Source organism: Frondihabitans sp. PAMC 28766, assembly GCF_001577365.1.
Taxonomy (GTDB): Bacteria; Actinomycetota; Actinomycetes; order Actinomycetales; family Microbacteriaceae; genus Frondihabitans.
This window is the reverse complement of the sequence record NZ_CP014513.1, coordinates 57,672-113,890: the sequence shown is the minus strand read 5'-3', so window position 1 is coordinate 113,890 and position 56,219 is coordinate 57,672. Positions and strand designations below refer to the sequence as shown.

52 protein-coding genes and 3 pseudogenes (2 of these 55 cut by a window edge) are annotated in these 56,219 nt (G+C 71.0%); 23 read left to right on the top strand and 32 right to left on the bottom strand.

Going from position 1 to position 56,219, the window contains the following annotated elements:
• The 3 genes from AX769_RS00510 to AX769_RS00500 all read right to left on the bottom strand — a co-directional run.
• Positions 1-709: the 5' portion of a family 1 encapsulin nanocompartment shell protein gene (locus AX769_RS00510; RefSeq protein WP_239451887.1), read on the bottom strand. 104 nt of this gene lie to the left of the window's left edge; 709 of the gene's 813 nt are visible here — the first part of the coding sequence; its start codon is at positions 707-709; its stop codon lies off the left edge, out of view.
• The gene (locus tag AX769_RS00505; RefSeq protein WP_369824050.1) at positions 706-1,659 is read right to left on the bottom strand and encodes a Dyp-type peroxidase; all 954 of its coding nucleotides are present in this window, start codon (positions 1,657-1,659) and stop codon (positions 706-708) included. Before AX769_RS00505 ends, AX769_RS00510 begins: the two co-directional genes overlap by 4 nt.
• 309 nt (positions 1,660-1,968) lie before the next feature.
• Positions 1,969-2,634 carry an SDR family oxidoreductase gene (locus tag AX769_RS00500; protein ID WP_066274729.1) on the bottom strand — a complete coding sequence of 222 codons (666 nt, stop codon included), beginning with the start codon at positions 2,632-2,634 and terminating at the stop codon, positions 1,969-1,971.
• Between the two features lie 100 nt (positions 2,635-2,734).
• Here AX769_RS00500 and AX769_RS00495 point away from each other — a divergent pair, with 100 nt between their 5' ends.
• Positions 2,735-3,820, top strand: coding sequence for a LacI family DNA-binding transcriptional regulator (locus AX769_RS00495; protein ID WP_066274727.1), 1,086 nt, complete (start codon positions 2,735-2,737; stop codon positions 3,818-3,820).
• Positions 3,820-5,298: an MFS transporter gene (locus tag AX769_RS00490; RefSeq protein WP_066274725.1), complete on the top strand. Its 1,479-nt coding sequence runs from the start codon at positions 3,820-3,822 to the stop codon at positions 5,296-5,298. Before AX769_RS00495 ends, AX769_RS00490 begins: the two co-directional genes overlap by 1 nt.
• Before the next feature lie 166 nt (positions 5,299-5,464).
• On the opposite strand, the gene AX769_RS00485 is transcribed toward AX769_RS00490, so the two are convergent.
• Positions 5,465-5,959 (bottom strand): MarR family winged helix-turn-helix transcriptional regulator, encoded by a 495-nt coding sequence (locus tag AX769_RS00485; RefSeq protein WP_157887365.1) that lies wholly within the window; start codon positions 5,957-5,959, stop codon positions 5,465-5,467.
• A gap of 32 nt (positions 5,960-5,991) precedes the next feature.
• On the bottom strand, positions 5,992-7,056 hold the full coding sequence (locus AX769_RS00480; RefSeq protein ID WP_066274717.1) for an alkene reductase: 1,065 nt from the start codon (positions 7,054-7,056) through the stop codon (positions 5,992-5,994).
• 100 nt (positions 7,057-7,156) lie between these two features.
• On the opposite strand from AX769_RS00480, the gene AX769_RS00475 reads away from it, so the two are divergent.
• On the top strand, positions 7,157-8,065 hold the full coding sequence (locus AX769_RS00475) for an alpha/beta hydrolase (RefSeq protein ID WP_066274715.1): 909 nt from the start codon (positions 7,157-7,159) through the stop codon (positions 8,063-8,065).
• A complete protein-coding gene (locus AX769_RS00470) occupies positions 8,062-9,435 on the top strand; it encodes an FAD-binding protein (RefSeq protein WP_066274708.1) in 1,374 nt (457 codons plus the stop codon). Before AX769_RS00475 ends, AX769_RS00470 begins: the two co-directional genes overlap by 4 nt.
• Before the next feature lie 104 nt (positions 9,436-9,539).
• On the opposite strand, the gene AX769_RS00465 is transcribed toward AX769_RS00470, so the two are convergent.
• The 7 genes and pseudogenes from AX769_RS00465 to hutH form a co-directional block, all read right to left on the bottom strand.
• The gene (locus AX769_RS00465; protein ID WP_066274705.1) at positions 9,540-10,499 is read right to left on the bottom strand and encodes an NAD-dependent epimerase/dehydratase family protein; all 960 of its coding nucleotides are present in this window, start codon (positions 10,497-10,499) and stop codon (positions 9,540-9,542) included.
• Complete coding sequence (locus tag AX769_RS00460; protein ID WP_066274699.1) at positions 10,496-10,936, bottom strand: MerR family transcriptional regulator; 441 nt, start codon at positions 10,934-10,936, stop codon at positions 10,496-10,498. The genes AX769_RS00465 and AX769_RS00460 overlap by 4 nt, the downstream gene beginning before the upstream one ends.
• Before the next feature lie 34 nt (positions 10,937-10,970).
• A pseudogene (gene hutI, locus AX769_RS00455) lies at positions 10,971-12,166 on the bottom strand (imidazolonepropionase).
• The gene (locus tag AX769_RS00450; RefSeq protein ID WP_066274696.1) at positions 12,147-13,511 is read right to left on the bottom strand and encodes a formimidoylglutamate deiminase; all 1,365 of its coding nucleotides are present in this window, start codon (positions 13,509-13,511) and stop codon (positions 12,147-12,149) included. Before AX769_RS00450 ends, hutI begins: the two are co-directional and overlap by 20 nt.
• Positions 13,508-14,821: an allantoate amidohydrolase gene (locus AX769_RS00445; RefSeq protein ID WP_239451886.1), complete on the bottom strand. Its 1,314-nt coding sequence runs from the start codon at positions 14,819-14,821 to the stop codon at positions 13,508-13,510. Before AX769_RS00445 ends, AX769_RS00450 begins: the two co-directional genes overlap by 4 nt.
• Positions 14,818-16,479: a urocanate hydratase gene (gene hutU, locus AX769_RS00440; protein WP_066274693.1), complete on the bottom strand. Its 1,662-nt coding sequence runs from the start codon at positions 16,477-16,479 to the stop codon at positions 14,818-14,820. Before hutU ends, AX769_RS00445 begins: the two co-directional genes overlap by 4 nt.
• A gap of 31 nt (positions 16,480-16,510) precedes the next feature.
• Positions 16,511-18,094, bottom strand: coding sequence for a histidine ammonia-lyase (hutH, locus tag AX769_RS00435; RefSeq protein ID WP_066274692.1), 1,584 nt, complete (start codon positions 18,092-18,094; stop codon positions 16,511-16,513).
• Positions 18,095-18,192: 98 nt separating this feature from the next.
• On the opposite strand from hutH, the gene AX769_RS00430 reads away from it, so the two are divergent.
• Positions 18,193-18,969, top strand: coding sequence for an IclR family transcriptional regulator (locus AX769_RS00430; RefSeq protein ID WP_066282948.1), 777 nt, complete (start codon positions 18,193-18,195; stop codon positions 18,967-18,969).
• 7 nt (positions 18,970-18,976) lie between these two features.
• Here the strand turns inward: AX769_RS00430 and AX769_RS00425 are convergent, their stop codons facing one another.
• Together AX769_RS00425 and AX769_RS23510 are read right to left on the bottom strand one after the other, a co-directional pair.
• The gene (locus AX769_RS00425) at positions 18,977-19,426 is read right to left on the bottom strand and encodes a MarR family winged helix-turn-helix transcriptional regulator (protein WP_066274690.1); all 450 of its coding nucleotides are present in this window, start codon (positions 19,424-19,426) and stop codon (positions 18,977-18,979) included.
• 53 nt (positions 19,427-19,479) lie between these two features.
• Positions 19,480-19,641 carry a hypothetical protein gene (locus AX769_RS23510; RefSeq protein WP_157887364.1) on the bottom strand — a complete coding sequence of 54 codons (162 nt, stop codon included), beginning with the start codon at positions 19,639-19,641 and terminating at the stop codon, positions 19,480-19,482.
• A 26-nt stretch (positions 19,642-19,667) separates the two neighbouring features.
• Here AX769_RS23510 and AX769_RS00420 point away from each other — a divergent pair, with 26 nt between their 5' ends.
• Together AX769_RS00420 and AX769_RS22735 are read left to right on the top strand one after the other, a co-directional pair.
• The gene (locus AX769_RS00420; RefSeq protein WP_066274688.1) at positions 19,668-20,624 is read left to right on the top strand and encodes a hypothetical protein; all 957 of its coding nucleotides are present in this window, start codon (positions 19,668-19,670) and stop codon (positions 20,622-20,624) included.
• 230 nt (positions 20,625-20,854) lie between these two features.
• The gene (locus AX769_RS22735; RefSeq protein WP_239451884.1) at positions 20,855-22,222 is read left to right on the top strand and encodes a GAF domain-containing serine/threonine-protein kinase; all 1,368 of its coding nucleotides are present in this window, start codon (positions 20,855-20,857) and stop codon (positions 22,220-22,222) included.
• A gap of 54 nt (positions 22,223-22,276) precedes the next feature.
• On the opposite strand, the gene AX769_RS00410 is transcribed toward AX769_RS22735, so the two are convergent.
• A complete protein-coding gene (locus AX769_RS00410) occupies positions 22,277-23,149 on the bottom strand; it encodes a GDSL-type esterase/lipase family protein (protein WP_066274686.1) in 873 nt (290 codons plus the stop codon).
• A gap of 83 nt (positions 23,150-23,232) precedes the next feature.
• Positions 23,233-24,138 (bottom strand): aldo/keto reductase, encoded by a 906-nt coding sequence (locus AX769_RS00405; RefSeq protein ID WP_066274683.1) that lies wholly within the window; start codon positions 24,136-24,138, stop codon positions 23,233-23,235.
• Between the two features lie 105 nt (positions 24,139-24,243).
• Here AX769_RS00405 and AX769_RS00400 point away from each other — a divergent pair, with 105 nt between their 5' ends.
• A complete protein-coding gene (locus AX769_RS00400; RefSeq protein WP_239451883.1) occupies positions 24,244-24,798 on the top strand; it encodes a TetR/AcrR family transcriptional regulator in 555 nt (184 codons plus the stop codon).
• Between the two features lie 198 nt (positions 24,799-24,996).
• On the opposite strand, the gene AX769_RS00395 is transcribed toward AX769_RS00400, so the two are convergent.
• Both AX769_RS00395 and AX769_RS00390 read right to left on the bottom strand, forming a co-directional pair.
• Positions 24,997-25,479 carry a helix-turn-helix domain-containing protein gene (locus tag AX769_RS00395; protein ID WP_066282942.1) on the bottom strand — a complete coding sequence of 161 codons (483 nt, stop codon included), beginning with the start codon at positions 25,477-25,479 and terminating at the stop codon, positions 24,997-24,999.
• A 196-nt stretch (positions 25,480-25,675) separates the two neighbouring features.
• Positions 25,676-25,960 carry a hypothetical protein gene (locus tag AX769_RS00390; RefSeq protein WP_066274682.1) on the bottom strand — a complete coding sequence of 95 codons (285 nt, stop codon included), beginning with the start codon at positions 25,958-25,960 and terminating at the stop codon, positions 25,676-25,678.
• Positions 25,961-26,151: 191 nt separating this feature from the next.
• Between AX769_RS00390 and AX769_RS00385 the strand changes: the two genes are divergently transcribed.
• Positions 26,152-26,490, top strand: a complete 339-nt coding sequence (locus tag AX769_RS00385) for a hypothetical protein (RefSeq protein WP_066274681.1) — start codon at positions 26,152-26,154, stop codon at positions 26,488-26,490.
• A gap of 10 nt (positions 26,491-26,500) precedes the next feature.
• On the opposite strand, the gene AX769_RS00380 is transcribed toward AX769_RS00385, so the two are convergent.
• Complete coding sequence (locus AX769_RS00380; protein ID WP_066274679.1) at positions 26,501-26,956, bottom strand: hypothetical protein; 456 nt, start codon at positions 26,954-26,956, stop codon at positions 26,501-26,503.
• A 39-nt stretch (positions 26,957-26,995) separates the two neighbouring features.
• Positions 26,996-27,877, bottom strand: a complete 882-nt coding sequence (locus tag AX769_RS00375; protein ID WP_066274675.1) for an NUDIX domain-containing protein — start codon at positions 27,875-27,877, stop codon at positions 26,996-26,998.
• Between the two features lie 130 nt (positions 27,878-28,007).
• Here AX769_RS00375 and AX769_RS23505 point away from each other — a divergent pair, with 130 nt between their 5' ends.
• Both AX769_RS23505 and AX769_RS00365 read left to right on the top strand, forming a co-directional pair.
• Positions 28,008-28,202 (top strand): hypothetical protein, encoded by a 195-nt coding sequence (locus AX769_RS23505; protein ID WP_066274673.1) that lies wholly within the window; start codon positions 28,008-28,010, stop codon positions 28,200-28,202.
• A gap of 158 nt (positions 28,203-28,360) precedes the next feature.
• A complete protein-coding gene (locus AX769_RS00365; protein ID WP_066274670.1) occupies positions 28,361-28,762 on the top strand; it encodes a hypothetical protein in 402 nt (133 codons plus the stop codon).
• A 167-nt stretch (positions 28,763-28,929) separates the two neighbouring features.
• Here AX769_RS00365 and AX769_RS00360 read toward each other — a convergent pair whose 3' ends face one another.
• A complete protein-coding gene (locus AX769_RS00360; RefSeq protein ID WP_066274667.1) occupies positions 28,930-29,505 on the bottom strand; it encodes a TetR/AcrR family transcriptional regulator in 576 nt (191 codons plus the stop codon).
• Positions 29,506-29,601: 96 nt separating this feature from the next.
• Between AX769_RS00360 and AX769_RS00355 the strand changes: the two genes are divergently transcribed.
• From AX769_RS00355 to AX769_RS00335, 5 genes are all read left to right on the top strand, one after another.
• Entirely contained in the window at positions 29,602-30,702 is a 1,101-nt protein-coding gene (locus AX769_RS00355; RefSeq protein ID WP_066282940.1) for a saccharopine dehydrogenase NADP-binding domain-containing protein, read from the top strand.
• Positions 30,703-30,757: 55 nt separating this feature from the next.
• Positions 30,758-31,972 (top strand): winged helix DNA-binding domain-containing protein, encoded by a 1,215-nt coding sequence (locus AX769_RS00350; protein WP_066274664.1) that lies wholly within the window; start codon positions 30,758-30,760, stop codon positions 31,970-31,972.
• 172 nt (positions 31,973-32,144) lie between these two features.
• Entirely contained in the window at positions 32,145-33,107 is a 963-nt protein-coding gene (locus AX769_RS00345; RefSeq protein WP_066274660.1) for a beta-ketoacyl-ACP synthase 3, read from the top strand.
• Positions 33,108-33,299: 192 nt separating this feature from the next.
• Positions 33,300-35,111 (top strand): Ig-like domain-containing protein, encoded by a 1,812-nt coding sequence (locus AX769_RS00340; RefSeq protein WP_066274658.1) that lies wholly within the window; start codon positions 33,300-33,302, stop codon positions 35,109-35,111.
• Complete coding sequence (locus tag AX769_RS00335; protein ID WP_066274656.1) at positions 35,050-39,165, top strand: S-layer family protein; 4,116 nt, start codon at positions 35,050-35,052, stop codon at positions 39,163-39,165. The genes AX769_RS00340 and AX769_RS00335 overlap by 62 nt, the downstream gene beginning before the upstream one ends.
• A gap of 96 nt (positions 39,166-39,261) precedes the next feature.
• Here AX769_RS00335 and AX769_RS00330 read toward each other — a convergent pair whose 3' ends face one another.
• Entirely contained in the window at positions 39,262-41,175 is a 1,914-nt protein-coding gene (locus AX769_RS00330) for a sodium:proton antiporter (protein ID WP_066274652.1), read from the bottom strand.
• A 94-nt stretch (positions 41,176-41,269) separates the two neighbouring features.
• Between AX769_RS00330 and AX769_RS00325 the strand changes: the two genes are divergently transcribed.
• Together AX769_RS00325 and AX769_RS22725 are read left to right on the top strand one after the other, a co-directional pair.
• Positions 41,270-41,536, top strand: coding sequence for a helix-turn-helix transcriptional regulator (locus AX769_RS00325; RefSeq protein ID WP_082763377.1), 267 nt, complete (start codon positions 41,270-41,272; stop codon positions 41,534-41,536).
• Positions 41,533-42,270: pseudogene (locus AX769_RS22725) on the top strand (HipA N-terminal domain-containing protein); the annotation flags it as partial. The gene AX769_RS00325 and the pseudogene AX769_RS22725, both read left to right, overlap by 4 nt.
• 147 nt (positions 42,271-42,417) lie before the next feature.
• Here the strand turns inward: AX769_RS22725 and AX769_RS25880 are convergent.
• Positions 42,418-44,337 carry a family 43 glycosylhydrolase gene (locus tag AX769_RS25880; protein ID WP_066274647.1) on the bottom strand — a complete coding sequence of 640 codons (1,920 nt, stop codon included), beginning with the start codon at positions 44,335-44,337 and terminating at the stop codon, positions 42,418-42,420.
• A gap of 87 nt (positions 44,338-44,424) precedes the next feature.
• Between AX769_RS25880 and AX769_RS00315 the strand changes: the two genes are divergently transcribed.
• Positions 44,425-44,607, top strand: coding sequence for a hypothetical protein (locus tag AX769_RS00315; protein ID WP_066274641.1), 183 nt, complete (start codon positions 44,425-44,427; stop codon positions 44,605-44,607).
• A 28-nt stretch (positions 44,608-44,635) separates the two neighbouring features.
• Here AX769_RS00315 and AX769_RS00310 read toward each other — a convergent pair whose 3' ends face one another.
• A complete protein-coding gene (locus tag AX769_RS00310) occupies positions 44,636-45,199 on the bottom strand; it encodes a TetR/AcrR family transcriptional regulator (RefSeq protein WP_066274638.1) in 564 nt (187 codons plus the stop codon).
• Positions 45,192-46,052 carry an alpha/beta fold hydrolase gene (locus AX769_RS00305; RefSeq protein WP_066274635.1) on the bottom strand — a complete coding sequence of 287 codons (861 nt, stop codon included), beginning with the start codon at positions 46,050-46,052 and terminating at the stop codon, positions 45,192-45,194. The genes AX769_RS00310 and AX769_RS00305 overlap by 8 nt, the downstream gene beginning before the upstream one ends.
• Positions 46,053-46,249: 197 nt before the next feature.
• On the opposite strand from AX769_RS00305, the gene AX769_RS00300 reads away from it, so the two are divergent.
• Positions 46,250-47,599, top strand: coding sequence for an NAD(P)/FAD-dependent oxidoreductase (locus AX769_RS00300; protein ID WP_082763375.1), 1,350 nt, complete (start codon positions 46,250-46,252; stop codon positions 47,597-47,599).
• Positions 47,600-47,688: 89 nt separating this feature from the next.
• On the opposite strand, the gene AX769_RS00295 is transcribed toward AX769_RS00300, so the two are convergent.
• On the bottom strand, positions 47,689-48,783 hold the full coding sequence (locus AX769_RS00295) for a radical SAM protein (protein WP_239451882.1): 1,095 nt from the start codon (positions 48,781-48,783) through the stop codon (positions 47,689-47,691).
• Between the two features lie 89 nt (positions 48,784-48,872).
• On the opposite strand from AX769_RS00295, the gene AX769_RS00290 reads away from it, so the two are divergent.
• On the top strand, positions 48,873-49,139 hold the full coding sequence (locus AX769_RS00290) for a hypothetical protein (protein ID WP_066274632.1): 267 nt from the start codon (positions 48,873-48,875) through the stop codon (positions 49,137-49,139).
• Between the two features lie 3 nt (positions 49,140-49,142).
• On the opposite strand, the gene AX769_RS00285 is transcribed toward AX769_RS00290, so the two are convergent.
• Positions 49,143-49,466 carry a DUF86 domain-containing protein gene (locus tag AX769_RS00285; RefSeq protein ID WP_066274629.1) on the bottom strand — a complete coding sequence of 108 codons (324 nt, stop codon included), beginning with the start codon at positions 49,464-49,466 and terminating at the stop codon, positions 49,143-49,145.
• Positions 49,463-49,954, bottom strand: a complete 492-nt coding sequence (locus AX769_RS22720) for a helix-turn-helix domain-containing protein (protein ID WP_204249270.1) — start codon at positions 49,952-49,954, stop codon at positions 49,463-49,465. The genes AX769_RS00285 and AX769_RS22720 overlap by 4 nt, the downstream gene beginning before the upstream one ends.
• A gap of 134 nt (positions 49,955-50,088) precedes the next feature.
• Between AX769_RS22720 and AX769_RS00275 the strand changes: the two genes are divergently transcribed.
• Entirely contained in the window at positions 50,089-50,442 is a 354-nt protein-coding gene (locus AX769_RS00275) for a PRC-barrel domain-containing protein (protein WP_066274626.1), read from the top strand.
• A 90-nt stretch (positions 50,443-50,532) separates the two neighbouring features.
• Here the strand turns inward: AX769_RS00275 and AX769_RS00270 are convergent.
• Positions 50,533-53,234, bottom strand: a pseudogene (locus AX769_RS00270) (phosphoenolpyruvate carboxylase).
• Positions 53,235-53,328: 94 nt separating this feature from the next.
• Entirely contained in the window at positions 53,329-54,726 is a 1,398-nt protein-coding gene (locus AX769_RS00265; protein ID WP_066274624.1) for an aldehyde dehydrogenase family protein, read from the bottom strand.
• 68 nt (positions 54,727-54,794) lie between these two features.
• Here AX769_RS00265 and AX769_RS00260 point away from each other — a divergent pair, with 68 nt between their 5' ends.
• On the top strand, positions 54,795-55,745 hold the full coding sequence (locus tag AX769_RS00260) for a nucleoside hydrolase (protein ID WP_066274622.1): 951 nt from the start codon (positions 54,795-54,797) through the stop codon (positions 55,743-55,745).
• Positions 55,746-55,792: 47 nt separating this feature from the next.
• Here the strand turns inward: AX769_RS00260 and AX769_RS25875 are convergent, their stop codons facing one another.
• Together AX769_RS25875 and AX769_RS00255 are read right to left on the bottom strand one after the other, a co-directional pair.
• Positions 55,793-55,915: a hypothetical protein gene (locus tag AX769_RS25875; protein ID WP_369824049.1), complete on the bottom strand. Its 123-nt coding sequence runs from the start codon at positions 55,913-55,915 to the stop codon at positions 55,793-55,795.
• On the bottom strand, positions 55,909-56,219 hold the 3' portion of the coding sequence (locus AX769_RS00255; RefSeq protein WP_369824048.1) for an antibiotic biosynthesis monooxygenase. The gene runs 124 nt beyond the window's last position; the window shows 311 of its 435 coding nt (coding positions 125-435); its start codon lies beyond the right edge, outside the window; it ends in the stop codon at positions 55,909-55,911. The genes AX769_RS25875 and AX769_RS00255 overlap by 7 nt, the downstream gene beginning before the upstream one ends.

The window sequence follows — 56,219 nt, the reverse complement described above, 5'->3', positions numbered from 1 at the left end:
AGCCCAGCGAGACGTCCTGACCCGACTCGAACAGGAAGTCGCCGCCCCGGAGGCTCAGCACGATGCCGCTCGAGAAGCCGGGCGACCACTCGATCGGGCCGCCGAGCACGCTCGAGAGGTGCCGTTCGAGCGGATAGCCGCCGTGCTCGCTCGACTCGATCACGCGAACCCAGTCGAGCGGGCCGACGGCGAGGGCGTACGGGCCGCCGATGCCGTTGCGCTTGAGAGTCGCCACGGCCTCGGCGACGCCCGCCGCGTAGCTGGCCGGGGAGCCGTCGACGACGACAGGATCATGAGGGCTCGCCTCCGAGACCCCGACGATGCCTGCCTGCGCCCAGCCGGCGAGGACGGCGGCGTTCTCGGTCTCGGCCAAGTGCTCGGCGGCGTGGTCGAGGGCCGAGAAGTCGAGGTCGCTGGCGCCGCGCGACGCGGTCAGCAGCTCGTCGAGCGACATGCGGAAGTCGGCGCGAACCTCGATGAGCGGCTGGACGACGCGCGACCGGGCGATGACGCCCTCGGTCGGTGCCGCGACGACCGCACCGACGCGGCCGAGGTTGGTCGCGGAGTGCTCCCAGCCGAGCGGGCCGGTGAAGTCGACGAGCTTGCGTGCGCCGAGCGCGGGCGCGAGCCGGGCGGAGGCCTCCTCGTCGAGGGCCTTCCAGGCCAGGTCGGTGATCGGGGCGTGGGAGCGGAGCAGGTGGTCCATCATGATGTCCTTTCGGAGGACGACGCCGGTGTCGGTCGTCGGAGGGATCCGAGGCCGAGTGAGCCGTCGGATCCTGTGGTCGTCGTGGGGGTGCCGGTGCTGCTCGGGGTGATGTCGACAGAGGTCGCCTCGTCGTCGGCCTCGCCCGAGTCGTCGATCTCGCCCAGACTCTCGAGCATCTCGAGCGGCGGCACGAAGAAGGTCGTGCCGGTGACGGCCGTCGAGAAGTCGAGGATCTTGTCGTAGCGGCCCTGCTCGTCGCCGACGAACATGCGCTCGAGCATCCGCTCGACGACCCAGAGGCGCGCGGCGTAGCCGATGAAGTAGGTGCCGAACTCGCCCTGGCCCGGGCGGCCGAACGGCATGTTGTCGCGCAGGATGTCGAACTCTCGGCCGGTCTCGTCGGTGATCGTCGCGAGCGACTTGTGCGACGGGTACGGCTCGGCGTCGCTGTCGCGCTCGACGTTGTCGAGCTTCGAGCGGCCGATGATCGCCTCCTGCTGCTCGGTCGTGAGGGTGTTCCACGCGGCGACGTCATGGAGGTATTTCTGCACCACCACGAAGCTGCCGCCGGCGAACACGGGGTCGTCGTCTCCGTCGATCACCGCGCTCGTGAGGACGTCGTCGCCGACAGGGTTCGCTGTGCCGTCGACGAAGCCGAGCAGGTCGCGGGTGTCGAAGTAGCGGAAGCCGCGCACCTCGTCGACCACCGTGACGGCGTCGCCGAGGGAGTCGAGCAGGAGGCGCTCGAACTCGAAGCAGAGGTCTTCGCGCTCGGCGCGAATGTGGAAGAGGAGGTCGCCGGGCGTCGACACCGCCGTGTGCCGGGCCCCGCTCAGCACGGGGAAGGGATGCAGTTCGGCCGGGCGGGCGTCGGGGTTGAGGGCGTCCCACGCCTGAGGCCCGATGCCGACGACGCACGAGAGGTGCCCGCCGAGATCGCGGAACGACACGGTCTTGACCAGGTCGGATACCCCGAGAGCCCGTCGCGGACGGCCTCGAGTGCAACCTGCCCCGGTGCGATGCTCAGAACGAGGAAGATCGCCGACCGTGACAGCGGCGCGTCGATCGACTGCGTCGCGATCGGGGTCCGGTCGCCGGAGGCCAATGAGTGCACGACCCCATCGTGCCGTGCCTGCGGGCGGTGCGCCAGTGCGGCGGGGCCCCTCGCAGGCGACCCGCTTGCCGGTGGGACCCCGGAAATCGGCCGAGGTCCCAGCGCCGCGGCGCTGGGACCTCGGCCGAAAGGTCGGGTGTCGCAGTCAGAGGTCGAGCGGCGCCACGAAGGTGCGGAAGTCACCGCGGTCGGCGTGGATGCCCCAGATCCTGTCGGCGATGGTGGTGGGCTCGTGCGAGGGCTCGCCGCCGCCGATGCCGCGGGGGATGATCAGCTGGGCGACGTGCACGTTCTCGGGGGCGACCGCCTCGTGCAGCAGCTCGGCGTAGGCGCTCTCGCCGGCGAACGCGATCGACGTGCCGGTCACGCGGTCGCGCGGGCGCACGGCGCTGGCTCCGTTGACGAACACCATCGTGCCGCGGCCGAGAGAGCGCATGCCCGGCAGCACCTGGCGCGCGGCCGTCACCGGCCCGTAGACCGAGAACTCGATCGGCCCGACCAGGTCGGCGGCGACCGTCTCGAGCACGGGGCGCATGAACTCCTTGGCGGGCAGCGGGCTGTACTGCAGCACCTCGACGAGGCCGAGCTGCTCGGACGCGGTCTCGAGAGCGGTCCGCAGGGAGTCGGTGTCGCGCACGTTCGCGGTGAAGCCGGCAGCCGTGATGCCTTCGGCTTCGAGGGTGGCGGCGAGGTCGTCGAGACGAGCCTGGTTGCGCGAGATCAGGGCGACGGAGAAGCCCTCGCGCCCGAAGCGGCGGGCGACGGCGAGGCCGAGGCCAGAGCCTGCGCCCACGATGGCGATGGTGGTCATGGTGATTCCTTCCGAGCGGTGGAACAAGACGGCGCCCACGGTAGACGCCTCCGCCTGTGGGGATGTGTGGAACCGGTACCACTTTGGTACCATCGTCGACGTGACCACCTCCAGCCGCCCTCCCGGCGCCCGCCCCGCGACGATCAAAGACGTCGCGCGAGAGGCCGGCGTCTCGGTCTCCGTCGTCTCGCGGGTGCTCAACGACGGCTCCGGCCCGGTCGCCCCCGAGACCCGGCAGCGCGTCGTCGCCACCATGGAGGCCCTGTCGTATCGACCCCGTGCCGCCGCCCGCGACCTCAACCGCGCCACCGCGCTCTCGGTCGCCTTCGTCGTGCCCGACCTCACCAACCCGCTCTTCGCCCGCCTCGCCGACCGCATCGTCTGGGAGGCGCGTGCCCGCGGCGTGCAGGTCGTCATGATGACGACGCAAGAAGACCCCTATCTCGAGCGCGAGCTCGTCACCTCGCTGCTCGACCGATCGGTCGGCGGCGTCATCGCCGTGCCGACCGGTGAGAACGCCGACGCGTGGCAGGCCCTCCGCGACCGCGACGTGCAGGTCGTCTTCGCGAGCCGCTCGGTCGAGACGGTCGCCGACATCGACAGCGTCAGCATCCGCAACGCCGAGGCGGCCAGGATCGCGACGACTCACCTCATCGAGCGCGGACACCGCCGCATCGGCTTCGTCTCCGGCCCCGCCCAGACCTCGACCGGCCACCTGCGTCTGGCCGGCTACCGCGAGGCCCTCGAGTCGGCCGGCCTCGCCGACGACCCGGCGCTGCACCGGCACGTGCCCTTCCTCGGGCACGGGGGCGCGGAGGCCGCCGCGGCGATCCTGGCCCTCGCCGACCCGCCGACGGCCTTCGTCGTCGCGAACTCCGCGCAGGTGCAAGGTGTCCTGCTCAGGCTCCGCGCGATGGGCGTGCGCTTGCCCGACGACCTGTCGGTCATCGCCTTCGACGACACCCCGTGGATGGAGCTCATCGAGCCACCCCTCACTTCGGTGCGCCAGCCGACCGACCTCATCGCGCTGCACTCGATCGAGATCCTCCTGAGCAGGATGCAGGGCACCGCCCCGGCCCTGCCCCGTCACGTCGAGGTCGCGGCCGACCTCGTCGAGCGCAGCAGCGTGCGCACCCTCGTGCCCGCATCCGTCAGCACCCCATCAGCAGCACCCGAGAGGCTCTAGTGCCCGGCACCAGCGAGATCACCCTTCCGACACAGCCCGCCACGGGGGCCGGCGTGTTCGACATCACCCCCTTCCGCCGCAACGCGGCGCTCGCCGGGCTGCTGCTGTCGATGCTGATGACCAACATCGACTCGTCGATCGTCAATGTGGCGCTGCCGCAGCTCTCGCACGACCTGCACGTCGAAGCATCCGACACCGTGTGGGTCGCCACCGCCTTCCTCCTCGCCGTCTCGTGCTGCCTGCCGCTCGCGATCGGCCTGGCCACGAAGATCGGGCGGAAGCGCCAGTTCCTCATCGGCACGCCGATCTTCACCCTGGCGTCGCTGCTGTGCGCGCTCTCACCGACGCTCGGAACTCTGGTGGCCAGTCGCATCCTGCAGGGCGCCGCGGCGGCCCTCGTCTTCGCGGTCGTGATCCCGACCTACCGGCAGATCTTCCCCGCGTCGCGCCTCGGCTTCGTCCTCGGGCTGAACGCCATGATCGTCGCGCTCGGCACCTGCGCGGGGCCGACCCTCGGCGGCGTCATCCTGGCCAACCTGACATGGCCGTGGCTTTTTCTCATCAACGTGCCTCTCGGCATCCTGGCGTCGCTGCTCGTGCTCGGCGGCCTGCCCGGCCGCACGAAGGCGGCGGCGGCGACCGTCAACGTCCGCGGCTCGATGGACCTCGTCGGCTCGGTGCTGGCAGGCTTCACGGTCGCCGGCTTCCTCCTCGGGGTGCACCAGCTCGCCGACCGCAACAGCCTCTGGATGGCCGTCGGCCTGCTCGTGCTCTGCGGCGTGCTCGGCTGGCTCTTCGTGCGACGCGAGCACCGGTCGCCGGTGCCGGTGCTGCCGCCCGCGATGTTCACGGGGCGCTTCCTCCTCGCGCTGCTCGCCGCGTTCTGGTCGTTCTTCGGCCAGGGGGTCGCGTTCGTCGCGCTGCCCTTCCTCTTCCAGACGGCGTATCACGCGTCGCCGCTCGAGTCGGCACTGCTGTTCACGCCGTGGCCGCTGATCATCGTGATCGTCGCACCGATCTCGGGGCGGCTCGCCGACTCGCACTCGCCCGCCGTGCTCGCCGCCGTCGGGCTCTCTGTCTTCACCGTCGGCATGCTCACGCTGGCGCTGCTCGGCGGCTCGCCGCCGGTGTGGCAGGTGCTCGCCTGCACGGCGCTGACCGGCCTCGGCTTCGCGATCTTCCAGTCGCCGAACAACCGCGACATGATGTCGTCGGCCCCGGCACGCCTGTCGGGTTCGGCCGCGGGCATGCTCAACATCAACCGCACGCTGTCGCAGTCGGCCGGCGCCGGTGCGGTCAGCATGGCCCTCGTGCTGACCGGGGCGTCGACCGCTTCGCTCGCGTCGCAGGCGCATGCTGCGAGTGCCGTGCTGTACGTCGCTGTGGCCGGGGCGGCGATCGCGGCCGTGATCAGTTTCGTGCGGATCGCCGCGGTGCGTCGCGCTCGCCGTGCGGAGGCGGCCGCGGTCGCCGCGTAGCCGTCGCGCTCGGTGCCGTCGCGCTCGGTGCCCTCGCGAGCGGTGCAAGCCCTCGCGGATGGCTCAGACCCTCGCCGGCGGCAACGGCGCAATGCCTAGGCATTGCGCGTACGCCGCCGGCGAGGGTCTAGTCAGGCTCGCGGCTGGGGGCGCAGCGCTCAGCTCGTCAGGCGGGCTGAACGGCGGTGGGGTCGGCGGCCGCCTCGAGCGCGGGGCGGATGTGGGAGGCCGCGTCGAGGAACGCCTGCCGGTCGTCGGCGCTGAGGTGCCGGGTCGTCACCTCTTCGAGGTCCCGCCAGATGTCGAGGACCTGGTCGTGCAGGGCGCGACCCGCGTCGGTCAGCGAGACCAATGTGATCCTGCGGTCGTTCTCCGAGGTGCGGCGCGAGACCAGCCCGGCCTTCTCCATGCGCGCGACCATCTTGACCACGGTGACGTGGCTGACCCGCAGGGTCGACGCAAGCGTCTTCTGCGAGAGGCCGTCGCTGGCCGCCAGTTGCACGATCATGACGTCCTGGTTGGGGAACAGGCCGATCTCGGCCAGCGCCGACGCCGCCATCGCCTTGTGCACCCGCGCCATCGCGAAGATCGCGTAGCTCATCGGGAAGTCGCGCTGCAGCGTCCCCGTCTCGGCCGCGGGTGGGTGCCTCTCGTCGGTCATGCCACCAGTGTCGCCCACATCGCCGAGGTTGATCACGAATCCAGCGTCGGGTAGTCGGTGAAGCCGCGGGCGCCGCCGGTGTAGAAGGTCGAGACGTCGGGAGTGTTCAGTGACGCACCCTCGCGCAGCCGCTCGACGATGTCGGGGTTGGCGAGGGCCGCCATGCCGATCGGGGCGATGTCGGCGAGGCCCGACTCGACGTCGCGGCCGAGCTCGTCGAGCGTGCGCCCGGCGCGGATCAGCAGCAGCGCGGTCGGCCACTCGTCGCGCAGCGAGGCGAGGAAGGCCTCGTCGCGGGTGAAGTCGAAGACGTTGAGGTAGGCGAGGCCCAGCGGGGCGAGGCGGGAGACCAGGATCCGATACAGCTCGACGCTCTCCGAGCCCTCGTCGATCCCGCCCAGGTGGTTGGCCGGCGAGATGCGGATGCCGACCCGATCCGCGCCGATCTCGGCGACGACGGCCTCGGCGACTTCGAGGGTGAGGCGGATCCGGTTCTCGAGCGACCCGCCGTACTCGTCGGTGCGGGTGTTCGAGTTCGACGAGAGGAACTGCTGCAGCAGATAGCCGTTGGCGGCGTGGATCTCGACCCCGTCGGCTCCTGCAGCGATCGCCTGGGCGGCGGCGTGACGGAAGTCGGCGACCGTGGCGTGCACCTCGTCGGTGGTGAGCGCGCGAGGCACCGGAGCCGGTTGCTTGCCGGTCGGAGCCGTCATGTCCATGTCGGGGGCGATCGCCGAGGGGGCGACCGGCTGGCGGTGGTGCGGGGTGTTGTCGGGGTGCGACATGCGGCCCGCGTGCATGAGCTGGATGAACACGTGCCCACCCGCCGCGTGGACGGCGTCGGTCACGGTGCGCCAGCCGGCGACGTGCTCGTCGGTGTAGATGCCGGGCGTGGTCAGGTAGCCCTGGCCGTCGGCGGACGGCTGTGTGCCCTCGGTGATGAGCAGGCCGAGCGAGGCGCGCTGGGCGTAGTAGTCGGCGACGATCGGCAGCGGCGTGCCGTCGGCGCCGGCCCGGTTGCGGGTCATGGGTGAGAGGGCGAGGCGGTGCGTGAGGGCCATGCGGCCGACGATGATGGGGTCCCAAATCGAAGTCATGACTCGAAAGTAGCACAACGTGTTGCTGGCTACATGTTTTCGCGCTACATTCGTGTCGTCGGCTACACGATGAGCCGACGACCTCATGAAAGGACACCCCATGACCGCCGAACAACGCCACACCCTCGCCGAGATGCTCCGCACCGGCCCCCTCGACTTCGAGGCCGACCTCGACTCGCAGCGCGCGATCTTCACCGAGATGCTGACCGGGCACCCGAACCCCGACGACGTCCGCACGACCGACATCGTGCTCGGCGGCGTGCCCGCGATCGACGTCACCGTCGACGGCGCCTCCGCCTCGTCGGACGACGTGGTCTTCTACCTGCACGGCGGGGCCTACGTGATGGGCTCCGCCGCCGGCTCGGTGGGGCTGGCCTCCGACATCGCCCGCCGCAGCGGTGCGCGCGTGGTGACCGTCGACTATCGGCTGGCACCGGAACACCCCTACCCGGCCGCTCTCGACGATGCGGTCGCGGCGTACGAGGCGCTCGTGAGCCATCAGGATCCTGCGCACATCGCTCTCGTCGGGGAGTCGGCCGGCGGCGGGCTCGTCTTCGCCACCCTCGTCGCCCTTCGCGAGCGAGGCCTGCCGATGCCGCGTGCCGCCGTCGCCCTGTCGCCGTGGGCCGACCTCACCGTGTCGGGCTCGACCGCCGTGTCGAAAGCCGACGTCGACGTCTCGGTTTCGGTGCCCGGGCTGCGCCTCCGCGCGGGGCAGTACATCGGCGACGCCGACCCCCGCACGGCGACGCTGAGCCCCGTGTTCGCCGACCTGCACGACCTGCCGCCCGTGCTGATCCAGTCGGGCTCGAACGAGGTGCTGCTCGACGACTCGCTGCGTCTCGCGGCCGCTGCCGCCATCGCCGACGTGGCCGTGCGGCTCGAGGTCACGCCCGGCGCGCCGCACGTCTTCCAGGCGTTCGCCGCGATCCTGACGGAGGGCGATGCGGCGCTCGAGTCGGTCGCGGCCTTCCTTCGCGCGGCGCTCGAGAGCACGGTGGAGTCATGACTTCCGCTTCGATCTCGAGCCTGCAGGATGCCGGTCTCCCGGTCTTCCTCCCCGGCACCCCCGTCTACGACGACGCGACGAGCCCCGACAACACGAGCGTCGTCGAGCGGCCGCTCGCGGTCGTCCGGCCCTCCACCGCCCTCGAGGTCGCGGCGGCTGTGCGGGCTGCGGCCGTCGCGGGGCTGGTCGTCGCTGTGCAGGCCACCGGCCACGGCGATGGCCGGCCGATGGGCGACGAGACGCTGCTGATCGACTCGCGCGGGCTCACCTCGGTGTCTCTCGACGCCACCTCGCGCACCGCGACGGTCGGAGCCGGCACCGTCTGGGGTGACGTCCAGAAGCAGGCGTTCGAGCACGGGCTCCTCGGCCTGAGCGGCACGTCGGCGACGGTCGGCGTCTCGGGCTACACGTTCGGCGGCGGCATCGGCTGGTTGACGAGGCCGCACGGCATGGCCAGCGCGGCCCTCCGCGCAGTCACGTTCGTCGACGGCTCGGGCGCGGTGCGGGTCGCCGCCGACGACGCCAGCGAGGCCGACGATCGAGAGGCGATCTGGGCGTTCCGCGGGGGTCAGCCGGTCGGCATCGCGACCTCGCTCTCGTTCGATCTGTTCGAGGTGCGGTCGCTCTGGGCCGGGTACCTGCTCTGGCCCGGCGACACCGCCGAGGCGGTCGTGTCGGCCTGGGCCGGGGCTCTGATCGATCTGCCCGACGACGTCACCAGCACGATGTCTCTGCTGCAGCTGCCGCCCAAAGGGCCCTTCCCGCCGTCGCTGCTCGGGGGCGTCGTGGTGCACCTGTCGCTGGCCTCGCCGTCCGGAGGCGACGGTGCGGCGGGGCTGATCGCGGCGGTCCGGGCTGCGGCCGCGCCCACACTCGACACCACCGGGCCGTCGAACGTCGAGCGCCTCGTCGGGATCCACCTCGACCCGCCGGCGGGCAATGCGGCGCGGGGCACGGGTGCGTGGCTGACGGGCGCCGCCGGGAGTGCAGACGAGGCGCTTCGGATCCTGAGGTCCGCTCGAGTCGGAGACGACGACGGCCTGCTGATGATCGAGCTGAGGCATCTCGCGTCGTCGGCGGCGCCCACGGCCCGGGCCGGTGCGATGACCGAGCTGCCGGGGCTGTTTCTCGTGCACGCGGTGGGCGGTGTCCCCGATGCCGCGGCTCGGGCCACGACCGAGGCTGCGCTGGCCGAAGTCGATGTGGCGCTCAGCACCGTAGGCGTCGGCCGCGACGCGGTGTCGTTCCGCGACGGCGCTTCGTCGGCGGGCAGCGCCTTCGGTGCCGCCGATGCCGCGCGGCTGCGGGCCATCGCCACGCGCCTCGACCCGTCAGGCGTCTTCCGCTTCGGTCGCCCCGCCGGCTCGTAGGCCCGTCCGGCCGCGACACCCGGTGTTCCGGCCGACCTCCCCGCGCCGCGGCGCTGGGACCTCGGCCGAAACCCCGGGTGTGGCCTGACGAAGGTGGCGGGCGGTTAGAGCAGCCCGAGGTCGCGCAGGCTCTCGGCGGTCTCGACGATGGTGTCTCGCACCGGGCGGGGGCTGAAGCCCAGCTCGGCCTTCGCGCGGTCGTTGTGGATCGTCAGGGGCGGCAGCTCGTCGCCCGGCGCCTCCGTCGTCGGCACGCGCGATGCGAGCGAGCCGAGCGACGAGCGCAGCTCGTTCGCGACGTCGAGGAACGTCAACGACGGCCCATCGGCCAGCGCGAGGTAGCGCTTGCCCGCGGCGGCCGGAGTCGCCATCGCCGCGAGGTGCAGCGCCGAGACGTCGCGCACGTCGGCGATGCCGAAGCGCTGACGTGGCGTGACCGTCATGGCTCCGCTCAGCATCGCGGTGAAGACCTGAAGCGACGAGCGGGCATTGCTCGTGAGCGTCGGCCCGGCGATCCACGTCGGGTTGATCACCACGAGCTCCATACCGCGACCCTCGGCGGCGACGAAGTCCCAGGCGGCGCGCTCGGCCACCGCCTTCGACAGCGGGTACGCGGGCAGACCGGGGGTGTCGGGGTCGGTCCAGTCCTCCTCGGTGTAGTCGCGCACGGGCTTGGGGGAGTAGCCGACGGCCGCGAATGACGAGGTGAGCACGACGCGGCCGATGCCGGCATCGCGGGCGGCGCGCAGCACGCGCAGGCTTCCGTCGCGGGCGGGGATGACGACCTCGTCGGGATCCTGCGTCTGGATCATCGGCGAGGCGACGTGGTAGACGCCGTCCAGTCTTTCGACCGCCGAGGCCCAGCCGGCGTCGTCGGTGAGGCTCGCGACGGCGAACGAGAGCCCCGAGTCGTCGGCCCCGGCGCGACGGACCGCCGCCCGGACGTCGGCTTCGCTGCCCTGCGATCGCACCGTGGTGCGGACCTCGTCGCCCTGTAGCAGCAGATCGGCGACGACGCGGGTGCCGAGGTAGCCCGACCCGCCGGTCACCAGCACGCGGCTCATCGGAGCACCGCTTGAAGGCTCGGCAGGATCGCGTCGATCCGGTCGTGCGCGTCGGCCTCGGCCGTTGCATCACCGGTCTCTCGGGCATCCCACAGTGCAGCCTTGGCGCCCAGATAGTCGAGGTGAACGTGCAGCGTCTCGATCTCGGCGCGGACCCGCTCGGCGTGGCGCAGCAGCAGGTCGCGCTGCTCGCCGGCGGCGAGAGACCCGAGGGCTCGGTTGGCCTGGTAGGTGCGCATGTCGTCGATGCCGACGCCCATGGCGCGGAGGCAGGCGAGCACCTGGAGGTTGTCGAGATCCTGCTCGCGGTAGCGGCGGTGGCCGCTGGAGGGGACGCGGTCGATGGGGCCGACGAGCCCCACCTCCTCGTAGTAGCGAAGGGTGGGCTCGCTGAGCCCGGAGCGCCGAGAGGCGTCCTGGATGGTCATCGTGGTCATGAAGACAACGAGACCACACTTCAAGCGCTTGAAGTCAAGGAATCCCTTCAGAAGTTTTCCGGACCGTGTGGATCAGAGGCACGCCGGGGCGGTAGCCGAGGTGGACGTAGCTCGGCGCAGCCAGCTCGACGAGGTCGGCGCGCGCGCCCACACCGAGGTGCCCGACGTCGTCGCGCCGCAGCGCCAGCGCCCCACCTCGGGTAGCGGCCCACACGGCCTCGGCCGGCGTCATGCCCATGTCGCGGATGGCCAGCGCGATGCAGAACGGCATCGACGACGTGAAACAGGATCCGGGGTTGCAGTCCGTGGCGATCGCGACCGTGGCCCCGGCGTCGATGAGGCGTCGGGCCGACGGGTATGGCTGCCGCGTCGAGAACTCCACGCCCGGCAGCAGCGTCGCCACGGTCGACGGGGCGGCGGCCAGCAGTGCGACGTCGTCGTCACTCACGAACGTGCAGTGGTCGATGCTGGCCACGCCGAGCTCCACGCCGAGCTCCACCCCGCGCCCTCCTGCAGCTGGGCGGCGTGCAGCCGACCCTGCAGCCCGCGGGCCATCCCGGCCTGCAGGATGCGACGGGTCTGGTCGACGTCGAAGGCTCCGCGCTCGCAGAACACGTCGATCCATTTCGCGAACGGGGCGACGGCGTCGAGCATCGGCCCCGTCACCAGGTCGACGTATTCGTCGGGGTCGCTTCCGGCCGGCACGACGTGGGCGCCGAGGAAGGTCACTTCGGGTGTGAGCTGCGCTGCGAGCCGCACGAGCCGCGCCTCGTCGTCGACGGTGAGGCCGTAGCCGCTCTTGATCTCGACCGTGGTGGTGCCCTGGCTGCGCATCTCGGCGATCAGCCCGCGCGCGTTGGCGAGGAGCTCGTCGTCGGTCGCCTCGCGGGTGGCGGCCACCGTCGAGCGGATGCCGCCTGCGGCGTAGGTGCCACCGCTCATCCGCGCCTCCCACTCGCCCGAGCGGTCGCCGGCGAAGACGATGTGGCTGTGCGAGTCGACGAAGCCGGGGATCACGCAGCGGCCCTCCGCGTCGAGCGCGGTGTCGGCGGCGGGGGCTGCGACCAGGGGCCCGACCCAGGCGACGCGGCCGTCTTCCACCACGAGTGCGGCGTCGCGCAGCTCGCCCAGAGCCAAGCCGGGCGCTGCGCCCGACGGCCCGCCGAACGCGGGGTCGTTCGTCACGAGCAGGCCGATGTTGCGCAGGATGCTAGAGGGCACGGAAGCCATCCTGCCCTGCGGCGTCCAGCCCCGCGATGGCGGCGACGAGCTCGCGCCCGACGGCGGCACTCGTGCGGCGGCCCGACGCGAGCACCCGCTCTGCGACGACGCGCACTCCGTCGACGACGACGTCTGTCACGTCGGCGGCGGTGGCGGTGAGCCAGAGCTGACCCGTCTCGGATCCTGCTGTCCGGGGCGACGCGTCGTCGACGACCACGAAGTCGCAGGGAGCCCCGACCGCGAGCACCCCGCCGCCGGCCCAGCCGAGCGACTCGTAGCCCGATGACGACGCAGCCGTCAGGAGTGCCGCCGGTGAGAACACTCCGCGGCGACCGGTGACGAGGCGCTCGTCGAGCTCGAGGCCCCGCGCCTCCTCGAACGGATCGACCACGGCGTTCTGGTCGCTGCCGAGGCAGAGGTGCGCGCCCGCGGCCAGCAGGGCTCTGCCGGGGCCGACACCGTCGGCGAGGTCGCGCTCGGTGGTGGGGCAGAAGCAGGCGAAGGCGCCGGCGCGGCCGAGCCGCGCGACGTCGTCGTCGGTCAGATGCGTCGCGTGGACGGCGGTGAACGCACGGTCGAGCACCTCTGCCTCGTCGAGGGCGGCGATCGGTGTCGAGCCGGTCGCCGCAGCCACCTGCCGGTTCTCAGCAGGCTGCTCGGAGACGTGCGCATGCAGCACCTGGTCGGGAAAGGCTCGGCGCATCGCCGCGATGTCGGCGGCGTCGACGGCACGGAGCGAGTGCGCGGCCATGCCCGAGCGCGCGAGACGCGAGGTGGGGACTGCCTCGTGGCGAGAGGCCCAGGCCTCGACGCTGCCGTCCGCGAAGCGCGCCTGGTCGGGGCTCAGCGGCAGGCGCGAGCCGTCGTCGGCCAGCCCGCCCCACCGGTAGAACGTGTCGAGGAGGGTGAGCCGGATGCCGACGTCGGTTGCTGCGGCGACGAGAGCGGCTGACATGGCGTTCGGGTCGGTGTAGGAAGCGCCGCCCGGCCGATGGTGCACGTAGTGGAATTCGCCGACGGCCGTGTAGCCGGCGAGCAGCATCTCGGAGAACAGGCCGGACGCCAGGGCGTAGTAGCCGTCGGGTGTCAGCGCTCGAGAGGCGCGGTACATCCGCTCGCGCCAGGTCCAGAACGAGCCGCCGCCGTCGTGCGTCCGACCTCGGAGGGCCCGGTGGAAGGCGTGCGAGTGCGCTGTCACGAGACCGGGGAGGGCGACACCGGCTGTGGTGGTCTCGGCAGGCTCAGGCGCCTGACCGGTCTCGATTCGCGTGATCCTGCCGTCGTCGGCGGTGATGCGCACGCCGTCGGCGATGCCGGTCGGGAGGACGGCGCGTGCGACCCAGAACGAGGTCACGACGCCGGGCCCGCGAGCCCCGAGCCCGTGATCGCCGCGCCCGCCAGCTCGCGCACCACCTCGGCCAGAGCCTGGATGCCGATCGCGCAGTCGGCTTCGTCAGCGGCCTCGTTCGGCGCGTGCGAGACACCGGTGGGGTTGCGCACGAAGATCATGGCGGTCGGCACCCCGGCGAGGCTGAGCACACCGGCGTCGTGGCCGGCGCCGCAGGGCAGCCACGGCACGTCGCCGTCGACGAAGGGTGCGATCGCGCCGGCGACGCGCGCGGTGAGGGCCTCGTCGAAGTGGGTCGAGGCCGTCCATGACTCCTGCACGGCGGTCTGGCCGCTGGCCGCCTCGACATCGGCGATGACCTTCTCGACGCGCTCCAAGTCGGCGCCTCGGGCGTCAATCCACAGCTGGGTCGAGGCCGCGATCGCGTTGACGGCGCCGGGCACCACGTTCAGTCGGCCGACGGTACCGAGCGCGTCGTGTCGGCGCGCGGCCTCGTCGACGGCGAGGACGGCGCGGGCCGCGGGGACGAGCGGGTCGTCGCGATCCTGCATTCGGGTCGCCCCGGCGTGGTTCGGGGTGCCCTGGATGTCGATGCGCCAGCGGCCGTGCGGCCAGATCTCGGTGCCGACACCGAGGGTGCGGCCGGCGCTCGCCAGCCCGTGCGCCGGGGCCCCGTCGTCGCCCCGAGCATCTGCGGGGCGGGCGAACGGGAAGTGGCCCTGTTCGACGTGCAGCTCGACGTAGGCGCCGATCTTCGCCAGGCGCAGGTGATCGGGGCCGAGACGCGAGACGTCGTGGCCGGCGCGAGCCATGGCATCCTGCTGGCTGATTCCGTCGCGGTCGACGAGCGCGCGGGCGGCGTCGGGGTCGAGTGCCCCCGTCAGCAGCCGTGAGCCGGCGCAGGCGATGCCGAAGCGGCCGCCCTCCTCGTCCGAGAAGGCGGCGACGGTGACGGGCTTCGTGGGCACGAAGCCCGCCGCCGCGAGATGCGACACCGCGGCCAGCGACGAGATCACGCCGAGCGGGCCGTCGAGGGCCCCGCCGTCGGGCACGCTGTCGAGGTGCGAGCCGATCACCAGAGCCGGGCCGGCGAGCTCAGGATGCCAGGTGGCCCAGAGATTCCCGTTGCCGTCGGCCTCGAATTCCAGGCCAAGCCTCGCGGCAGAGGCCTCGAACCACGCGCGCAGCTCGAGATCGGCGTCGCTCCAGACGAGGCGCCGGTAGCCGCCTGAGAGGGCCCGGCCGATCGGGGCGAGCTGGGCCGCCATCGAGCGGTACGCGTCGAGCGCCCAGCCCTCGACGCCGACTGGGCTCACTCGCCGCCCTCGCGCATCGGGATGCGGATGCCCTCGCGCTCGGCCGCGATCTCGGCCTCTTCGTAGCCCGCGTCGACGTGGCGGATGACGCCCATCGCCGGGTCGTTCGTCAGTACGCGCTCGAGCTTCTCGGCTGCGAGGGCGGTGCCGTCGGCGACCGTGACCTGGCCGGCGTGAATCGAGCGCCCCATGCCGACGCCGCCGCCGTGGTGGATCGAGACCCAGGTGGCACCGGAGGACGTGTTGATCAGGGCGTTGAGCAGCGGCCAGTCGGCGATCGCGTCGGAGCCGTCTTTCATCGCCTCCGTTTCACGATACGGTGACGCGACGCTGCCGGAGTCGAGGTGGTCGCGGCCGATCACGATCGGCGCCGAGATCTCGCCCGAAGCCACGAGCTCGTTGAACTTCAGCCCCGCGAGGTGCCGCTCGCCGGCGCCGAGCCAGCAGATGCGCGCGGGGAGGCCCTGGAACGCGACCTTCTCGCCCGCCATGCGGATCCACTTGGCGAGGGCCTGGTTGTCGGGGAAGAGCTCGAGGATCGCGCGGTCGGTCACCTCGATGTCCTTCGGGTCTCCCGAGAGGGCGGCCCAGCGGAACGGCCCCTTGCCCTCGGCGAAGAGCGGGCGGATGTACGCCGGCACGAAGCCGGGGAAGGCGAACGCGTTGTCGAACCCGGCGGTCTTCGCCTCGGTGCGGATGTTGTTGCCGTAGTCGAACACCTCGGCGCCGGCCTCCTGGAAGCCGACCATCGCCTCGACCTGCTTGCGCATCGACAGGCGCGAGAGGCGGATGAACTCCTCCGGGTCTTCGGTGCGTGCGCTTTCCCAGTTCTTGGGCTCGACCTCGACGGGGAGGTACGCGAGAGGATCGTGAGCGCTCGTCTGGTCGGTGACGATGTCGATCTCCGCGTGGCGCTCCAGCAGCTCGGTGAAGACGTCTGCGGCATTGCCCAGCAGGCCGATCGAGAGGGCGCGCTTCTCGTCGCGGGCCTCGTAGGCGAGGCGTAGCGCGTCGTCGACGTCGGTGGCCTGCACGTCGAGGTAGCGGTGCTCGATCCTGCGCGTGATGCGCGAATCGTCGACGTCGACGCAGATCGCGACGCCGTCGTTCATCGTGACGGCGAGAGGTTGAGCGCCGCCCATCCCGCCGAGCCCGCCGGTGAGGGTGATCGTGCCGGCGAGCGATCCGCCGAACTTCTTGTCAGCCACGGCCGAGAAGGTCTCGTAGGTGCCCTGCAGGATGCCCTGAGTGCCGATGTAGATCCAGCTTCCGGCTGTCATCTGGCCGTACATCGTCAGCCCCATCTGCTCGAGGCGTCTGAAGTCGTCCCAGTTGGCCCAGTCGCCGACGAGGTTCGAGTTCGCCAGGATCACGCGGGGAGCCCACTCGTGCGTGCGCATGACTCCGACCGGCTTGCCCGACTGCACGATCATCGTCTCGTCGTTCTTCAGCGTCTTGAGCGTGCGCACCAGGGCGTCGAACGAATCCCAGTCGCGGGCGGCCTTGCCGGTGCCGCCGTAGACGACGAGGGCGTCGGGGTGCTCGGCGACCTCCGGGTCGAGGTTGTTCATGAGCATGCGCATGGCGGCCTCCTGGGGCCAGCCGAGCGCGGTGATCTCGGAGCCGCGGGCGGCGCGGACGGGGCGGGGACCAGACATGGGGGAGCCTTTCGAACGGTTGCGGTCGGGGTCAGACGAGGGTGGTGGCCGAGGCGGCGGCGGCGAGGACTTCGCCCGAGGACACGAGCTGGAAGACGGCCTCGATCTCGGGGGCGAGGAAGCGGTCGGGGCCGGGGCCCTCCACCTTCGTGCGCACGAGCTCGCGCACGGCCGACCCGACCGGGCCGGGCTGCAGCGGGCCGCGCATGTCGATGGCGCGGCACGCGGTCAGCACTTCGATCGCCACGACGCGGGTGGCGCCGTCGATCGACTTCCGCAGCTTGCGGGCGGCGCTCCAGCCCATCGAGACGTGGTCCTCCTGCATCGCCGACGACGGGATCGAGTCGACCGAGGCCGGCACGGCGAGGCGCTTCAGCTCGGAGACGATGCCCGCCTGGGTGTACTGCGCGATCATGTGGCCGGAGTCGACGCCGGGGTCGTCCGCAAGGAAGGGGTTGAGGCCGTGGCTGCGCGCCGGGTCGAGCATGCGGTCGGTTCGGCGCTCGGAGATGCTCGCGAGGTCGGCTGTGGCGATGGCGAGGAAGTCGAGCACGTAGCCGACCGGGGCGCCGTGGAAGTTGCCGTTCGACTCGACACGGCCGTCGAGGGTCACCACGGGGTTGTCGACCGCGCTGGCGAGCTCGCGACTGGCGACCGTCGCGGCATGGTCGACGGTGTCGCGCACGGCACCGTGCACCTGAGGGGCGCAGCGCAGGGAGTAGGCATCCTGCACCCGCGTGAATCCTGCCGTCTTGCTCGACGCGATGAGCGGCGAATCGGCAAGGCCGTGCAGGATGTTGGACGCCGAGGCCCTCTGCCCCGGGTGCGGCCGCAGCGCCTGGAGGTCGTCGGCGAAGACCGCGTCGTTGCCGAGCAGCCCCTCGAGCGTGAGGCTCGCTGCGACGTCGGCCGTCGTGATCAGGCGGCGGAGGTCGTCGAGGGCGAGCAGCAGCATGCCGAGCATGCCGTCGGTGCCGTTGACGAGCGCCAGGCCCTCCTTCTCGCGGAGGGCGATCGGCTCGATGCCGGCCGCTGCCAGCGCCTCGGCAGCGCCCATCTCGACTCCGGCGGCGTCGCGCACGGTGCCCTCGCCGAGCAGCGCCAGCGCACAGTGCGAGAGCGGGGCGAGGTCGCCCGAGCAGCCGAGGCTGCCGTACTCGCCGATGATCGGGGTGATGCCGGCGTTGAGCACGGCGATGTAGGTCTGGGCGACGAGCGGGCGGACGCCTGTGCGCCCGGTGGCGAGCGTCGAGATGCGCAGCAGCATCAGCGCCCGCACGACTTCGCGCTCGACCTCGGGGCCGTTCGAGGCGGCGTGGCTGCGGATCAGCGACGTCTGCAGCTGGGCGCGCTGCTCGACGGGGATGCGCTTCGAGGCGAGGGCACCGAAGCCGGTCGAGACGCCGTAATGCGGTTGCGGGTCTTCGGCGAGGGCCTCGATGACGGCGCGGCTCTCGGTCATCGCGGCGAGGCTGACGGCGCTCAGCTCGACTTGGGCGCCGTGGCGGGCGACCGCGACGACGTCGCTCGGGTCGAGGGCCCCGATGCTCACGGTGACGACGGCGGGGGCGGCTGGTGACTCGACGGTGGTGTTCACGCACCCATTCGACTCCATCCAGGGCGGTCTCCGGCGGGCGGGCGCTCTAAGCTGTCTCGGATACGAGACTCGGTCGCGCCTGGTTACGGGCGTGTGACGTGCGGGAGGGCGAAGCGATGGCAGCTGTTCCCGCAGCCCGCAACGTGCTGCGAGTCATTCGCTACCTTGCCGAGCAGGCCCGCCCCACGCACGCCGCCGCCGTCGCGCGCGAGCTCGGCCTGCCCCGCTCGACCGCCTACCAGCTGCTCGGCGCCCTCCTCGACGAGGGCTTCGTCGTGCACTTTCCCGAAGAGAGCACCTATGCCCTCTCGACCGCGCTCGGGCAGCTCGGCACGTCGGCAGATCGGGCGACGCGCCTCCGTCGGCTCGGGGCGCCGCTGCTGACCCGCCTGCTCGGCGAGGTGAGGCTGCCAGTCGTCGCCCAGCTCGGGATCCTGCACGGCCAGGAGATCGTCTACCTCGCACAGGAATCCGCGCCCCGCGCCCCGTCGCTCGTCAGCGCCATCGGCGTGCACCTGCCCGCGCACCTGACAGCAACCGGTCGCGTGATCCTCGCGCACCTCGACCACGCGCAGGTGCGGGCCCTCTACCCCGACCGCGAGAGCCTCGTGATCAAGGCAGGATCCGGGGCGGGTGCGGGCCCCGGCACCCTGCGAGAGCTCGACGAACTGCTTCGTGACACGCGACGACGCGGCTGGGGCCTCGAGAACGGCGAGATCACCGACGGCTACGCGTCCGTCTCGGCTGTCGTGCTCGACCACAACGACTACGCCACCGCAGCGATCGGGGTCACGTATCGCACGGTGGCCGTCGACCAGAGCGTGCTGCCCGAGATCGCTGCAGCCGTCGGCGCGGCTGCTGGGGCGCTCGGAGCGCGCCTCCGCGGGCGGTAGCCGGTTGTCAGCGGGGCCAACGCTCGGCCGACAGGCCCCGGATGACGGCGAGCAGCTCGCCCTTGAAGGCGTCGGGGTCGGCGATGGACGGGAACACCTCGGCTTCGAGAGTGCGCGCCTCGGCCCATGCCGACGTGCCGGCGGGAGTGGTCGCGACCAGCGTGCGGCGGCGATCCGCCGGATCCTGCGCCCGACTCACCAGCCCGTCGCGCTCGAGCCGCTCGAGGGTGCGCGACATGGTCTGCTCCTGCACGCGAGCGCGGCCGGCGAGCTCGCGCTGCGAGGTGGTGCCGGGCTGCAGCAGGTCGAGGGCGATCAGGCCGGCGTGGGTGAGACCGACCTCGGCGAGGCGCTCGATCCAGGTGTGCTCGACGAGCCGCGAGGCCATCGACAGGAGGCGCCCGGTCGGCCAGCTCGCCATGTCGGGTGCGTCGTCTGCGCGCCCGCCGTCTGTCATGGCTTCAGCGTAGCCCGGGCCTCCCGGCTCGAAGCGGGGCCAGGCCGTCGAGCTCAGTCGAACCACGCGATCCCCTTCGCGCCGACGATTGCGGTGGCGCGATCCGAATCGCGTGGCGCGACCGACTCGTGCCCCCGCGTCGTAAGCGTCTTGTCCGCGTACGCCTGTGGATGGTCGCGCGTTGTCCACAGATCGGCATCATCATCCTTCAGCACCTCGAGAACGCATCAGGATCACAAGCATGCAAGACGACTCGCTTCTTCCGTTCTCGCCCTCCCGGCCTCCGGTGCTCCGCCCGAGCGCTCTCGACACGCGCTTCACTCGCGCGCTGCCCGACCGATGTCTGCGCGGAGAGCTCGTCCGTGTTCACACCGGCGGTTACGTCGCGGCGACCGACCTCACCGGGCTGGATCGTCGCCAGGGCCACGTCCTTCGCGTACACGCGGCACTGCCGCGTCTGTCTCCACGCGTTGTCGTCTCGCACGGCTCGGCAGCCGCCATCCACCGCCTGCCCAGCCTGGGGCCCCCGCCGGACAGGGTTCACGTCACCGACCCTGCGCGCACGACTTCGCAGGCCTGGAATGGGGTGGCTAAACATGCCGGGCCTCTGCCGAATGAAGACGTCGTGATGGTGGAGGGCGTCCGCGTCACCTCGATGGCCCGAACTGCGGCCGACCTCGCGCTGGCGCTGCCGATGCCTGACGCGGTCGTCGTTCTGGACTACGTGCTGCATTGCGAACTCGCCGACCGAGAGACCATTGGCGTGCAGCTCGAGGCCCGGCCTCGAGCCCGGGCCCGAGCTGCGGCCGCAGCGAGCCTGGACTTCGCCGACGGCGACGCCCAATCACCGGGGGAGTCCTGGGCTCGAGTGCTGGCGCATCGCCTGGGGGCGCCGAAGCCGGTGTTGCAGCGCCCTTTCGCCGATGCCGACGGCGTCATCGGTGATGTCGACTTCTGGTTCGAAGAGCAGGGCATCGTTGTCGAGTTCGACGGCTTCGTGAAGTATTCGCAGGCCCGCTACCTGAACGGGAGGACTCCAGCGGACGTGGTTTTCGCCGAGAAGCTGCGAGAGGACCGCCTCCGAGCCTGCCCGGACGTGAACGGTTTCGGGAGGTGCGTCTGGCGCGACCTCGAGCAACCGCGTCGGCTCGCTTCGATCTTTCGCCGCGCGGGGGTGCCGCTCCTGCGTCCGCCGTAGATTCGGGTGGGGCGTGCGCGGGCCGCCGGCGATGACGAACCACGGGCATCGGATGGAACCACGGGATTTGGTGGTGTGGACGGGATCGCGTGGTTCGACGGGCTGACGGCCGGCCGGCCGTCGACCGAGGGCACGCGCCCTCCGCTGTCTGCCCCCTGATCGGGGGCGGGCACCGCGGCGTGCCGCCCGATACGGTCGAGGTTCGAATGCCAGGCGCCGGAGGAGAAGACGTGGGTCGAACCCTGTCCGGGCGCTATCGCCTCGAAGAGCCCGTGGGCCGAGGTGGCATGTCCACGGTCTTCCGGGCGGTCGACGAGCAGCTCGGCCGCCAGGTGGCGGTCAAGGTCTTCCACGCGAACACCGTCGACCCGGCGCGCCAGGAGGCCGAGCTCGGAGTGCTGGCATCGCTCGAGCACCACAGCATCGTCACCCTCCTCGACGCGGGCGTCGACGGGCCCGACCGCTACCTCGTGATGCCGCTGATCACCGGCCAGAACCTCCAGGACCGCTTCGCCGGCGAGCCCATCTCGGCCCGCCACATCGCCGAGATCGGCTACGACATGGCCGAGGCGCTCGACTACATCCAGCAGCACGGTGTGGTGCACCGCGACATCAAACCGTCGAACATCCTGCTCGTCGACTACGGCGCCGAGTCGCCGCGGGCCCGTGCCCGCCTCACCGACTTCGGCATCGCGCTGAGCGACGACGTCGAGCGGCTGACCGCCGAGGGCGTGACCACGGGGACGGCCGCGTATCTCAGCCCCGAGCAGGCGATGGGCGGCACGGTCGGGCCGGCGAGCGACGTCTACTCGCTGGGCCTCGTGCTGCTGCAGTGCTTCACGCACCACCTCGAATTCGGCGGCTCGCTCGTGGAGTCGGCGGTGGCACGGCTGTCGCGCGACCCCGTCGTGCCGGCCGAGCTGACGGATCAGTGGCGCGAGCTGCTCACCCTGATGACCCATCGTGATCCTGCCGCCCGGCCTGTCGGTGTCGAGCTCGTCACGCTGCTGCGCCAGGCGGTGATCGCCGAGAGCTCGAGGCACCGCGACTCGCACGAGGTGTTCGTGCCGTCGTCCGGCCGGTCGGCCGCAGAGTCGCCCGCGACGTCGCCGCTCCTCGACACTGTGCCCGCCCAGTCGCTCGACCGGGTCACGGCCATGGCCGCGCGGCTGTTCTCGGCCCCGATGTCGGTGATCAGCGTGGTCGACGACGACCGCACCTGGTTCCGGTCGCACCTACGCCCCGGCCTCAGCGCCTTCGCCGAGCGGTTCGCACTCGCGCCCGTGATGGGTGGCCACTCCGAGGCCGTGGTGATCGAAGACGGCAGGATCGACAGCCGGGTCAAGAACGACCCTCTCGTCACCGGCCCTCTCGGGCTGCGCTTCTATGTCGGCGTGCCGATCGTTCGGCACGACGGCCGCGCCATGGGCACGCTCTCGGTGATCGACTTCGTCGCCGGCCACGCGTCACCCGACGACCTCGCGAACCTCGAGGATCTGGCGGCGCTCGTCGCCGGGCAGCTGGAGCTGCGGCAGGAGACGCTGCGGGTCACGACCGGCAACCTCGCGCGCCCGTCGGCGGAGCGCACGGCGCGCTGACCGTCGAGTGCCGGCGGTGGCCCGAGGTGGTTCGTCGCTGCCGGAAGCTGAAGTTCAGCGAGCCGCGGCTCGCGCCGAGACCGAGGCGCCGGCCGGGGCACCGGCAGAGCGGACGGTGGAGGCGCCAGCAGAAGCGCCGGTGGAGCCACCGGCAGAGCGGACGGTGGAGGCGCCGGCAGAAGCGCCGGTGGTGGCGGCGGTCGCCGGTGCACCCTCGAGGTGCTCGATCACGGCGGGCGCGATCGCCTTCGCCCAGAGGCGGTGCATCGTCGCCCACGAGAGGGCGTCCTGGATGAAGAGCGCGCCGACGTCCCAGACGGGGAACGGCACGTAGGTCACGCCCGCGCGATCGCAGGCGAACGCTGCGGTCGCGGTGTTCAGGGCGTCGATCTGGCGTGTCAGAAGTCGCGCGGCGACCGGCGGGATCGCCCGGAACTCGGTCATCGGCGGCACTCCGGCGAGCACGATCGCCGTCTCGACGCCGGATTCGTCGCGGATCCGCTCGACGACGGCGTCGAGATCCCTCGCCCATTCGCAGGGTGCGGTGCCGAGCAGGACATCGGTGATTCCGAGCAGGATCACGGCGGCTCGGGTGCCCTGGGGCACCAGCGTCTTCTCGCGCATCGTGTTGCTCGCGGTGAGCGTGGGGCTCGTCACCTCGCTCCAGGTGCAGCCTCGCAGCCTCGCTGCCGCCACTCGCTGGGCCACCTGGCTCGACGTCTTCATGCCGTGCCGTAGCACCCCGAAGCCGGAGACCGCGATGCTGCCGATGAAGGCGAGCCGGTCGGGGTCGGTGCCGGCCACCTCGTATTCCGGCTCGTCGACGGGGTAGGGCGCGCTTGCCACCTCGCGGCGGTACAGCCCGAGGTGCACGCGGAGCAGCGGTTTCGCGAGACGGATGAGGCTGGTGGGAATAGTGAGGCGCATGACCTCTCGATCTTGGCAGGTCCTCCTTTTGACCGACATGCCCCGAACGGGGCGAAAGCCGTCTTGCGCGCGTCTGCGGGTGGCTACGGCCGCACGAGGGCGTCGAGAGCCGCCATCGACTCGCCGTCGAGGATGAGATCGCCTGCGGCGGCGTTCTCGTCGAGGTGGTCGGCGCTCGACGTGCCCGAGATGATGAGGGTGTTCGGCGAGTGCGCGAGCAGCCACGCGAGGCCGACCTGCGACGGGGTCGCGCCGAGGCGTGCGGCGGTGTCGCGAACGACGGGCTCGTCGGTGACCTTGGGCACGCCGGGAAAGCCGGAGCCGAGAGGGAAGAACGGGACCCAGGCGACACCGTTGGCGGCGCAGAGGTCGAGGACGGCCTCGGCCGAGCGCTCGACGAGGTTGTACGCGTTCTGGACGCACGCGATACCGACCGGCAGTGCCTGCCGCAGCTGATCAATGCTGACGTTGCTGAGCCCGATCGCGCCGATCTTGCTCTCGTCTCGCAGCGCGGCGAGCTCGGCGAGCTGATCGTCGAGCGGCACGACCTGATCGCCGGTGGCGATGATTCCGGGTTGTGCGTCTGCCCGGCGGAGGTTGACGACGTCGAGGCGTTCGGCCCCGAGAGTGCTGAGGTTCTGCTCGACCTGCTCGCGCAGCTCGTGCGGCTTCTGGGCTGCGACCAGCGATGGCGTCGCGCTCGGGTCGCGCCGCGCGCCGACCTTCGTCGCGAGCACGATGCCGTCGAACGGACGCAGAGCCTCGCGGAGGAACCCGTTGGCCGTGCCCTCGCCGTAGAACTCGGCCGTGTCGAAGTGCGTGATACCGAGCTCGACAGCGTGCCGGAGGATCGCGACGGCCTCGTCGCCCGTGACGGGCGGCCGCCCGGGGCGCTCGGCGAGTTGCATCGTGCCGTAGCCGATGCGCGCGACGGTCTGGTCGCCCAGAGGGAAGGTGCCGCCGGGGGTGGGGTGGTCGTTGCTGGTCATGGACTTCTCCGTTCGTGCGTGTGCTGCGTGCATGGCAGAATCGAATCGATGCGGAGGAACCTCCGTTTCATTGACTCTATCAGAAACCGGAGGTGCCTCCGTATCGTGCCCCGCAGAGACGCCCAGCGCAACCGCGAACTGCTGCTCGAGTCCGCCCGCGACGCCTTCGCCGGCCACACGGGCCCGTCGCCCGTCTCGCTAGAGGCCGTCGCCCGGGCGGCCGGGCTCGGCATCGGCACCCTCTACCGCCACTTCCCGACGCGCGAGGCGCTCGTCGAAGAGGTGTACCGCACCGAGCTCGCGGCGGTCTGCGCGAGCGCAGCGCCCCTGCTCGAGCGAATGCGGCCCGATCGGGCGCTGCGGGTGTGGATGGACCGCTACGGCGACTTCGTGCAGGCGAAGCGCGGCATGGCCGAGACTCTGCGGGTGCTGCTGAACGCGGGCCTCGCCGGCGCCGGCGAGACGCGACAGCGGGTGCGGGCGACGGTCGCCCTGCTGCTCGACCGCGGCGCGGACGCGGGGCTGCTGCGCGACGACATCGCGGCCGACGACGTCGTGGTCAGTCTGATCGGGGTCTTCTTGGCGACTGCCGAGGCATCCGACCGGGATCAGGCCGGTCGGATGCTCGATCTTCTCGTCGACGGGCTCCGCTCGCACTGATTCGGGGTGGGTGGCGCGCGCGGGGACAGAAGGAGAAAAGGGGCGGTCGCGATCACAGCGACCGCCCCTGGCAAACGAGCTAGGGAACTCGCGTCAATGGTTCGGGGTGCACACCCCGGCGGAGTGGTGCGACCCGCACCCCAGTGCGGGTGCCGCCCGTGTGGGTGACGCCGGCGTCGAGTGCCGGCGCCGGGGCGATCAGGCTACGGACGCAGCACCGCGCGCCGGCACGATCCGCACGTCCTGCGAGGCGAGGGCGCGGCCGCTCCCGTCGACGAAGCCGACCGACACGGGCGACCCGTCGTGGGCGGTGCGGCGCAGCATCGTGGGGCCGTCGTGCCGGGGGAGGTGCTCGTCGCCCCACTGCTGCAGCGCGGCCAGCACCACGCGCAGGTCTTCGCCGGCAGCAGTGGGCTCGTAGCGGGGCCGGGTGCGGGAGCCGGGATCCTGATAGTCGACACGTCGCAGGATGCCCGCGTCGACGAGCGTGTCGAGGCGGGAGGCCAGCACGTTGGTCGCGATGCCGAGGCCCTTCTGGAACTCGCTGAATCGCGTGTGCCGGTAGAGGATCGTCTCGCGCAGCAGCAGAAAGCTCCAGCGGTCGCCCAGCACGTCGACGCTACGCTCGATCGAGCACTGCGGCGTGCTCTCGGTGACGGCGGGGATGCGCTGCGAGCTCATGCCGGAATGGTACCCGGCGCGCTGCGAAGCCAGCCGGATCACAGCCGCAGCGGCTGCCGCCGCGCCTCGCGGCCTTCGGAGCGGCGGCTCACCGTGGCCTCCGCGCGAGACGCCCCATGACCAGCCCGGCGATGACGAGCAGGATGCCGGCGGCGAGGCCGACCGATCGTTCGACCAGCATCGCCGCCTTCCGGGTTCAGGCGCCTTCGGCGAGGCCCGCCTCGGCATCCTCCGGTGCATCGAGCATCGACCCCGCGGCGGGGTCGTCGACGACGTGGCTGAACGAGGTCATCGGCGACAGCGTCCCGTGGCGGAAGAAGTCGACGTAGGCCGCGCTGTAGTCGCGAGGCAGCTCGAGCGGTCGCGGCGCGGGGATCGAGCGAAGGCCCTCCGGCAGATCGGAGAGGCGGCGTTTCGGGTAGACGCTGATGCGCACCGGCGAGACACCGGGCTGGCGGTGGTAATGGCTGTCGGGGCCCATGGTTGTCGCTCCTCTCTTCCGGCAGAATCCAACCACTCGACACCGACCTGACGCAAAGGGCGGCGGTCACCCCTTGACAACCGTGTTCGTGGGCGAGTATCGGCTATCAGGAGCCGACGAGGGGGTACAACCGGGCGAGTATCCCCTGACAATTGCGGCGGCCCACCCGGCGGGAAGGTACGCCTGGACGTATGGAACGCATCCACTATGTCGACGAGTCCCTTCTCACCGGCACCGCAATCGCCCAGAGCCTGCTGCGCTACGCCTCGGCGCTGGCCCGGAGGGGCTCGTCGGCCACGGTCGACATCCCCGTCCGCCGCGACGACGGGTCGGTGGGGCACGCGAGCTTCTTGCTCGGGCCGGCCAGCCAGATGGTCGCCGAAGACGAGTCGAGTTCGTTCGACGAGATCGTCGACCAGCAGCTCGTCGACCTGTTCGAGGCCGAGTCGGCGAGGCTCGCGAACCCGCAGGCGAGGGCGTCCGACCAACCGTCGGCGGCTGAAATCGGCGGGCAGGATCTCGAGTTCTAGACCGGCGACCTCACGCCGCGGTCGGCACGAGCGCGACCTTCAACGGCAGGTGCGTCGTCACCTCGCCGTCGATCGAGATCACCCACGAGTAGCCGCCCGGGCCGGGAAAGACCAGGTCGTTCACGTTCAGTGAGAACGGCACGATCTGGTCGGACCCCGGGCTGAGCGCGGGCGGGCGCCCGACCGAGAACGTCGAACCCCACTCGGTCGTGACCGCGCCCTCTGGGTCGCGGGGGTCGGGTTGCGTCAGGGGCACCAGCGCGCCGTCCTCGGTCTCGAGGTGCACCCGCAACTCGTGCGGGGCGTCGGTGTCGGTCCAGCCGACGTGGATCATGATGCCGAGCGCGACGCGGGGGAAGGCGAACGGGAACGACTGCGACACGAGCAGATCCCAGCCGATGCCCATCGCGTAGATCTTGCCGTTGACCGTCTCGGCCGAGTCGGCCAGAAAGGCGGTGACCTCCATGCGCGTGTTCCCCTCGTGTCGTCGTCCAGTCGCTGAACGCTACCGAAGGTCGCTGGCATTCCCCTCGCCTCGACCGGAGACGGTGCCATGGCGCAGGATCTCGTCGGGCAGCCGCAGGTAGGCGCCCTCGGCATCGATTCCGACCGACGGCTCCACGACGGGCAGCGCCCGCGCACCGTCGGGCCCGGCCTCAGGGACGCCCTCGGCACGCAGCTCGGCGAGCGAATAGTACTGCGGCGGCAGCATGGCCAGCGCGCCGCTGTCGGCGTCGGCCAGCGCGTCGGACAGCGGGCGCCAGCTCGCGGTCACGCTCTCGGTCGAGACCGCGGCGGCCCGCTGCCCGGCCGGCAGACGCGCCACGAAGAACCACACGCGGTAGCGGCGCCTCTCGAAGCGCGGCGTCGTCCACCGCGCCCACGGCGTGAGCAGGTCGCTGCGGAGCACGAGGCGATGTGTGGCGAGCACCTCGGAGAATGCCAGCTCGTGGGCCTCGAGGGCGCGCCTCGTCTCGCGCCACGTGGCGTCCTGCGGGTCGACGAACTGCCCGTCGGGGGTCGTGGCCAGCAGCACGCCGGTCTCTTCGAACGTCTCGCGGACGGCGGCGCAGAGGAGGGCCGAGGCGAAGGCGGCGTCGACGCCGAGGCGAGTGGCCCAGGTGACGACGTCGGGCCCGACGACGGCCGAATCGAAGTCTCGCGGGTCGACTCCGCCGCCGGGGAAGACGGCCATGCCCGGCGCGAACCGCAGGGTCGCCTGCCGCACGAGGAGGAAGGCGCTCGGCTCGGAGCTGCGACCGGAGTCGCTCGCCGACGTGTCGAGCAGGATCACCGACGCGGCGTCGCGAGGCTCGACGGACTCGCGGTCGCCGCGGGCGATCGCTGCGTCGCGCTCGCGAACCTTCTCGGAGAGCCGCAGCTCCACGACGGTCGGCTGGCTCGGGCCGACTAGCTCTGACCGCCGACGGCCGGCTCGCCGACGAACTGGTGGCTCTCGGTGGCCAGCTCGAGCCAGAGTTCGGGTCGGCGATCCCGACCCAGTCGCCGCCGTCGGCGTGTCGCGAGGCGACACCGCGCTCGACGAGATCGTCGGCGCGCTCCTTCGGCAGCTGCACGACGAGGCTCTCGCCGTCGAGGTAGGCGAACAGGTTGCCGTCGACCTCGAGGCCCTCGTCGGTGACGGTGACGTCGTCGTCCTCGTCCTGCGCGAGCTCGACGGTGAGGTCTTCGTAGGCGTTGGCGATCACTGAGTCCATGTCTGTCAGTGTGGCAGGTCGCCCGCGTGAATGTCACGAGAAGCGGCCGGGCTTGTCACCCGAAGGTGGACGCGCGCCGAGAGCGGGCTGAAACCTACGCTGAGGGTCTGGGCCCAGGATCCTGCGCCCCACCTCTCGAGAAGGAGCGTCGCGTGAACCCGAACACCGGCCTCGTCCGCGGCCTGTCGGCCTACACCTGGGTGCTCGTCACCGTCGTCTCCGCCGCCCTCGGCGTCGTCGGCGTGCTGGGGCTCGTCACCGTGCTGCTGGCCATGACGGCCCGTGGTGTCGGCGACTTCGACACGTCGATCGCCCCCGTCGTGGCGCTGGTGCTGGCGCTCATCGGCCTGCCGCTCTGCCTCGTCGCCCTGCCGCGCACCTCGCGCCGCGAGGCGGAGGCCGGCTACACGACGGTGCCGCTGCTCGCCGGCGACCTGCCGCTCCGCGACCCGCACGACGGGCGCGAGCTGATCCCGGCCGGCGCCGCGGTGCCGCTGCAGTACCGCGTCAGCCTTCGGCCGGCGCGCCGCGGCCTCGTGCCCGCTGCCGCCTAGCCTGCCTCGGCAACCCGCTCGCCACCCCGCCGTTCCTCGGCATCCTGCCTGCCAGTGCACCCTCGCGGTGCCGAAATCGCGACCCATTTGCACTGGAAACCGCTCTGCGGCAGTAACGGGTGTGATCCGGCGCCCGGATCGGTCGCGATTTCGACGCTGGGGGAGGTTCAGCGGGCGGGAGCAGACGCGAGAGCGGTCAGGCGCTGGTGCGTCTGGCGCAGGATGCCGGTCAGCGGCTCGGCCGCACCGCCCGCGATCCAGCGCGCGAGCGACACGTTCAGCACGGTGACGGCCAGCTCGGCCGCGAGGGCGGCGTCGAGTTCGCCCTCGCCGCGTGCGACGAAGCCGTCGTGGATCGCCGACGCCAGGGCGCTGCGCTTCGTCAGCTCGCGCTCGCGCAGGCTCTGGTCGGACCGGACGACGGCGTCGTGGGCCAGGATCGTGTCGGCCTCCGGCTCGAATTTCGTGCGGGCGAGGGTCTCGAGCCCCGTCGAGATGAGCTGCATGGTCGACAGCTCGGCCGGTGCCGCCACCATCAGCTCGGCGACGATCGTCGGGAAGTCGGCCTCGTAGGCGAACAGCACCTCGCGCTTGTCGGCGAAGTGGCGGAAGAACGTGCGCGGGGTGAGCCCGGCGCGTGCGGTGATCTGCGGCACGGTCGTCTCGGCGAACCCCTGCTCGGCGAAGAGGTCGAGCGCGGCGCGTTCGAGGCGCTCCGGCGCGTTCGGCTCCCATCGGCTCATGGGTCCGATTCTAGTCATGACATCTCGTGTCATCATGTGTACAGTGCTGCTCAGACGCGATGACATTTCGTGTCATCACTGAGCGAGGAGAACATCGTGACGAACGAGATCTGGATCCTGGGGGCCACCGGCCGCACCGGCCGAGACATCGCAGCCCTTCTGCACGAACGCGGTCTGCCGCTCGTCCTCGTCGGTCGAAACCGGGAGCGGCTCCAGGCGCTCGCCGACAAGCACGGTTCCGACAATCACGGTTCCGACAAGCACGGCGCCCACACTCGAATCGTGGCGGGCACCTTCGACCAGCAGCTGGCTGCCATCCGCGAGAGCGCCGGCCCCGACGCGCCCTCCGTGGTGATCAACCTCGTCGGCCCGTTCACACGGACGGCACTGGTCGTGGCGCGGGCGCTGCCCGAGGGCACCTCGTACGTCGACCTCTCGAACGAGTTCGCCGCCGTGCAGGACATCCTGCGTCTCGACCGGCAGGCCGCGGCGGCCGGCCAGACCCTCGTGGCGGGCGCCGGCTTCGGCGTCACCGCGATCGAGAGCGCCGTCGTCAAGCTCTGCGACGGGCGCCCCCGCCCGGCGAAGGTCAGGGTCGACGCGATCGCCTCGCTCGCCTCCGAGGCAGGTCTGCTCGGCGAAGCCCTCGCCGAGACGATCGCCGACGTCGCGGCATTCGGCGGCGGCTCCGTTCGTGGCGGCCGCTTCGTCCGTCGGGTCCGAGTCGCGACGGACTTCGCCACTCTGACGACGCCCGACGGCGACCGCGTGTCGACCGGGGCGGGGCCGAGCGGCGAACTCCTGGCGGCCTGGCAGGCCAGCGACGCCGACGACGTCACGGCCGGCTCGGGCCTTGTGCCGTCGAATCCTGCGATCCGAGCGGTCATGCCGCTCGCCACGGCGATCTTCCGCATCGGCCCCGCCCGCCGATTTGCGACAGGCCGGCTGGCGAAGATCCAGTTCAAGGATCAGCCGGCTCCCCGGGCGCACTCCTGGGGCCACGCGCGGGTCGAGTGGCCCTCGGGCGAAACCCGCGAGGCCTGGCTGCGGATCGGCGACGCCGGCGAGTTCACAGCGGCCGCCTGCGCCGAGACCGCCGCGCGGCTCGCGCGCGGCGAGGGTCGGCCGGGCGCCTTCACGCCGGCCACGCTCTTCGGCACGTCGCTCGCGGAGTCGGTCGGCGCCGAGTTCGTCTAGCCGCTGTCGCACCGGCGTGGCCTGGAGCGACGGCGGCCCCTGCTACCGTCCGGGCATGAGAGACGTCACCGCCGGGCAGCGCCGAGCGCTCGTCACGCGCCGACACCATCTGGCGGGCGACGCGACCGGCCCCGACGAGGTCGCGAGGTGTCTCGTCGGGTTGCACGCCACCGATCCTGCGACCCCCTACCTCTCGGTGCTGGCCCGCGGGCACGGCGCCACGATCGACGACGTGCAGACGGCGATGTACGAGCGACGGTCGCTCGTGCGCTGGATGGCGATGCGGCGCACGCTCTTCGTCTTCCCCGTCGAGACGGTGCCCGTGGTGCAGGCCGCGGCGAGTCGGCCGCTGGCCGCGACGCTGCGGCGGCAGCTCGTCAATCGCCTGGCGCGCAACGGCAGCGTGCCGCCCGTCGAGGGAGACATCGGCGAGTGGATCGAGTCGGTCGGAGAGGGCGCCCACGCCGCCCTCGTCGAGCTCGGGTCGGCCACCGGTGCACAGCTCGGGGCCGCCGAGCCGCGGCTGCGCACGCTGATCCCGCCGCGGGCGAAGTCCGACCTGCCGCAGAACGTGACGGCGAGCCTGCTCGTGGTGATGAGCTGCGAGGCGCGCATGGTGCGCGGCACGGCGACCGGCGCGTGGACGGCCCGGCAGCACCGCTGGGAGCCCCTCGAGCGCTGGTGGCCCTCGGGCCTCCCCGACCTCGGCACCCCCGACGCGCAGGTCGCGCTCGTCCGCGCGTGGCTCGAGGCGTTCGGCCCGGCACCCGTCAGCGACATCGAGTGGTGGACGGGCTGGACGAAGGCGGGGGTTCGCGCGGCGCTGAATGGGCTGCCGCTCGCCGAGGTCTCGCTCGACGGCGCGCCGGGCGTGATGCTCGACGAACCCTTGGCGCATCGCGGGCTCGACGAGGCTGCGATCGAGGCGGCCGCAGGATCGGGGGCCGACGCCCCCGTGGTCACGCTCCTGCCGGCCCTCGACCCGACCCCCATGGGCTACAAGACCCGCGACTGGTTCACGGCCGTCGACCTCGCGCTGCTCTACGACCGCAACGGCAACCTCGGGCCGACGCTCTGGTGCGACGGCGAGATCGTCGGCGGCTGGGCGATCGCGCCCGGCGGTGAGGTGCGGGTGAGGGTGGTCGCCGAGCGCGGTGCAGCCGTCGCCGAGGCCGCGTCGCGCGCCGCCGCGGCACTGCAGGCGCGGCTCGGCGGCGCGACCGTGACGCCGGTCTTCCGCACGGCGCTGGAGCGCGCCCTAACGGCCTAGCGTTCGCGACACCCCTGATTCCGGCCGACCTCCCCGCGCCGCGGCGCTGGGAGCACGGCCGAAACGCGGGGTGCCGCAGGGCGCGGTGGCGGCAGCCCGACAAAGGCGCGGCCGGATCGTTGTAGCGGTCGCGAACAGCGCCCGCCCGAGCCCGGGCGTAGCGTCATGTCTCATGAACCACACGCCCGCCGCCGGCAGCCGCATCATCGGCTTGGGTCACTACCAGCCCGAGCGCATCCTCACCAACGCCGAGCTGTCGACCATGGTCGACACGAGCGACGAGTGGATCACCACGCGAACGGGCATCAAGACGCGTCACATCGGCAGCGAGAGCGACACCGTCTCGACCATGGCCATCGAGGCCGGGCGAGCGGCACTCGCCGACGCGGGCATCGACCCGAGCGAGGTCGACCAGGTGCTGGTCGCCTCGACCAGCGCCACCGACCGCACTCCCTATGCCGCCGGTCGCGTCGCCGTCGCGCTCGGGCTGAACGGCCCCGCGCCCATCGACATCAACACGGCCTGCTCGGGCTTCGAGTACGCCGTGGCGCTCGCCGACCAGTCGATCCGTACCGGCTCCGCCCGCACGTCGCTCGTCATCGCATCCGAGAAGATCTCGGGGCTCGTCGACTGGACCGACCGCTCGACCTGCGTGCTGATCGGCGATGGGGCCGGAGCCGCCGTGATCCAGGCCAGCGACACGCCCGAGATCCACCCGGTCGAATGGGGCTCCGTGCCCGAGCTGGTCAACGCGGTGCTCGTCGACGGCGACCCGCAGCGCTTCTCCCAGGAGGGGCGTTCGATCTACCGCTGGGCCATCTCCGAGGCCGAAGGCCACGCCCGCCAGGTCGTGGCGAATGCCGGGCTCACCCTCGACGACATCCGGGTGCTCGCCTTCCACCAGGCCAACCTGCGGATCGTCGAGCCGATTGCGAAGGCCCTCGACGGCGAGCACAAGTGGGTGCTCAAAGACGTGGTCGAGTCGGGCAACACCTCGGCGGCGAGCGTGCCTCTCGGGCTGTCGAAGGCGTGGCATCGCGGCGACCTGCCCGAGGGCGTGCCCGCGCTGCTGATGGGCTTCGGGGGCGGCTTCGCCTTCGCCGGCCAGGTCGTCACGACCCCGACGCGCCGCTAGCACCTCGCTCACTCGGTGTGGCCCCCGTGAGGGTGGCACCCCTAGAGGGACTATCGACGCGTGGGCCGACCCCGGAAGATCACTTCTGAGGTTCATTCGTGCGGCGCCCCGGTCAGAGAGCGTGCAAGGGGGTGAGGCGGACTCACCCACCCGCTCGTTCCACGGCCTCGGAAATCTCGAGGATTCTCCGTCATGGCCGAGCACGCCGCCCAGATCCCTCTCAAGAAGCGCCTCCTGACAGCAGGCGCCCTCGCCACGAGCGTCCTGCTCATGGCCCTCGGCGTGAGCCAGGTCGCCGGCGGCGCGGCGCACGCGGCCGGCGCGCTGTTCTCGTGCGACGAGAACACGCTCTACGGGATCAACTCATCGGGCGCGTTCGACTCCATCAACGCCACCACGGGTGCTGCGACAGTGCTGCGAACCCAGAGCCCCTCGAACAACGCCCTCGGCATCACTCAGGGCGGTGGCGCCGCCTATGCCACTCTCAACTCCAAAACCGCCACTGCGTCGGGCACGATCACGAAGTACGACCCCGTGGCCGACTCCACGACGAAGTTCAGCGCTTATGTCCCCTCCGCCACCTACCGGGGCGCCGTCGACCCGTCGACCAGCATCTACTACTACGCACAGGGAAACGCCACGAAGGCTGCGGTCTACGCCTTCAACACCAAGACCGACACCCCGATCGGCCAGGTCGGCTATCTCGACTTCGCCCAGGCCTCGACGGGCGACTTCGCGTTCTCGACCACGGGCGTGCTCTACGCCGTCTCGGGCAGTCAGGTCGTCCGAGTCGACGGCACGCTTCCCACCACCGTGTCGACCACCAGCGAGCTCTCGACGACAGAGATCGCGAACCTCGGCTCGGTCACCGCGAGCCCCGGCATCGCGTTCTCGACCAACGGGTTCCTTTACGTCGCGGTCAACGGCACCATCGAGAAGATCAACCCGGTCAGCGGTACGACGGTCGCCACGAACACGATCACCGACAGCAACGGCACCTTCACTCCGACCGACCTCGCCAGCTGCAACTACGCCGACGGCCTCTCCGCTCAGACGAGCGTCGACCAGCGCTGGAAGAGCGCCGACCAGTTCACCCTGACAATCCAGGGCGGCGCGAACAACACCCTCAGCGACGGCAATACCGCGACCACGACGGGCAGCGCGACGGGCACGCAGGCGGTGACCGCCGGCGCCGACCTCGTCACCGCAGGCAACGCCTACACGGTGACCCAGACGGCCGCCCCCGGCAGCGGCACCGACTTGACCGACTACGACACCACCTGGGCCTGCACCTCGGCCAGCGGCAAGTACGGCGTGAACGGACTCGGGGACACCGCAACGGTCACCCTGCCGAGCACGCGTGACGACGACGTCTCCTGCCTCTTCACCAACACGCTCGTCGCCAAGCACGTGGTCGGCCAGAACGACCAGTACTCGACGCCGACGAACACGGCCATCGACGACTCAGCCGCGAGCAGCCCGAGCGTGCTCGACAACGACTCCGGCACGGGGCTCACCATCACCGGCAACAGCGACGTCAGCCACGGCACGCTCAGCTTCGACACGACGACCGGGCACTTCACCTACACGCCGAACAACGGCTTCGCCGGCACCGACAGCTTCACCTACACGGTCGCCGACCCCTCCGGCCAGTCCATGACCCCGACCGTCACCCTGATCGTCGGCCCGACCGCCGTGGCCGACCAGGGCACCGTGACGGTCGGCGGCTCGGTCACGACCACCGCCGCGAACGGCGTGCTCGCGAACGACCAGGGCACCGGTCTCACGGCCTCGAACGCCTCGGCTCCTGCTCACGGCACGGTCACGCTCGACTCCGACGGCTCCTACACGTACACCTCGACGGGCACCTACTCGGGCATCGACACCTGGACGTACGTCGTCACGGACGCCGGCGGCCACCACGCGACGGGAACCGTCCACGATGACGGTCAACCCCAACGCGGTCGACGACACACTGCTCGCCACGCCGGCCGACACCGCTGAGACGGTGCAGTCGTCAACGGCGCTCTCCAACGACATCGGCACGACCGTCGCGGTCTCGGCAGTTGACGCGAGCTCGGTGCAGGGCGGCACGGTCGCGCTCAGCAGCGACGGCAGCTCGTTCGTCTACACGCCGAAGGCCGACTACTCCGGGCCAGACAGCTTCGGCTACACGATCACCGATGCCTCGGGCAACACCGCCACGGCGACCGAGCACGTCGCCGTCGACCCTGTCGCCAAGCCCGACGCCATTCCGGCGCTCGACCAGGGCAAGACCGCGACCATCGACGCGTCGACCCTCCTTGCCAACGATCGTGGCTCGAACCTGTCGATCACCGGCGTCTCGAACGCCACTCGCGGCACGGTCTCGTACGACGAGACCACCCAGCAGATCACCTTCACGCCGACCGCCGGCCTCGCCGGCAACGCGGGCTTCAGCTACACGGTGACCGACGGCACGACCCTGGAGACGACCACCGTCGTCGTCCCCGTCAACCCGGCTCCCGGCGACTACACCACGACGGCGACGTCCGGCGAGGGCGACGGCGTGAGCGCGGCCGACGGCGTCCTGTCCGACCAGCCCGACGGCAGCAGTGCGAGCCTCTCCACTAGCCCGCACCACGGTTCGGTCACGGTCGAGGCCGACGGCTCCTACGTCTACACGCCGGACGCCTCGTATTCGGGCCCCGACTCGTTCACCTACACCGTCACCAACCCGTCGAACCCGACGGCGACCGGCAAGGTCACCATCACGGTGCTGCCGCTCGCGGTCGCCGAGCACCTGACGACCGGCACCGATTCGCAGACGCCCCTGACCATCGCCGCGTCGACCCTGACGGGCAGCGACAACGGCGCGCACATCAGCATCTCGCAGGTGGGCACCGCGGCGGGCCCCGAGACGGGCGGCGACGCGACGCTGAACGGCGACGGCTCGATCACCTTCACCCCGACGGCGGGCTTCTCGGGCCCCGTGAGCTTCGACTACACGATCACCGACGGCACACATCAGTCGACTGCGCCGGTGACCCTGTCGGTGACGCCGGCTGCGAACCCCGTCACAGTCCACCCGACCACCGACGACAAGCCCATCACCCTGCCGGCCAGCGTCTTCACCGATGCCGGCAGCGGCTCGGGCCTCGAGCTGACCTCGGTCGGCGACGCTTCGGTCGGCACCGTCATCCAGAACACCGACGGCACCGTCACCTACTCGCCGCAGGCCGGTTTCTCGGGCACGTACACGTTCACGTACACCCTCGAAGACTCCGCGAGCCAGAAGGCCTCGGGCACCGCGACCATCGAGGTCGACCCGGCGGCCGGCTCGCTGGCCATCACCGCGGCCTCTGGCCAGGCAGACTCGGTCGACGCGGCTCACGGTCTGCTCTCCCCGGCCACCGGGGCCTCAGGATCGAGCCTGAGCGTCGCCCTCGACACCGACCCGGGCACCACCGCCTCTCACGGCACCGTGACGCTCGGTGGCGGCGGCGCCTTCACGTACACGCCGGACACGGGCTTCTCGGGCACCGACTCGTTCGACTACGTGGTGACCGACTTGTCGGGCGACCACACGGCGGGGGCCGTCACCGTCACGATCCTGCCGGCCGCGAACGGCTTCGGCACGTCGATCACCGACGCTCAGACCTACCCGTTCTCGAGCGCCAGCCTTCTGGCTCAGGCCTCGGGCAGCGGCCTCACGGTGAGCGTGCAGCAGCCGGCGAACGGCTCGATCGTCGACGAGAACGGCGACTACGTCTACACGCCGGCCTCCGGCTTCTCGGGCGCCGACACCTTCACTTACACGGTGACCGACTCGCACGCGCAGCAGCAGTCCGCCACCGTGACCGTGCAGGTCAGGCCCGTCGCAGCCCCCGACTCGGGCACGACGACGGCGAACCAGACTCTGACGGTCGACACCGCCCACGGCGTCCTGGCGAACGACGACGGCACGCTCCTCACCGCCGTCGTGAAGACGGGCGTGCAGTTCGGCAGGCTGACCCTGAACAAGGACGGCTCGTACACCTACGTGCCGAACACGGGCTTCTCGGGCACGGACAGCTTCGTATACACCGACACCGACACGACGGGGCAGACCGTCGACGCGATCGTCTCGATCGACGTCGACCCGTTCGTGCAGAATTCGAGCACTTCGGTCAAGGCCGACCAGACGGCACACCTGGACGCCCCCGGCGCGCTCGGCGGCGCGGTCGGTGACACCCTGTCGGTGACGTCCGTCGACGGCGGCAACCCCGCCGGCACCGCCTTCGTCGACGCTGACGGCAACTCGGTCACGATCGCCTCCGACGGCACGGTCGACTTCGTGCCGGCGGCGAGCTACTCGGGCGCCGACACGTTCAGCTACACGGTCACCGACGCGTCGGGCCTGACCTCGATCGGCAGGATCGTCGTCACGGTCACGCCGCGCGCTCTGTCCGACCTGCTGAGCACACCGGCCGACACCCCGCTGACGTTCGACGCCGGCGACCTCCGGAAAAACGACTTCGGCACTGGTCTCTCGATCAGCAGCATCACCCCGGCGCTCGTCGGTGGCACAGTGCAGCTCGGCCACGGCACGCTGACACAGTCGGGCACGTCGTACACGTACACGCCCGACGCGGGCTTCTCGGGCGCCGACGCTTTCAACTACACGGTGATCGACTCGTCGAACCAGACGGTGACGGCACCGGTGCGGATCATCGTCGGCGACCGCGCGTCCGACTACACCGCGACCGCGCCCTCGGGCGGCACTCTCGTGGTGCCCGCGAGCGAGGGGGTCCTGTCGAACGACTCGGGCTCGAACCTCGTGCTGAAGGTGGTGCAGAACGTCTCGAACGGCTCGCTGACCCTGCGCCAGAACGGCTCCTACTCGTACGCGCCGGTCAAAGGCTTCTCGGGCACCGACTCGTTCACCTACACGATCGACGACGGCGTCAACCCGACGCGCACCGGCACGCTGACCCTCACGGTGCTGCCGACCGTCACCGACGACTCCGACACCACTGCCGTCAACACGCCCCTCACACTGCAGGCTCCTGGAGTTCTCTCGAACGATTCCGGCACGCAGTTGCGGGTGACGCAGGTCGGCACCCCGTCGCAGGGCGGCGTCGCCACCATCAACGGCAGCGGGGCCCTGGTCTACACGCCGAAGACGAACTTCTCCGGCGTGGAGACGATCACCTACTCGGTGATCGACGAGAACGGCCTGACCCCGGGCGCGGCCAAGACGACCGCCACGGTGACCATCCACGTGACTCCGCAGTCGCTCGACGACTCGGCCCAGACGATCGCCGGCCACAAGGTCTCGGTCGACGCCGCGCACGGTCTGCTCGCCAACGACACGGGCACCCTCCTGGCGGCGGCGCTCAAGACGACTCCTGACGACGGCACCGTCACGGTCGCCCCTGACGGGTCCTACGTCTACACGCCGAAGGCGGGCTTCGCGGGCCAGGACACCTTCACCTACACGGCCACCGACTCGTCGGGCCAGGTGACGACGTCGACCGTGACGATCACCGTGCTCGCCGCGGCGAAGGCCACGAACGTCGGCGTCACGGGCACGCCCGGCGCGAAAGTGACGCTCTCGCCGCTGAAGGTCGACACCCCGACCGCGGGGGCGAACTTCGACTCGACCACCCTCCAGCTGATCGACCCGTCGACCGGCAAGCCGGTGTCGTCGTTCGCGATCCCCGGCAAGGGCACCTTCGCGGTCGCCGCCGGCCAGGTCGTGTTCAGCCCGGTCAAGCACTTCGCGGGCACCGCCTCGATCGCCTACGAGGTCTCCGACTCCGCCGACGCGCTCGTCTCCGCCACGCTGACGGTGAGGTACCCGACGCCGGCTGAGGCTGCGGCTGCGGCTCCAGGATCGGGGCACGGAGGCTCGACCGCCCCCGTCACTCGCGGTGGCGGGCACGGCACCGGGCCGGGTTCGCTCGCCTTCACCGGCAGCCAGGGCACGTTCGGCATGCTGCTGATCGGCCTCGGCGGGCTGCTGATGGGTCTCGCCCTGGTGCTGCTGCGGCGCTTCCGCCGCGAGGCGCCGGGCCCGCGTCGCCTCGGCCTCTAGCCGTCGGGCCCCTTCCGGTCGGCTGAACTCCGACGACCGGCACAGACTCTAGCCCGCGGGCTGGATTCCGTGCCGCTCGTCGGTGTGTAGCACGGCTCAGGTGCCCGGGCCGCCGCGCATGCTGATCGCGATCCAGTCGGCGTCGAGCGCCTCGAGCACGTAGCTCAGCATGTCGGCCGAGTAGGTGCCGTCGTCGCGCGCGTCGAGCAGCGCGTTCCGCTGCGCCGTCAAGATTCTGAGGCGGCCGTCGCGATCGAGCGTCGACGGGTCGGCGCCGTCGAGGGCTTCGTTCGCCGTGGCGCGCATCATCTCGAAGAGCTTGGTGCGTTCGGCGAGCGCCACGTCGGGATCCTGCGTGGCCGGCTTGATCAGCCTGACGAGCCAGCCGATGGTGCCGCCCTGCACGAGCAGCGACCCGGCAGCGACGACGAACGCGATGAACACGAGCAGCGCGCGGTGCGGCGGGGAGTCGTGGCCGGTCGGCAGCGTCTCGGCGGCGGCCAACGTCACGGCCCCGCGCATGCCTGCCCAGACGATGATCGACCCTTCCTTCCAGCCGAGCTGCTCTTGGAGGAAGTACTCGATGTCGGCGAGCCCGCGGACCACGCGCTTGCGCACTCGCGCGAGGGCGCCCTCGTCGGGCAGGGGGCGCCCTCGCCGGCTGGCCCGGCGGGCCCCGGCCCCTCGCTCGATGCGCCGCGCTCGTCGCGCGCTGCCGGCGCCTTGCGACTCGCTGCCTTGCGACTCGCTGCCCTGCGAGTCGGCGCCCTGCGACTCGCCGCCTCGGGGCCCGCCCCCCAGCAGCTGCTCCTCCTCCTGCCGCTGTCGCGCTTGCTCGTCGTGGGCGTCCTGCGCCTGCTGGATCTCCTTCAGCCGCCGCGCGTCCTCCTCGTCGCCCGTGGTTGTGGCGCTCGCCTCGAGGGCGTCGAGCTGCCGGCTCTCGTTCCAGCTGAGGGCGTTACCCGAGTCGAGGCGCTGCTGCATCGACACGAGCTGCTCTTTCATGTTCGCGCCGCGCCTGGTGCGGGTGCGCAGCAGCCCGAGCAGCAGGCTCACATAGCCGGCCCGGATCAGGACGGTCAGCAGCAGCGCCCCCGCCGCGATCCCGATGGCGCTTGCCACACCGGTCGACTCGCCCACCAGCTGCGACGCCAGCCCTGACATCTGCAGGCCGGTCACCAGGAAGAGCGCGCCCTCGAGCACGACCTCGACGGTGCCCCAGTTCTGCGAGTCGGACAGGCGATGCTGCGGGCTGAGCAGACGCGGCGCCAGCGTGCCGGTCACGAGCCCGGCGACGACGGCCGCCACGAGGCCCGACGATCTCAGCATCTCGGCCGGGATCGAGGCCACGCATGGCACGGCGAACGAGATGACGGTGTTGACCGTCGCATCCTTCACCCGCTTGCGCACCAGGAGGTTGAGGAGACCCGCGGCCCAGCCGATCGCGACGGCGACGGCGACAGAGTAGAAGAACGTGCCGATCGCCCCGCCGATCGAGAAGGCGGCGCCGGCCGCGACGATCGCCGACTTCAGGATCACGAGCGCCGTCGCGTCGTTGAGCAGGCTCTCGCCCTCGAGAATGGCGACGGCGCGCGGCGAGACCCCGACCTTCTTGATGATCGAGGTCGCCACCGCGTCGGTCGGGCTGACGATCGCGCCGAGGGCGATGCCCCACGACAGCGACAGGCCCGGGATCAGCAGGTGAAAGAAGACGCCGATGATGACCGAGCTGACGATCACGAGCACGACGCTCAGACCGCCGATCGCCCCGAACTCCCGCCGGAAGTTCATCGCCGGCATCGCCACCGACGACGAGTAGAGCAGCGGTGGGAGCACCCCCACCAGGATCCAGTCGGGGTTGATCACGAGGTTGGGAAGAGCGGGCACGAGGCTGAGGCCGATGCCGAACAGCACGAGCAGCAGGGGCGTCGCGATGCCGATCCGCGGGCCGAATGCCGTTGCCGCGGCGATCGCGAGCACGCCCAGCACCCCGAAGATCAGCAGTTCCATACGGCCTATCGTTGCAGGGTGAGTATCGACTCGCCCCTCCGTATTAGTGTGTCGCCGAACGGCGACATTGAGGGTTGTAGCCGTACGGCGACAAATGCTAATGTCTCCGTACGGCGACACCTGGAGCGAGGGCCTGATGTACACGATGCGCGAAACGTCCGCTCTCGTTCGCGAACTCCGTGACCAGCGCGGCCTGACGCAATCCCAGCTCGCAAGCCTGTCGCATGTCTCTCGCTCGTTCGTCGCCGACGTCGAGGCCGGCAAGCCCAGCATCGAGGCGGGCAAGCTGATGGATGTCTTCCAGGCCCTCGGGTTCGAGCTGGCGCTTCGCGACAACGTATCGGGCGAGGTGCGCTGGTGACCGAGCTCGACGTCCTGCTTGATGGGGCCCGCTGCGGTCGAGTGACGCAGTCCGCGTCGGGCAACCTGTCGTTCACGTACGACGACGAGTACCGCGTGAATCCTGTCGCCACACCGTTGCCGCTGTCCATGCTCCTGGCCGGTGCCGTCCACAAGGAGCGCGTCGTCCTTCCCGCCCTGCAGGGCCTCCTTCCCGACAGCGAAGAGGCGCTCCGAGCGATCGGTCGTCGATTCGCCGCGAACCCGGCCAATCCGTTCGCCCTCCTTCGGCACGTGGGCTCGGAGGTCGCCGGTGCCGTCCAACTCGTCGAGCCCGGAACCGCAGGATCCGACGCGACGGCCGGTCGCACAAGCGTCCGTCGCGTGAGTGACGACGAGGTCGCCACGATGCTCGAGCACGTCGTCAGCGAATACGCGGACGGCATCTCCAACGACGACGCCGTCGGGCGCTTCAGCCTCGCCGGAGCGCAGCCGAAGATCGCCTTGCATCGACTGCCGAACGGCACATGGGGCGTGCCGGAGGATGCGACTCCGACGACGCACATCCTCAAGCCCGTGACCGGGGACGTGCGACGAATCGACGTCGTCGAGCAGATGACGATGCATGCCGCGGCATTCCTCGGCAACACCGTGGCGTCATCCGAACTCATGACGCTCGGCGGGCGCGACGTCTTCGTGACGGAGCGCTACGACCGTTCTGTCGTCGACGGCCGCTGGGTCCGACTTCATCAAGAAGACCTCTGTCAGTCGCTCAGCGTCTCACCATCGAAGAAGTATCAGCACCGAGACGGCGGCGGACGCCGTTGTGCAGGGCGTGAAGCAGCTGCCGCTCGTCGTGGCGTGACCGACGGCCTGACGTCCTGCAACCTGCGCGCAGCGGCGTCAGCGCGCGAGCGCGCTGACCTTCAGGTACGAGAAGGTGCTGGTGTAGCCGGCGCCGCCGAGCGAGATGAGGCCGATGCGCGGGTGCGAGCCGAGGGCCGCATCCCACGTGCCGCCCTTGACGAAGTGTCGGCCGTCGACGCTCGTATAGGCGGTGTACTCGTCGGTGCCGCCGACGAGCCGGTGCGCGATGCGGAGGGTGGTCGACGAGCCGACCGGGCCGACGACCATGTTGCCGTAGTTCGGTGATCCTGCGGGCACCGGCGTCACCTCCTTGCCGAACTCGGTCTGGCGCGTGTCGAAGATCGAGTTGGACGTCAGCCGCACGTAGTTGCCGTCGTCGCCGTAGACGATGAGGCCGCCCTGCACGTAGTTGAGGCCGTCGCCGGTGGCCGGGGTGTTGACGGCCACCCGAGTCTCGACGACGTAGTCGCCGTGCGGCGCGGCCTCCGCGAGCACCGAGGCGAGCGGCGTCGTCGGCGGGTGGATGTCGGCATCCTGCGTCTGCCAGCGGAAGGCACCGCCCGAGACCGAGTACGTCGACTCCGCGGGCTGGCGGGTCCACGTCAGCGCAGTGGGCAGCGTGCTTCCGTCGAACGTCGTCGAGGCCGCACCGTCGACGCGCCCCGGCTGGTCGTCTGCCACGAATCGCGGTCGGTACGACGCCCGTTCACCGGGCTGAGCCGCAGGGCCCGCCTGCACGGTGTCGGACGGCCCCGCGCCCCCGCGAACGATCGGCCAGCCGTTCTTCCAGTCGAGCGGATCGATGAGCACGGGCCGCTTCGTGTAGCCGGGCTGCCCGGCGTAGTAGGGATCGCTCTGGTCGACCGCATGGTAGATGATCCAGCTCTGCCCGGCGAAGTCCGTCACGACGGTGTTGTGACCGGTACCCACCCAGCGATTGCCGTTCTGGGCCAAGAGCGGCGTGCCGCCGACGCGGGTGCTCAGGATCGAGGCACCGTCCTGGTCGAGGAACGGCCCGAGGGGGCTCCGCGACCGCGCCACGAAGACGCCGTAGCCCGTCAGGGAGCCGTTGCAGCAGTTCGTCGCCGACCCCATGAAATACCACCAGCCGTCGTGCTGCATCAGGTAGGTGCCCTCGTACCGGTTGTCGATCGCGATCGGCTTCTCGGTCGCAGGCAGCGAGCGAGTCCCGTCCGCGGTCAGCTGCCGCACGTTGACACCCCCGAAGTAGCTGCCGAAGTAGACGTACGAGGCGCCGTGCCAGCTGATCACCTCGGGGTCGAACTCCCAGCGCTCGCCGGTGCCGTTCGCGGCCTCCTGCGGGGCGACGACGGGGCCGCCCGAGTCCGTCCAGGGGCCGGTGGGGCTGGTGCTGGTCGCGAGGCCGACAGCGGAGCCGCCGCCCGTGGCCGCGCCGTCCGCCCCAGGAGTGTCGCTTGCGGCGTAGTACATGAAGTACCGGCCGTCGCGATAGAGCACGTCGGGCGCCCAGATGCCGTTGGCAGCCCCGACCCAGGTGGGCTTGGACGCCGGGGTGAACGCATCGTCGACGTACGTCCAGTGCGTCAGGTCGAGCGACCGGTAGGTCGGCACGATGTGCTGCACGAGCGACCCGTCGGCGTTCTTCTCGGTCGCCGTCAGGGCGTCGCTCGTGCAGTAGAGGTACCAGTAGGGGTCGCCCCGCGTGGCGCCGTGAAGCGCCGTCGGGTCGGCGCAGCTGGCGGCGGTCTGGCCGTCGGGCAGCGTGAGGGCCATCGGGTTTTGGTGAGTCGGGGCGACGGTCGGCGCCGAGTGCCCGGGCGCGGGCGGCGCAGCCGAGTGCCCGGCGGAGGTCGGCGGTGCCGAGTGCGCGGGTGTCGCGCCGGCGGCCGACGTGACCGGGGCGGCGAGCAGGCCGAAGGCAGCAAGAGCGGCAACCACGATCGTGGTGTGCCGGCGAGTGTGTGATCGAAGCATGGCGGTGTCTCTCTCGACGCTGAGGAGTGGTGCTTGCACGCTACTCACCGCGCGGCCGCCGCCGCCCGATCCGCTAGCCTCGCCGACATGGATATCGACTACGCCGGTGGCGGGGGATGGCTGACGTTGGCGCTCGTGAATGCGGGGCTGGCCGAGTCGAAGGGGCGGTCGCGGCTGACCTGGTTCCTGGTCTCGATCGTGCTGGGCCCGTTCGCCACGCTCCTGATCGTGACGTGGCCGCGGCCCGAGCCGCGCCCTGACCCGCGCTGAGTCGCGCCGATCTTCGGAGAGTCGGCGCTCACGCCCAGGTACGGAGGGCCGCGGTCGTCGCGGCGACGAGCCTCGCGAAGCTCCGGTCGACGTCGAGCGGCATGCCGTACCCGCCGCCGGTCTCGAGCGAGACGAAGCCGTGCAGCGTCGAGCGGAGGAAGCGCGTGGCGTCGAGCGCGTCGTCGCCGTCGAGACCGTAGCCGCTGAGGATCGTTGTGATGAGTGTCAGAAAGCGTGTGCTCGCCGCCATGTTGGCCTCGTCGTCGCGGTCGCCGGCCACCACGGTCAGCGGGTACTGCCCGGGGTGCTCGAGCGCCCACGAGCGGTACGCCTGTGCGACTGCGACGACCGCGTCGTCGCCCGAGCGCCCCGCGGCCGCCTCGATGATCGCGTCGCCCATCGCCACCTTGGCCCGGACCTCGAGGCTGCGCTGCAGGGCGGGGAGGCCGGCCACGTGCTTGTAGAGCGACGGGATCTTGACGCCGAGGCGCTCGGCGATGGCGGCCAAGGTGAGTGTCGCACCCGGCCGGGCGTCCACGATCCTGCCGGCCGCCTCGAAGACGACCTCTTCGCTGAGCCCTGCCCTAGGCACGCGAGCCGCCGCTCTGCGCGCCGTCGTCGGTCAACCCGAGGCCCGTGAGGAAGGCGACGATCGCGGGGTGCACCACCTCGGGCCGCTGCGTGTGCGGGTAGTGCCCTGCGTCGTCGACGATCAGCTCGTCGGCGTGCAGCTGCGACGTGACCCAGTGCGCCTCGGCGACGGCGTCTTTCCAGTCAGGATCGAGGGCGCCCATCACCACGAGCGCCGGCTTGTCGACCTGCGAGATGAGGTCGCCCGACAGCGTGTGTGTCGTGTGCGAGGTCTGCGAGAACGCCTTCGCGTGCCCCGGCTTCTTGAGCGAGGCGACGAGCGCCTTCCGGTAGGCCGCGAAGTCGACGGGCTTGTTGCCCTTGTAGAGCGTCGGCAGGTAGGCGTTCCAGACGGTGGAGGCCCACAGCGGCGCGAGCATGGCACGAAAGGCGAAGCGGCTGAACGCCGAAGCGTTCTGCGGGTCGCGAGCCCAGGGCCCGATCACGACGAGGCCGTCGACCAGCTCGGGCCGCTGCGCCGCGACGATCACCGAGACGGCGGCGCCCATCGAGTTGCCCACGAGCACCGCCGGGCGCCCGAGCTCTTCGAGCAGGGCGATCACGTCGGTCGAGGTCGCCTCGTCACCGTAGGTCGAGAAGGTCGTGTCGCTGTCGCCGTGGCCGCGCAGCTCGGTGGCGACGGCGGTGAAGCCGGCGTCGGCGATGGCGGGGGAGAGGAAGCGGAAGGTCGAACGGATGTCGCCCATGCCCGGGATCATGACGACGAGCGGGCCGGTGCCGCGCGTCTCGTAGACGATGCGCCCCTCGGGGCGGGCCAGGGCCGCCGTGGCGGGCCCGTTCTGCGTTGCGTTCATAGTGGCTAATATAGTTAGCCAAATAGCTAGTGTCAATAGCCAATTCGGGCCTGTTGGGGCGAACGGTGGGACAGGACTAGGTTGGAGGCCGTATCCGCGTGATCAGCGCGATGCGTTCGGGCGACGACGACGAACCGGGAGGGGTCCGGGCTCACGAGGCCGTCGACACCCCCGGTTCTCATACGAGAGGACCTGGGATGACCCCGCCACCGGCAGGTAGAGAACCCTACGACAGTGCGACGCAGGGGGCCGGCGACACCCGGCCGCACGTCGTCATCATCGGTGGAGGCTTCGCGGGCGTCGCGACGCTCAAAGCGCTGAAAGACGCTCCCGTGCGCGTGACGCTCGTCGACCGTCACGTCTACAACATGTTCCAGCCGCTCATGTACCAGGTAGCCACCGGCGGCCTCAACGCCGGCGACGTCACCTACTTCCTTCGCAGTCTGCGCAACCGCCAGCCGAACGCTAACTTCCAGCACGGCCTCCTCAAGAAGATCGACACCGAGGGCCGAGTGATCACGCTGGCCGACGGCGAGCAGATCTCGTTCGACGCCCTCGTGCTGGCCAACGGCGTCAACACGAACTACTTCGGCACGCCCGGCGCGAAGGAGTACTCGAAGTCGATGTACTCGCGCTCGCAGGCCCTCCGCATCCGCGACGAGCTCTTCACCCAGCTCGAGAAGGCGGCCGTCCGCGAAGACACCACCGAGGTGCGCGTCGTCATCGTCGGCGGCGGCTCGACCGGCGTCGAGATGGCCGGCGCGCTCGCCGAGCTGCGCGACCAGGCGCTCGTCACCGCCTACCCCGAGATCGACCGCAAGAGCATCACCATCACCCTGGTGCACCGCAGCGCCGAGCTGCTCAAGCCGTTCGCGCCCCGCCTCCGCAAGTACGCCGCCGCGAGCCTCCGCAAGCGAGGCGTGACCCTCCGCCTCAACACCGGCGTCGCCGAGGTGCTCAAGAACGGCGTCAAGACCGCCGACGGCGAGGTGATCCCCGCCGAGCTGGTGATCTGGGCCACGGGCGTGACCGCTCACGGCGAGGTCAACGAGTGGGGCCTCGAGCAGGGCCAGGGCGGCAGGATTCTGGTCGGCTCCGATCTGCGCGTCACGGGCCAGGACCGCATCTTCGCGGTCGGCGACATCGCCCTCACCCCGAAGCCGCTCGACCAGCTCGCCCAGCCCGCCCTCCAGGGCGGCGTGCACGCCGCCGAGATGATCCTGCGCGTGCTCGAGGGCAAGCCGACGCAGGTCTTCAAATACCACGACCGCGGCACCATGGCGACGATCGGCCGGCACGCGGCGGTCGCCCAGCTGCGTGGCGGCATCACCCTGACCGGTGTGCCCGCCTGGTACACGTGGATCCTGATCCACATCTACAGCCTGCTCGGCAACAGCAACCGCATCACGACGATGGCGCACTTCATCTCGCGCTATGCCTGGTTCACCTACCGCCGTGCCGTGCCGATCGTCGGCGACGTGCGCCCCGTCAAGAAGCACGGCGACCGCGTCGAAGACGTGCCCGTCGAGGTCGAGTCGCGCGCGTAGCTCTATCCCCCTCCTCTCGTGAGACTCGAGACCTCAGAATCGATGACATCCGACCCCGGAAAGCCGTCGAATTCGAGGTCTCGACGCCGTCAGAAGAGGGTGGGCTCGGGCGCCGCGGCCAGGGCGGGGCGCGTGCGACGGCCCCGCAGAGCGAAGCGGTCGTGCGCGGCGTCGTCGGGCAGCGGTAGGCCGTTGCGCAGCATCGACGCTCGCACCCGCGACCAGAACTCGTCGCGGTAGCCCTTCTCGGCGTACGTGCCGCCGCCGTAGATGCGCCGGTAGCCCGCCGAGAGGTGTGGCCGCTCGCGATCGATCCAGGCGAAGTAGAGCTCTTTGACGCCCGGCTGCAGGTAGAGAAGGTGCGGCAGCACCGCGGTGACCCCGGCGTCGACCAGGGCCGACATGAGCTCGTCGATCTGCGACGCGCTGTCGGTCAGCCCAGGCAGCAGGGGGGCCGCGAACACGGTGCAGTCGAGCCCGGCATCACGGATGGCGCGCACGGTCGCGAGCCGGGCCGAGGCGCTGGGTGTGCCCGGCTCCATCAGGTGCTGCAGCTCGTCGTCGACGACGGCGATGGACAGGCCGAGCTGCACGTCGACGCGCTCGCGGGCTGCGACCAGCAGATCGAGGTCGCGCCGGATCAGCGACCCTTTGGTCAGGATCGAGAAACTCACCCCGGCATCGGCCAGAGCCTCGATGATGCTCGGCATGAGCGCGTAGCGCCCCTCGGCCCGCTGATACGGGTCGGTGTTGGTGCCCAGGGCCACCCGGTCAGGGATGCTGCGCTTCCGCGCCAACTCGGACCGCAGCACCTCGGCGATGTTCGTCTTGACGACGATCTGCGTCTCGAAGTCGCTGCCGAGCCCCATGCCGAGGTGCTCGTGCGTGGGGCGCGCGTAGCAGTAGACGCAGGCGTGCGAGCAGCCGCGGTAGGGGTTGATCGTGTACTCGCCCGGCAGGGCCTTGGCGGTGGCCGGCACGTGATTGAGGGCCGATTTGGCCAGCACCTCGTGGAAGGTCATGCCCCTGAACTCGGGCGTGCGGATGCTCTGCACCAGGCCGGGCATCTGGAACGACGCGGCACGCTCGAGCCCGGGCAGGGCGCCCGGCGCCGCGGCGTCGAGCTTCTGCCCGGCCCAGCGCAGGCCGCCGGCCGGTGGCTCGGTGGAGGTGGTATCGGTCACGCTCCGTGACGCTACCCGGAGCCACCGACACTCGAGGTGCCCGGCGTAGGCTCGGCGACGTTGTCACCCCCTACGAAAAGGACCACAGGATGCCAGAACCCGTCGAAGTCGGATACGTCGCCTACATGCTGTCCGCCGACTACCTGGCCACGGTCGGAGCCGACTTCGACTCGGAGAAGGCCGACGACGCGATCCTGAAAGAGGTCAACCGACTGGCGCCCGACGGCGTCACGGTCTCGCGCAACGGCAAGGCGTTCGCGCCGGCGTCGCAGGCCGAGGCCGCGCGCGGCATCGACTGGGATGCCATCCTGACGCAGATCGACGTCGACCAGATCCTCGCCGACACCGGTCGCTGACCTTCATCGACCGAGCAGTCGCCTCGCGGCCGCCTCGATGACCGGGGCGTCCTGCCGGGCCGTACCCATGACGACCGAGTGGGTCGTGTCGAAGTAGCGGTGGGCCAGGATGTCGCGCATGCCCGCCATCTGCGCCCAGGGGATACCGGGCTCTCGTGCTCGCATCCCGGGGTCGAGATCTTTGACGGCTTCGCCGATCTCGATGAGGCGCATGCGGATCGCGTCGAAGACGATCCGCTCGTCGGCGTCTTCGAGTGCGACGTATTCGCGGATCGCCTGGCAGGCAGCGACGATGTCGAGCAGGCGCTCGGCCTCGGGTCGGCTCACAGCGCGATCGAGTCTCGGTCGGAGGACGCTCTGACCTCGGGCTTCAGCCCGTCGGAGGGCACGACGTCGACGTCGACACCCAGGATTCGCTCGGCCTCGGCCTGCATCCGCATGAGCGACAGCAGGCCCGACCCCGGCGGCAGGTCGACGAGCAGATCGACGTCGCTGGTCTCGGTGTCGTCACCCCGAGCCACGCTGCCGAACAGGCGTGGCCTCCTCGCCCCGAGCTCGGCCAGCGACGCGACCAGTTCGTCTCGGTGCGCGTCGACGAGCATGCGCAGGCGGCTCGGGCCTCGTGCTGTGAGCGACACCTCGAACCCGGCGGCACGCAGAAGTCGCACCAGGGTGCCGAAACCGGGCTCGCGGCGCCCGGACTCGTAGGCGCTGACGACGCTCTGCGTCACGCCGGCCCGGTGCGCCAACTGGCTCTGGGTCAACCGAGCCTGCTGCCGGGCGTCCCGCAGCATCTCACCGGCCTGCGAAGTCATGACTGGATTATACCGATTAGTCACTTATCGCGGATTGTCACTCTCAGAGACCGACGAGGCCGCGACGCAGCGCGGGCGACTAGCGTCGTGCAGAGAGGCACGGGCATGGCGCTCTGCCGACGAGGAGGAACGCCGTGTTCGAAGCTGAAAACCTGCGCGATTGGATCGGCGAGTCAGTTGTCGACCAGGACGGCGACAAGGTGGGCACCCTCGAGAGCGTCTACTTCGACACCTCGACAGACGCCCCGGCCTTCGCGACCGTGCAGGCGGGCGTCATCGGTAAGAAGCTCATCTTCGTGCCGCTGAACGGCGCCGTGGTCGCGCCGAAGTGGCTCAAGGTGCAGTACGGCAAGAAGATCATCAAGGACGCCCCGTCGATCGCGACCGACGGCGAGCTCCAGGCCAGCGCCGAGCCCGAGATCTTCGAGCACTACGGCCTGCCCTACCAGACGGGCTCGGGCGGCGAGCGCCGCCTCGGCCGCCGCTAGAAGGCGCAGCTAAAAGCACGCGATCGGCCGTCGAGGTGGTCCGCGGACCACCTCGACGGCCGATCGTCGACTTCTCGCGAACGGAGCCGGTCACCCGGTGTTCTGCAGCCCGGCCGCGACCCCGTTGACTGTCAAGAGCAGCAGGCGGTGGTCGGCGTCGGTGGGGTCTTTCTCGGGGTTCCTGCGGATGCCGCGCAGCGCGCGCAGCTGCAGCAGCGAGAGCGCGTCGACGTAGGGGCTGCGGAGGCGGACGGCCCGCGACAGCACGGGCCGGTCGGCCAGCACGTCGCTGTGGCCGGCGGTGCGGATCACCCAGTCTCGGGTGCGTGCCATCTCGGCGAGAACCAGGTCGGCGAGATCCTGTCGGTCGGCCAGCGCGAGATACTGCCGCGCGATGGTGTCGTCGGTCTTGGCGAGCGACATCTCGACGTTCTTGATCATCGCGGCGAACACCGGCCACGACCGGTAGGCCTCCTGCAGCAGCGCCTCGTCGCCGACGGCTTCGAGGGCGGTGCCGAGGCCGTACCAGCCGGCGAGGTTGATGCGGGCCTGCGACCAGGCGAACACCCACGGGATCGCCCGGAGGTCTTCGAGCGACGACACCGACAGGCCGCGGCGGGCGGGGCGCGAGCCCAGCGCGAGCAGCCCGACCTCCTCCATCGGGGTGACCTGCGCGAACCAGGAGGCGAAGCCCTCGGCCTTCACCAGCCCGAAGAACGCGGCACGAGACGCCTCGTCCATCGTGGCCGCGAGCGGCGCGTACGTCGCGGTCGCCGACGAGGTGCGCTCTTCGTTCGACGGGGCCGACGACATCAGCGTGGCGGCCGCCATTTGCTCGATGTGCCGGGCGGCGATGGTCTTGTTGCCGTACTGCGCGAAGATCACCTCGCCCTGCTCGGTGATCTTGAAGCGGCCGTCGACGGATCCGGGCGGCTGCGCCATGACGGCCTCGTTGGCCGGCCCGCCGCCGCGCCCATGGCGCCGCCGCGGCCGTGGAAGAGCGTCAGGGTGATGTCGTTGTCGGCGGCCCAGCGAGCGATCCGGCCCTGCGCGTCGTCGAGAGCGAAGGTGGCCGACACCGGGCCGACGTCTTTCGACGAGTCGGAGTAGCCGAGCATGACCTCGAGCTTGCGGCCCGTGGCGTCGAGGCGAGCCCGCACGTGCTCGGTCTCGATCGACTCCTGCAGGATGCGAGTGCTCGCGTTCAGGTCGGCGAACGTCTCGAACAGCGGGATCACGTCGAGCACGGGCGCCGCGTCTTCGCTGCCGAGCGCGATCCGCGCGAGTTCGAGCACGTTGGCGATGTCTTCGGACGACTGCGTGAACGAGATGATGTAGCGCGACGCGGCCTCGCGGCCGTAGCGAGTCTGCAGCTTCTTGACGGTGCGGAAGACGTCGAGCACCTCGATCGTCATCGGCGCGAGCTCGGCCGGGTCGGGCGTGCCGTCGGGGAGGATCTGCCCGGCGGCCAGTGCCTCGCGGGCCTCGTTCAGCGCTGCCCGGTGCACCTGCGAGTGCTGCCGCACCTCGAGCTCGGCCAGGTGGAACCCGAAGGTCTCGACCTGCCAGACGAGGCTCTGCAGCTCGCCGTTCGCGCTGCGGTGCGCGCCTGCGGCTCGCAGCGACGCCTGCACCACGTGCAGGTCGTCGAGCAGGGCGCGCGGGCCGGAGTAGGCCAGCGACTCGTCGCCGCGGCGGGTGGCGTCGATGCGCGCGGCGATGAACAGCAGCGCTCGGCGGTGGCTCTCGTTCGGCGAGCGCAGCCCGATGCTCGATGCCACGTCGGGGGCAAGCTCGGCCTGTTGCGCGGCGAGCGCGGCGAGTGCCTCGTCGGCGGGGGTGTCGTCTTCGTCCAGCGTGAGCGTGCCGCCGATGCGGCTCGCGGCGCGGAAGAGGCCCAGCAGGACGTGCTCGGCCGCGATCTCGGCAGCCTGGCCGGTGATCTCGGCGGTGACGTGGGGGTTGCCGTCGCGGTCGCCGCCGATCCACGAGCCGAGGCGCAGGAAGGCCGGCGCGACGGCGGGCTTGAGGCCGGCGTCGGCGCCCTGCAGGCGGTCGTCGAGCAGTCGGTAGACGCGCGGCACGGTCTCGAAGAGGGTCTGGTCGAACACGTTCATCGCAGTGCGGACCTCGTCGAGCGGGGTCGGGCGCGTGGTGCGGATCGGCGACGTGCGCCACAGAGTGTCGATGTCTTCGAGCAGGCGCCGCTCGATGTCGGACGTCTCGAGGGTGTTCGCGGCCTGGTCGCTCGCCGTCATCAGGTCGCTGATGCGCCGGATCGTGGCCGACACGGCCCGGCGTCGGGCCTCTGTCGGGTGCGCGGTGAAGACGGGGTGGAAGCGCAGGCTCTCGAGCCGGGCGTGGGCCTCGTCTGCACCGACCTCGTCGACGAGCTGCGCAAGGGTCTCGGGCAGCGAGTCGGAGACGGTGCCGGCCTCGGCCCCGCGGCGCTCGAGCACCCGCACGCGGTGGTGCTCCTCGGCGAGGTTCGAGAGGTGGAAGTAGCAGGTGAAGGCGCGCGCGACCTCTTCGGCGCGATCCTGGTCGAGGGCGTCGACCAGCGCCTGCGCACGCTCGAGCGAGGCGTCGCCCGACCCCTCGTAGGCGTCGATGACGGCCCGGCGCACCCGCTCGACGTCGTCGAGCAGGTCGGGCCCTCCTGACTCGGTCAGGACGCGACCCAGCAGGTTGCCGAGAAAACTGACGTCCTCGCGCAAATCGGCGTCGACGGCGCCGCGGATGTCGTCGCGGCTGGACCCGTCGGATCGTCTCGACCCTTCGACAGTGGTCATGGGTGATCCCTTCGAGGGTGGCTGAACGTCACCCACCATAGTTACCAGAGATGACGGCCTTGTTACGTCGGTCGGGTCAGCACCGCCTCGAGAATCAGCGGAGCTTCGACAGCACCCTCCGCACGAGCGCGTCCTTCGCCTTCGTGAACGGCGGGTAGGCGATGGCGAGGGTGTCGGGGTGCAGCGGTTTCGACAGCACGGCCTTCTCGTGGCTGAAGACGAGCAGGCTGCGCTCGCCGTGGTACGCGCCCATTCCGCTGGGGCCGACGCCGCCGAAGGGCAGCCCCGGCACGAGCAGGTGGGCCGAGGGCACGTTGAAGGCGACCGCGCCCGACGAGGTGAGCGTCAGGATCCTGCGCCTCGCCTCGTCGGATTCGGTGAACGCGTACAGGGCCAACGGCTTCGCCCCCGCCCGGATCACCGCGATGGCCTCGTCGAGACCCGCCACCGTCACGATCGGCAGCACCGGCCCGAAGATCTCCTGCTGCATCACCGGGTCGTCGACGCGCACCCCGGTCAGCACCGTCGGGGCGATGTAGCGGTCGGCCCGGTCGGTGCTACCGCCGAGGGCCGCTGTGCCGGCACCGTCCGCGCCGCCCGGCAGCAGGCCGGCGAGGCGCTCGAACTGCCTGTCGTTCACGATGCGGCCGTAGCTGTCGCTCTGCCGCGGGTCGGCGCCGTAGAAGTGCCGGGTGGCCGCGGCGATGAGCGGGACGAGCCGGGCGGCTGTGGCCTCGGTGGCGAGCAGGTAGTCGGGGGCGACGCAGGTCTGGCCGGCGTTCATGAACTTGCCCCACGCGATCCTGCGGGCGGCGACGTGGAGGTCGGTGGTCTCGTCGACCCAGACCGGCGATTTGCCGCCGAGCTCGAGGGTCACCGGCGTCAGGTGCTCGGCTGCGGCCTTCAGCACGATCTGCCCGACGCGTTCGCTGCCGGTGTAGAAGATGTGGTCGAAGCGCTGTTTCAGCAGCTCGGTGGTCTCGTCGGCGCCGCCCTCGACGACTGCGACGGCGTCGGTGTCGAGGCTCGCGAGCACGAGGCGGGTGAGGGTCGCGCTGGTGGCCGGGGCGAGCTCGCTGGGCTTCAGCACGACCGCGTTGCCCGCGGCGAGCGCGCCGACGAGAGGGTCGAGCAGCAGCTGCACCGGGTAGTTCCACGGCGCGATGATCAGCACGACCCCGAGCGGCTCGCGCACCACGCTCGCCGTGGCGGGCGCGATCAGCATCGGCACGGAGGTGCGCTTCGGCTTCAGCCACTGGCGCAGGTGCCGCAGAACGGTGTCGATCTCCGACACGACCAGGTTGATCTCGGTCAGGAGCGCCTCGTCGCGGTGCTTGCGGAGATCCCGGTGCAGCGCCCCTTCGATCTCGGGTGTGTGCTCGACGAGCATGGCCCGCAGGGCACGCAGCTGCGCGACGCGCCAGGCGTACGGCTTGGTCGTGCCCGTGTCGAAGGCGTGTCGCAGCGCTGCGACGGTGTCCACCGGATCCATGGGGTCAGCTTGCTCCGACCCGGGCAGGATCGGCCACAGTCGTCGTGATGAACCAGTAGATTCAATCCATGGAATCGCCCGCCCTCGTCCCCTTCTACTTCGACTGCGACACGGGGATCGACGATTCGCTCGCCCTCGCCCTCCTTCTCGCCGAACCCAGCATCGACGTGCTCGGCATCGGCACCGTCTCGGGCAATATCGACTCGACCTCGGCGGCCCGCAACACGCTCGCCCTGCTCGCGCTCGCCGGGCGCAGCGACATCCCCGTGGCCATCGGCGCGCAGGATCCGTTGACGCGCGAATACGACGGATACGTGCCCCACATCCACGGCAAGAACGGCATCGGCGACGTCGAGATCCCCGACTCCACGGTCGCTGCCGCCGACGGCACCGCCGCCCGGATGCTCGTCGCCCTGGCGCACGCCCACCCGGGGCGCCTGCAGGTCGTCGCCGTCGGGCCCCTCACGAACCTCGCCCTGGCCCTGCAGCTCGAGCCCGAGCTGCCGTCGCTCGTCGCCGGCGTCACGATCATGGGCGGTGCCTTCTGGGTGCCCGGCAACGTCTCGCCCGTCGCCGAGGCGAACGTCTTCAACGACGCCGACGCCGCGGCCGTCGTGGTGAAGGCCGGCTGGCCGCTCACCCTCGTGCCGCTCGACGTGACCATGCAGCACCACTTCGGCGAAGACCACCAGGCCGGGTTCAACGAGGTCGGCTCGGCCTTCCACTCGGCGCTCGGCGGCATGCTCAGCACCTACCTCGACTTCTACGAGGGCGTCTTCTCCGAGCGGCGCTCGGCCCTCCACGACCCTCTGGCCGTGGCGATCGCCACGGGCGACGTCGTGCCTGACGGGGTGCGCGAAGTCGGCGTCGAAGTGCGGGTCGACGGCGACGAGCGCGGCCACACGGTGCCCGTCGAGGGTGGCAGCCCCGTGGTGCGCGTCGTGACTCATGCGCCGGCCGACACGGCGACGATCCTGAACGCCGGGATCCTGTCGCTCGCGACCCCCGACCGCGTCTGACGGTCGGCCGCGTCTGACGGTCGGCCGCGTCTGACGGTCGGCGGCGCCTAGCTGCCCGGCTGCCGCCGCGGAGCGTTCAGCCACGGGCGCAGCACGCGCGTGGCCAGCGGCAGCACCCAGTAGGCCATGATCGGCGTGAGAATGATCGTCGTGACGAACACCTTCAGCACGATCTCGAGGTGCGAGAAGCCGGGGAAGACCAGCAGGGCCACGAGGTTGAAGGCCAGGTTGACCGGAAAGAAGCCGACCCAGATGCTCGTCGCCTGCTTCCACCGGGGCGGCGGGGAGCCGCCGGCGCCCCTTTCTCGGCCGAGTCGAACCAGCCCTCGATGCCGGTTCGCTTCTCGACGCGCGACTCCACGACGAGATCCTGCCCCGTCGCCAGCCACTCGCGGCGCTCGTCGGACGATTCCCACGACTCGAGCGTCTCGTCGTCGGCGAACCGGTAGAGCATGTGCCACTCGTCGGAGTCGG

Excerpts from the sequence above, each read along its gene's own strand:
- AX769_RS00500 (WP_066274729.1), bottom strand. The coding sequence starts at position 2,634 with ATGACCACCATCGCCATCGTGGGCGCAGGCTCTGGCCTCGGCCTCGCC.
- AX769_RS00485 (WP_157887365.1), bottom strand. The coding sequence starts at position 5,959 with ATGACCGACGAGAGGCACCCACCCGCGGCCGAGACGGGGACGCTGCAG.
- AX769_RS00480 (WP_066274717.1), bottom strand. The coding sequence starts at position 7,056 with ATGACTTCGATTTGGGACCCCATCATCGTCGGCCGCATGGCCCTCACG.
- AX769_RS00475 (WP_066274715.1), top strand. The coding sequence starts at position 7,157 with ATGACCGCCGAACAACGCCACACCCTCGCCGAGATGCTCCGCACCGGC.
- AX769_RS00470 (WP_066274708.1), top strand. The coding sequence starts at position 8,062 with ATGACTTCCGCTTCGATCTCGAGCCTGCAGGATGCCGGTCTCCCGGTC.
- AX769_RS00465 (WP_066274705.1), bottom strand. The coding sequence starts at position 10,499 with ATGAGCCGCGTGCTGGTGACCGGCGGGTCGGGCTACCTCGGCACCCGC.
- AX769_RS00460 (WP_066274699.1), bottom strand. The coding sequence starts at position 10,936 with ATGACCACGATGACCATCCAGGACGCCTCTCGGCGCTCCGGGCTCAGC.
- hutU (WP_066274693.1), bottom strand. The coding sequence starts at position 16,479 with ATGTCTGGTCCCCGCCCCGTCCGCGCCGCCCGCGGCTCCGAGATCACC.
- hutH (WP_066274692.1), bottom strand. The coding sequence starts at position 18,094 with ATGGAGTCGAATGGGTGCGTGAACACCACCGTCGAGTCACCAGCCGCC.
- AX769_RS00430 (WP_066282948.1), top strand. The coding sequence starts at position 18,193 with ATGGCAGCTGTTCCCGCAGCCCGCAACGTGCTGCGAGTCATTCGCTAC.
- AX769_RS00425 (WP_066274690.1), bottom strand. The coding sequence starts at position 19,426 with ATGACAGACGGCGGGCGCGCAGACGACGCACCCGACATGGCGAGCTGG.
- AX769_RS00420 (WP_066274688.1), top strand. The coding sequence starts at position 19,668 with ATGCAAGACGACTCGCTTCTTCCGTTCTCGCCCTCCCGGCCTCCGGTG.
- AX769_RS00410 (WP_066274686.1), bottom strand. The coding sequence starts at position 23,149 with ATGCGCCTCACTATTCCCACCAGCCTCATCCGTCTCGCGAAACCGCTG.
- AX769_RS00405 (WP_066274683.1), bottom strand. The coding sequence starts at position 24,138 with ATGACCAGCAACGACCACCCCACCCCCGGCGGCACCTTCCCTCTGGGC.
- AX769_RS00395 (WP_066282942.1), bottom strand. The coding sequence starts at position 25,479 with ATGAGCTCGCAGCGCATCCCCGCCGTCACCGAGAGCACGCCGCAGTGC.
- AX769_RS00390 (WP_066274682.1), bottom strand. The coding sequence starts at position 25,960 with ATGGGCCCCGACAGCCATTACCACCGCCAGCCCGGTGTCTCGCCGGTG.
- AX769_RS00385 (WP_066274681.1), top strand. The coding sequence starts at position 26,152 with ATGGAACGCATCCACTATGTCGACGAGTCCCTTCTCACCGGCACCGCA.
- AX769_RS00380 (WP_066274679.1), bottom strand. The coding sequence starts at position 26,956 with ATGGAGGTCACCGCCTTTCTGGCCGACTCGGCCGAGACGGTCAACGGC.
- AX769_RS00360 (WP_066274667.1), bottom strand. The coding sequence starts at position 29,505 with ATGAGCCGATGGGAGCCGAACGCGCCGGAGCGCCTCGAACGCGCCGCG.
- AX769_RS00350 (WP_066274664.1), top strand. The coding sequence starts at position 30,758 with ATGAGAGACGTCACCGCCGGGCAGCGCCGAGCGCTCGTCACGCGCCGA.
- AX769_RS00345 (WP_066274660.1), top strand. The coding sequence starts at position 32,145 with ATGAACCACACGCCCGCCGCCGGCAGCCGCATCATCGGCTTGGGTCAC.
- AX769_RS00340 (WP_066274658.1), top strand. The coding sequence starts at position 33,300 with ATGGCCGAGCACGCCGCCCAGATCCCTCTCAAGAAGCGCCTCCTGACA.
- AX769_RS00335 (WP_066274656.1), top strand. The coding sequence starts at position 35,050 with ATGACGGTCAACCCCAACGCGGTCGACGACACACTGCTCGCCACGCCG.
- AX769_RS00330 (WP_066274652.1), bottom strand. The coding sequence starts at position 41,175 with ATGGAACTGCTGATCTTCGGGGTGCTGGGCGTGCTCGCGATCGCCGCG.
- AX769_RS00325 (WP_082763377.1), top strand. The coding sequence starts at position 41,270 with ATGCTAATGTCTCCGTACGGCGACACCTGGAGCGAGGGCCTGATGTAC.
- AX769_RS25880 (WP_066274647.1), bottom strand. The coding sequence starts at position 44,337 with ATGCTTCGATCACACACTCGCCGGCACACCACGATCGTGGTTGCCGCT.
- AX769_RS00315 (WP_066274641.1), top strand. The coding sequence starts at position 44,425 with ATGGATATCGACTACGCCGGTGGCGGGGGATGGCTGACGTTGGCGCTC.
- AX769_RS00305 (WP_066274635.1), bottom strand. The coding sequence starts at position 46,052 with ATGAACGCAACGCAGAACGGGCCCGCCACGGCGGCCCTGGCCCGCCCC.
- AX769_RS00300 (WP_082763375.1), top strand. The coding sequence starts at position 46,250 with ATGACCCCGCCACCGGCAGGTAGAGAACCCTACGACAGTGCGACGCAG.
- AX769_RS00290 (WP_066274632.1), top strand. The coding sequence starts at position 48,873 with ATGCCAGAACCCGTCGAAGTCGGATACGTCGCCTACATGCTGTCCGCC.
- AX769_RS22720 (WP_204249270.1), bottom strand. The coding sequence starts at position 49,954 with ATGACTTCGCAGGCCGGTGAGATGCTGCGGGACGCCCGGCAGCAGGCT.
- AX769_RS00265 (WP_066274624.1), bottom strand. The coding sequence starts at position 54,726 with ATGGATCCGGTGGACACCGTCGCAGCGCTGCGACACGCCTTCGACACG.
- AX769_RS00260 (WP_066274622.1), top strand. The coding sequence starts at position 54,795 with ATGGAATCGCCCGCCCTCGTCCCCTTCTACTTCGACTGCGACACGGGG.